The sequence below is a fragment of the Shimia sp. SK013 genome (genome assembly GCF_001292625.1).
GTDB lineage: Bacteria > Pseudomonadota > Alphaproteobacteria > Rhodobacterales > Rhodobacteraceae > Shimia.
Map to the genome: position 1 here is coordinate 168,741 of NZ_LAJH01000011.1, position 57,297 is coordinate 226,037.

A 57,297-nucleotide genomic window follows, 5' to 3' on the forward strand; every position below is an offset into this window, starting at 1 on the left:
CGTAGATCATTTTGTAATCGCTTTACCCTTCGCGGCCTTTTTGGCGCACGTGGGTTCATACCCTTTCCGGCGCCGCAGTCTCAAGCTTTTTTAGGAATTCCCATAACACGGCCGACGCGCTCGGGCTTGGGCAATACGGAATGCGCTTTGTGAAGGGCGCTTACGTTGGCCTGTATGTCGGCCGGCATGGGCGCCACTCGTGGACCACTTTGGTCGATGTGCAAACCGATGCCTTCACCAGTGGCAGACAGCCAGCCGTCCTCGTGCCAGAGTTCCTGATAAAAATGCAGGCGCTTTTCGTCAAAATCCAAAAGATGGAATGTCGCCTTTACTTTGTCGCCAAGATGGAGTTCGCGCAGGTAACAGAGATGAAATTCAGCAGAAAAAGTCGTGTTGCCGGTGCGCTCGCGGTACTCAGGGCCAAATCCCATTTCCAGCCATATCTGATCGACACCGCGATCAAACAGCACGTTGTAAAACGCCATGTTAAGATGGCCGTTATAGTCCAACCATGATTTGTCGATATCCATCCAGCTGGATGTGAACGGTGCGTCTAGGGTCATCGTCTGTCCTCTCAGTTGGCAGAGTTATGCCCAACCAAAGGAGACAGGAGCAACGCTGAAATTGCGCGGTGACGTGGCGGATTTGCCTGTCGGAAGGCGCAATGAAAAGACCTTGCAGAGAAACCAAACGGTAACTTTGATGCAGTAAACTGTTGGCATTTCGTATTTTCGCCCGGGATTTTTCTGCCTCCGAGCAGACCGTTGGACGGCTTTTGAACGCCTTATTGAGTATATGATGCAAATGGACAGTTCGTATTCCCCCGAACTTACCGCTCTGACCGACAGGTGGGTTGAGGCGACGTTGAAGAACAGCGGTAAAAACGTGACCGGATTGCTCACACAGTTGGACCCGCTCATTTTCTGCGGGCCGTCTGTCCAGGAGATCTGGGAGGGCGAAGACTTGCGGAGATCTTATGAAAACCCCTCCAAAAATATGTCTTCGTCCAGAATTTTGGAAACCCGCACAAAGGCGTTTTGTAATGGCGACACTGGATGGTCGCTTTGGGAAGGCGACATACAGAAATCGAAATCCGGAGATGTTCAAAGAGCAAGGATCACGCTGGTCTTTGTGATCGAGGGAGGGATCTGGAGAATTCAACATATTCACAGCTCCATTCCCGACAATGACGAGGGAATTGACGAAGATGGTCTTCGAGAATTGACCGCATTGTTTCAAGCGCGTTCAAAGCACAATCCGGTGGTCGGCGAGACCGGAATTGCGGCGATTATGTTCACAGATGTCGTCGATTCATCCGCTTTGACCGTGGAGGTTGGCGACGTAAAATGGACTGCAGCCATCAGCCGGCATCTGCTTGAGACCGATGGGATAGTGCGTAGAAACGGCGGGCAATTGGTCAAATCTCTCGGGGACGGGTCAATGGCAAGTTTTCAAACCGCCGAGTCCGCGCTGCGGGCTGCGCAGGCCATTCAAGCGCGCGTCTCCTCGCTGAATGTGGGGCCGAGCATGTCGTTGCGGATAGGCATTCGCACCGGAGTGGTTGTTGAAACCGGAAACGACTTTTTCGGAACCGTGGTGAACAAGGCCGCGCGCATCGCAGCCAGTGCTGCACCAAATGAAATCCGTGTTTCTGACGCGACCCGATTGTTGGTTAACGGAATGACGTCTTTCCGGTTTTCCGATCCGACCGAAAGAGAGCTCAAGGGGATACGCGGGCTTCATCAAACTTTTCGTCTGGATAGGGTCGATCCACCGGATCCAGAATGATCCAAAGGGGCCAAGCCGCAAAATCAAAAACGTCGGCGCCATTTCTGGCACCGACGCAATGCAGACGCGTTACTGACGCGTTGCCGACAGCGATACTCAGCTGTTCAGCTTCTTCGCAACCAGTTCGTTTACAGCTTTTGGGTTGGCCTTGCCGCCGGTGGCCTTCATGACCTGACCGACAAACCAGCCTGCCAGCTTCGGGTTGATCTGAGCCTTTTCAACCTGTGCCGGATTTGCTGCTATGATTTCATCCAGCGCGGTTTCGATCGCGCCCGTGTCAGTCACCTGCTTCATGCCCCGTTCTTCTACGATCTGGGCGGGGTCACCGCCTTCGGTGTAGACGATTTCAAACAGGTCTTTGGCGATCTTGCCCGAAATAGCATCAGAGCCGATCAAGTCCAGAATGCCGCCCAGCTGTGCTGGTGAGATCGGGCTTTCTGTGATCGCGTGCTCCTCTTTTTTCAGTCGGCCAAACAGTTCATTGATGACCCAGTTCGCGGCCAGTTTGCCGTTGCGCCCTTCGGCCACAGCTTCAAAGAAATCGGCGTTTTCTTTTTCCGCTGTCAGCACCGACGCATCATATTCGGACAGGCCAAAGTCGCTGATAAAGCGGTTCTTTTTCTGATCCGGAAGCTCGGGAAGGTTGGCTTGGATGTCGTCGACCCAGCCCTGTTCGATCTCCAGCGGCATGAGATCCGGATCGGGGAAGTAGCGGTAATCATGCGCCTCTTCCTTGGAGCGCATCGAGCGTGTCTCGTTGCGGTCCGCGTCATACAGACGGGTTTCCTGATCGACCTTGCCGCCGCCCTCAACGATTTTGATCTGGCGCTCGGCCTCGACCATGATCGCCATCTGGATGAAGCGCATGGAGTTCATGTTTTTGACTTCGCAGCGGGTGCCGAGATGACCAAAATCTTGCGTTTCCATGTACTTCTCGTGCTGGCCGGGACGGCAGATCGACACGTTCACATCGGCGCGCAGGTTGCCGTTTTGCATGTTGCCGTCACAGGTGCCGAGATAGCGCAGAATCTGGCGCAGCTTAAGCACATAGGCCGCTGCCTCCTCGGGGCTGCGGATGTCAGGGCGGCTGACGATTTCCATTAGCGCGACGCCAGTCCGGTTCAGGTCGACAAACGACAGGTTCGGATCCATGTCGTGCACAGATTTGCCCGCGTCCTGCTCAAGGTGGATACGCTCCACCCGCACCATGCGAGCGACACCCGGTTCCATGTCCACGAGGATCTCGCCTTCGCCGACGATGGGTTCATAAAGCTGGCTGATCTGATAGCCCTGCGGCAGGTCAGGATAGAAATAGTTCTTGCGGTCAAACGCCGATTTCAGGTGGATTTCTGCGTTCAGGCCAAGGCCGGTGCGGACGGCCTGCTCGACGCAGAATTCATTGATAACCGGCAACATTCCAGGCATCGCGGAGTCAACGAACGCCACGTTTGAGTTGGGTTCGTTGCCAAATTTTGTGGATGCGCCGGAGAAGAGTTTCGCATTGGAAGAAACCTGTGCGTGCACCTCCATGCCGATGACCAGTTCCCAGTCATGCTTGGCGCCCGCGATCACTTTGGGCTTTGGGGTCTGATATGTCAGGTCGAGCATCGCTCAGGCTCCTTGAATCTATGGCTTGCCTGCGTTCTAGGCCAGCCACGTCAGAGGAGCAAGAGGGCAGGTGGTTTCCCGCCCCTCTCAGGGCGATCAGGGGTTGATCTGGGTGATGCCGTCAGGCGTGAAATAGACGGTCTGCCCGTTTTGCAAGCCGGTCATGAAGGGCATGGCCACAGCGTGGAGCGCGATTTCCTTGCCCTTGGCCGCAAGCCGTTCACGGGAAATGATGCGCGAGGTGTTTTCAAATCCGATTTCGGCATGACCCCAGATTAAGGGGTGAATTTCGCGCAGGTGGTCGTGCACGACCATGTCAAAACCTTCGCGCAGCGCAGGTGCCAAGTCAGCGCGGAAACCGTTGTCACTGTATAGTTCGCGCGCATGTTGCCAGCTGCGGAAAAGATGCGCTGCCATAAGGTTTGCAGAATGCTGATCCCCACGACGGGAAAGGGCGTCGTCCACGCCGTCCAAAAAGTATTCGATTTCAACCATTTCCAACCCGCGCGGATCGACCAAAAGTGCGTCAAACCAAACCCAGGCGTATGCGCCAGCGCCCCACAAATCATAGGTGCGCGCAGCAATGCGGCGGGCTTGCAGGTCAAGCTGGTCAAAGTCGCCGTACCAGCGGGGCAACATATAGTTGCCAAGCGCCCGCATGTGGCGCGGATTGGTTGGGTCCAGCGCAATGAGCGCCTCAAATTCCGCACAGAGCTTTTCTGCCGGGTTGGCCTGGCCTGGCAGCAAGGCGCAGCGCGCCGCAGACAGAGCAGGCGAATAGTGGGCCGTCGGGCAGAAACGATCCAAAATGGTTTCAGCACGTTCAAAATGGGCTTGAAAGGCCTCGCGGTTCAGCTCGCGCACGTCTTCTTTGGCCGCCGCACCGCGCCATGCCCAGCCGATGTCGATGTGCATATGCGCCACGATCAGCGCCAAAGGATAGCTGTTTGGGTGTTCCTCAAGCATGTATTCCAGTGCTTCTATGCCAGCAAAGAAATCCGCGCCTCTGGCGGGGTGACCGTGAAGCAAAGCATGCTCGGCCGCACGCACAACATCGGAACGCGCGCCAAATAGCATCAGTTCCGCCAGAGGCGTTCCTGCCGAGGTGGTCGTGCGGTTCTGGTCATAGGTGCGGATCTGATCTTCGAGGTCTGACCAGCGTTCCTGACGGGCAAGAAACAAGCCCTGATCGCGTGATTGATCGCTTTCGAGCTGATCAGGTGTGTTGGTATTGATCGGGATTTGCAGACGGTGCAACAGGTCCTTGACGGTCTTGTTGCCTTCGGCTGGCAGATCGGAAACGTCGTCTTTGTCGCCACCATAAAAGGTTTGCGACAATTTCTTCAGCGTCGGCTCCGCCGCGGAAGACACGCTCGTTCTGTCCAACGAAAAGAATTTCATTAAGGTCTGCTCCTGTTCTTGCGACTAGGATGCAGTCCCACTTGGGCCAAAGTTAGGCGTCATGTTGATATCATACGGTCATGTTGGCCTTGCCAGCGCCCAAATTACCTTTGGTCAAATAACCCGGAAATGATGGCGGTCAACCGGGATATCATAGGCCTCAAGCGTGGCCTGCAAACGGTCCGGAGATGGCAAAACATCGTTGGGAATCCGCACCTTGGAGCCATCAACCATCTGCAGAGTTGCGCGCACCGAGATGTCCAGACGGGTGTCAAAACGGGCTGATCGGATTTGATCTGTGCGCATTTCTGCCTCTTGTGTGGCGCTTTTCCACCTCAGCACGCCGTCGGCCAAGGAGAATGTTGAAACCGGGTTGAGCATCACATCAATCAGCGCGGGTACCGCAAAGATGCCCAGAATGGCGAGAATCCAAGTAACCGTGCCGACAGCCTTGAGACCCGCCAGCACAAGTACGGCCAGCCCAAGCGCCATTACGGTACGGCGGTTGCGCCCGAAGTGGGTGAACGTCAACGGCTCGGGCATATCTTAAGCGCCTTGTGTGCGAGTGATCATCTCGCTTGTGTCACGGCTGAGATCCGGCTGGCCTGCGATGCGCCCCAGTTGCGTCGCGATTAGGGACTGACGGGCCGCATCATAGCGTTTCCATGTTTGAAAGGCGCTGCACATGCGGGCGGTGGTCTGTGGGTTCACCGGATCAAGTTTGATCAGCCAATCCGTCAACAGCTCGTAAGCCGCGCCGCTTTCGTGGTGGAAGCCAGCGTGATGCGCTGCAAGCATACCCATCACGGCGCGGAAGCGGTTGGGATTTTTCCAGTCAAAGTCGATGTGGTTGGTCAGTCGCTTTGCCGTTTCTGCCAAAACGTCAGGTTTGGCGTGCATCACCTGCAAAGAGAACCATTTGTCGATCACCAGCCTGTCGTCACGCCATTGATCATAGAAGGCTGCAAGGGCGTTGTCTCCGGCCTCGGCGTCCAAAAGCGCACTGAGCGCTGCGAGTTGCAGCGTCATGTTGTCGGCGTTGGCGTATTGCGTGGCGGCGGTTGCGCCGCCATCAAGTCTGCTCAGAAGGCCCAGAGCCGAGTTTGCAAGGTCACGCTTGCCAGCCCCCTCGGCGTCAGGCGCATAAGGGCCATCTACCTGATTGGCGGCGTAAAGGTCGGGCAGAATGTCTGCCCAGCTTTGCGCCTTGGCGGTGCGCATCGCTTCACTGGCGGCGTGGATGGCGGCCGGATCGGGGGTGTCGCCAGCTTGATGCAGCACGCCCGCAAGTTCGGATTGCGACGGTTGTGCCAACATCAGGGCGCGGTAGGCCGGATCAAGCGTTTCGTCGCGCAAAACCGATTTAAGGCTCTCTAGGTAGTCGGCATCAGGCGCCGTGCCTTCGCGGATCGACGTCAGCAACGAGTCGCGCGCTAGCATCCGGCCTGCTTCCCATCGGTTGAACGGATCGCTGTCATGCGACAACAGGAACGAGCGACGCGAATTGTTGATGTTCTGTTCCAACGTAACCGGAGCGGAAAAACCGCGCAGAATGGACGGGATGGGTCGACTGGCGTGACCTTCGAAAGAGAAACTCTGCTCTGCTTCAGTCAGCTCAAGCACCGCGGTTGGCATCACCTCGTCGCCATTGTCGTTCAACAGGCCCACGGCCACCGGGATCACCTGGGGCAGCTTTTCGCCTTGTCCGGGCGTCGACGCGCTGGATTGGCTGAGATGTAGCGTAAAGGTGTTGTCCTTGTAGTCTTCGCGCACCGAGACCTTTGGCGTGCCAGATTGCGAATACCATAATTTGAACTGGCTCAGATCGCGGTCGGTGCTGTCCTCAAACACCTGTATCCAGTCCTCAATCGTACACGCCTGACCGTCGTGGCGGTCAAAATACAGATCAAGCGCTTTGGCGTAGGCCGCATCGCCGACAAGCGTCTTAAGCATGCCAATGACTTCGGCGCCTTTTTCGTAAACGGTGGCCGTATAGAAGTTGTTGATTTCCTGAAAACTCTCGGGCCGCACCGGGTGGCTAAGCGGGCCTTGGTCCTCGGGGAATTGCCGAGCGCGCAGAGCCAGAACATCATCAATGCGTTTCACTGGCTCGGAGCGCATGTCGGCGGTGAACTGCGCGTCGCGGAAAACCGTGAGGCCCTCCTTGAGGCAGAGCTGAAACCAATCGCGGCAGGTGATCCGGTTGCCAGTCCAGTTGTGGAAATACTCGTGGGCGATGATGGCTTCGATGCGCTCGAAGTTGCTGTCGGTCGAGGTTTCGGGGCTGGCGAGCACGCAGGAGCTGTTGAAGATGTTCAGCCCCTTGTTTTCCATCGCACCCATGTTGAAATCGTCGACCGCAACGATGTTGAACTCGTCCAGATCGTATTCACGGCCATAGACGTCTTCGTCCCATTTCATCGACTTTTTCAAAGCCTCCATACCGAAGGCGCATTTGTGTTCATCGCCGGGGCGCACATAGATCGCTAGATCCACGTCACGGCCAGACATGGTGGTGAACGTGTCCTCATGCGCCACCAGATCGCCTGCGACCAAGGCAAAGAGATAGGCCGGTTTTGGCCACGGATCCTCATAGATCGAGACATTGGGGGCAGGGGTCTGAGTGCCGTCCTGATGATAGTACAGCCCGTTGCCGTTTGAGAGCATGACAGGCGTATGGTCTGCGTCGCTTTCAATGCGCACGGTGAATTGCGCCATCACGTCGGGGCGGTCGGGATACCATGTGATTTTGCGAAACCCCTCGGCTTCGCATTGGGTGCAATACATGCCCCCCGACATATAGAGCCCCTCAAGGGCGGTGTTGGCCTCGGGGTTGATCTCGACCTCGGCCTCCCAATTGAAAGGGGCGTCGGGCACGTCTGCTTCGATGCCGCCCTCTACATGGCGCAAGTCCACGTCATGCCCATCGACTTTGGCCGAAATCGGTTTCAGGCTCTCGCCATGCAGAAAGAACGGGCGATGAGGCACGTCATAGTCTGGGCGGAACCGGATGCGCGAAATCACACGCGTCGCCGAAGGGTGCAGCCGGAATGTCAGGTGCACATCGTCAATGATCCAGCCAAAAGGTGTGTAGTCTTTGAGAAAGATCGTCTTGGGGGCCGCATCCTGCATCATTTGCTCCGTCTCGTGCATTGGCACATGTTGTCTCACCGAGTGTTTGCAAAGATGTATCTGATCGAGCAGCACTCGCAAGGGGACGCGTTGCATTGTCTGGCTGCACAAGAAAGCGGCGGCTCGCTTTCCGGATTTCCAAGAAAATGCTTTTGGTAAACAAAAAGAACCAATTTTGTTGCCTATCGGAAACTCATGTTCTAATTGGAAATGCAAGATCATATCAATTAGGGGAGAGGCGCGATGGCTGAACGGATTGAAAAGCAGGGGCTGCAGGTCGCGGCGGAGCTGGTGACGTTCATCGAAGACCGCGCTCTGTCCGGAACGGGCGTGAGCGCGGACACGTTTTGGTCCGGCCTGAGCGCGCTGGCGCATGATTTTGGCCCCAAGAACCGGGCGTTGCTGGCCAAGCGCGAAGAGATCCAACAACAGATCGATGGGTGGCACATGTCGCGCAATGGGCAGCCGCATGATGCGGCGGCCTATAAAGCGTTTCTTGAAGAGATCGGCTACTTGGTTCCGGAAGGCCCTGATTTCGCGGTGGAAACCGCCAACGTGGATCCCGAGATCGCAAATATTCCCGGCCCGCAACTTGTGGTGCCGATCACCAATGCACGCTTTGCGCTGAACGCAGCGAACGCGCGTTGGGGCAGCCTGTATGATGCGCTTTATGGTACGGACGCAATGGGGGACTTGCTGGCAGGCGGTGGGTATGACGCCGCACGTGGTGCGCGGGTGATCGCTTGGGGCCGCGAGTTTCTGGACCGTTCAGTGCCGCTGGCAGATGGCAGCTGGGCAGATGTTGATGGTCTATTGGTGCAGAACGGCGCTTTGGTTCCTGCTCTTGAGGATGCCAGTGGATTCGCCGGTCACGTGGGCGAAGCCGCCAATCCCAACCGTATTTTGATCAAAAACAACGGTTTGCATATTATTCTGGAGATTGACCCTTCCGGAAACATCGGCTCCGGCGACACGGCGGGTGTCAACGACATCACGCTTGAATCCGCGCTGTCGACCATCATGGATTGCGAAGATTCCGTGGCTTGTGTCGATGCCGAAGACAAAGTTGTCGCCTACGGCAACTGGCTGGGGTTGATGAAAGGTGATCTGGCAGAAGATGTCAGCAAGGGCGGCAAGAGTTTTAAGCGCGTTCTCAACGGAGATGTGGCGTTTACGGCGCCTGACGGGGTGGCAAAGACATTGAAAGGCCGCTCCTTGATGCTGGTGCGCAATGTCGGCCACTTGATGACAAACCCTGCGGTGCTGGACCGCGAAGGCAATGAAATCGGCGAAGGCCTGATGGATGCGCTGGTGACGGCAATGATCGCAATGCACGACCTGCAACGTGAAAGTGGCAATTCGGTGCATGGTTCGGTCTATGTGGTGAAACCCAAAATGCATGGGCCGGAAGAAGTGGCCTTTGCTGACGAAATTTTTGCCAAGGTCGAGGACATTCTTGGGCTGCCGCGCAACACTGTCAAAATGGGCATCATGGACGAGGAGCGGCGCACCTCGGTGAACCTCAAAGAGTGCATCCGTGCCGCCAAAGGGCGGGTGGCCTTTATCAACACCGGCTTCCTTGATCGCACAGGCGACGAGATCCATACCTCAATGGAAGCGGGCGCGTTCCTGCGTAAAGGTGAGATGAAAACAACACCTTGGATCCTGTCCTATGAGGATCGCAACGTGGACATCGGTCTGGCCTGTGGCTTGCAGGGCAAAGCGCAGATCGGCAAAGGCATGTGGGCCATGCCCGATCTGATGGGGGCAATGCTGGACCAGAAAAGCGGCCATCCCAAATCCGGCGCGAACTGCGCTTGGGTGCCGTCACCAACCGCGGCCACACTGCACGCGACGCACTACCATGAGGTCGATGTTTTGGCCCGCCAAGAAGAAATTAAGGCCGGTGGTGCCCGCGGATCTTTGGACGACCTGCTGACGGTGCCAGTCATGGATGGGCAGAACCTGTCAGATGCCGACATTGCCGCAGAAGTGGAAAACAATGCGCAGGGTATTCTGGGCTATGTAGTGCGGTGGATCGACCATGGCGTGGGCTGTTCAAAGGTGCCGGACATCAACGACGTTGGTCTGATGGAAGACCGCGCGACGTGTCGTATTTCCTCGCAGGGCTTGGCGAATTGGTTGCATCATGGCGTTGTCAGCGAAGCGCAGGTGATGGCCGCCATGCAGAAGATGGCGTCCGTTGTGGATTTCCAGAACGCGAGCGATCCGGACTATCGCCGTATGGCGCCGGACTTCAGCGGGGTGGCGTTTCAAGCGGCCTGTGATCTGGTCTTTAAAGGACGGTTACAGCCGTCCGGTTACACCGAACCGGTGCTGCATGCACGGCGTTTGGAACTGAAGGCACAAGCATAAATTTCCGGGTCGGAGCACTGCTCTGGCCCATTCAATTTTTGGGAGAGATACATGTCAATTTCGTTGCGCAAAGCGCGTGTAATTATTCGTAAGGCGTTGGAAAAAAGCGAGGAAATGGAGCTTAAACCGTTGTCCGTGGTGGTGCTGGATGCCGGCGGACATGTGCAAGCATTTGAACGCGAAGACGGCGCGGCACCGGGCCGGTTTGCGATCGCGCATGGCAAGGCTTACGGCAGTGTGATGCTCGGCATGGCTGGCACAGCACAAATGGCGCGGGCCGAGGCGCAGGCCTATTTCATGGCGGCGGTGAATGGTGCTTATGGCGGACAAGTGATTCCTGTGCCGGGGGGCGTTTTGTTGCGCGACCAAAAGGGTGCCGTGATCGGGGCTGTCGGTGTGACTGGCGACACGTCTGAAAATGATGCAACTGCCGCAATGGCGGGCATCGAGGCCGCAGGATTGATCGGCGAAATCTGAGGGGGCTTTCTCATCGCTCGTGCAGCGCCTATGTTGGGCGGGCGAACAAACTAAGAGGTTTTCATGGCGCGCCCCGTCGTCGGTATCATCGGCAACCAATATCTGATCAACGACCAATACCCTGCCCATGCTGGCGGAGAGATGAATTCAGAAGCGATTTCAGGCGTTTCGGGCTGTATGCCGTTGCTGGTTCCGGCGGACCCGCGGTTTGTATCGATCGACGAGTTGATGCAGACATGTGACGGCTTTCTGCTGACCGGCGGTCGCCCCAATGTTCACCCCGAAGAATATGGCGAAGCCGCCACCGAGGCGCATGGTGCATTTGATCGGGCACGTGACTCGATTGTTTTGCCCTTGGTGCGGGCCTGCGTTGAAAACGGACAGCCGTTCTTTGGAATTTGTCGGGGGTTTCAAGAGGTTAACGTCGCGATGGGCGGCTCTCTTTATCCCGAAATCAGAGATCTTCCGGGACGTGACAACCACCGCATGCCTCCTGATGGCACGCTGGAGGAGAAGTTTGCGTTGCGCCACAAAGTAGCGTTTTCCAAAGAGGGTGTGTTTCACAAGCTGTTTGGCGCGCCCGAGGTGATGACCAACACTTTGCACGGCCAAGGCATCAAGCGCGCGGGCAGCCGTGTGGTTGTCGACGGATACGCGCCGGATGGCACGCCTGAGGCGATCTTTATCGAGGGTGCGCCGGGGTTCACTTTGTCGGTGCAATGGCATCCGGAATGGGACGCGGCCAATGATCCGGTCAGCCGCCCATTGTTTGAAGCGTTTGGGCAGGCGGTGCATGCCTGGGCCGAAGGGAAGCGAGCGGTGTCGGTGCTTAAATCCGCGTAAAACCGGTTTCTGTATCGCGTCGGTATTGCGACGGTTTCGCGACAGTTTCAGAAATCGGGCTTTGGAGCCGGTTTTTTGGCGTCGCCATGCCGCCGGTTTGTTGGCTCAGAACACTTGCAAGCCCAGTTGTCCCAAAAGGGTTGCAGCCTGTTGTTTGGAGATCGTGGCCCCTTTGAAACGGCGCATGTCGGTCAACATGATCCCGCCCAAATCAGCGCCTCGCAAGTCAGCGTTTTCAAATCGGCTGTCCACCAGGTGCGTGTTGCGCAGCGAACAGTCTTCTAAAACGGCGTCCCGAAAATCGCAGCGGTTCATGTTGGCGTCCGAGAAATCCACACGTTTGAGAGTCATTTTTCGAAATGAAAACCTTGGCAAGACGGCGAGATGGAACAGCACTTTCTCCAGCGTTACGCCTATGGCCTGGGCTTCGCTGAGGTCGGCGCCTGTCATCTTGCAATTGCGGATTGTGCAATGGGTGAGCTTGGTGCCGCGAAGATTGGCGTTGCTATAATCGCCGCCCGAGATCAAAGCGTCCGTCAGATCGGCGCCTTGCAAGACGATGTTGCCAGCACGGCAGCCCTTGAGCGTGGCTTCTTCTAGCGTTGCACCCTTGAACGATGCGCCTGTCAGGTTACAGGTCTCAAAACTCCATCCTGTGAAATCAAGTTCGGCCAGGTCGGTGCCGTGCAGGTCGCAATTGGTCAAGTGATAGGGATCGCCTGTGCGGCTGGCCTGCGCCATCTCTGAGTAAGACAGTTTGCGATCACAGAGTGTGCGGTTTTCAGATGACACCGGAGGTCTCCTTCGGGCGCGATTTAGCGACAGAGTTGTTGCATTGGTACGCAAGAACCGCAGGAGAGAGAAGGGCATTCCGAGCGTGTGCGGCAACGGTGCACAGCCGTTGGATCAGAACCCCAACACGATGTGAAAGGGCTCTGACCGAGAATTACATTTCGCCGCCGGAAACCTGCACCATCTGACCACGCACCGAGTCAGCCAAATCTGAACACAGGTACATGGCAGCGTGGGCCACTTCTTCGGGTTTGATCAGGCGACCATGCGGGTTCACGCCGACCATCATGTGGCGGGCTTCTTCCTCGGTACAGCCGGTGCGCGCCATGATGCTTTCGATGTTCTGATCGATGATCGCTGTTTCCACATAGGCCGGGCAGATCGAGTTAAAGGTGATCGGCTTGCGCGCATAGTCCGCCGCCAGCGATTTGATCATCCCGTTCACCGCATGTTTGGAGGTGGAATAGGCTGGACCCCCTTTGAGACCACGCAGGCCGGCGATGGACGAAATCACCATGACGCGGCCCCAATCGGTCTGGTTCATCGACTTTAGGCTTTCGCGGATTGTCAGGAAGACGCCGTCGATGTTGATGGACATCATATTGCGCCAGAATGCCATGTCGGTTTTGTGCAGGGCGCGGCCTTCGGCGATGCCGGCGTTGGCGACGCAGATCTGGATGGGACCACGGGCGGCCACAGCCGCCGCGACGCCGTCCACAACCGACGCCTCTTCGGCCACATCCATCGCCAGCGGGTGGATGTTGTCGGTGGCGGCGTCTTGCAACACCTCAAGGCGGCGACCAGTGATGGTGACGTGCGCGCCCTCAGCTGCCAGAGCCTGAGCGATTGCCAGACCGATGCCTGTGCCGCCGCCGGTGACCAGTGCGTGTTTGCCGTTCAAAGACATGGTGTTCTCCCTTGTTCTGTTGTGTGCAGGATGGGCCGCACGGGCAGGGGAGACAAGCGGATCCTAAGGCAAACGCCGCGCCGTCACTTTCTGTTGCATTGCGTGTGTTCCGCAGCTGGATCGTTGCGCGAACGATGTCCCAAGCGATGCAAAAGTGCAGTCTTTCTGTCCTTTTTGACCCATGGGGCGTTTTGTGCCGTTGCGTCAGGGTAAAACATCGTTACACCAGTCGAGACGCCACGCGGCGCATCAGGTGCACGAAGCGCCGCAAGCCAGTAGGGGAGCCTGTGCATGACCGAGACCCGGAGTCGGCCGTTTGATTTGCCGCCTGTCTGGCTTGTTCTGGCACTGGCTGTGGCTTGGGGTCAGGCGCAGTATTTTTCTTTTGGATTGTCGTTTGGTCCGGTTTGGGCAGATCTGCTTGGCGGGTTGCTGGTGGGTGGCGGCATCGTTTTGATGGCGCTGGCCGTGTACGAAATGCGCCGTCAGAAAACCACGTTTCACCCACATCACGAAAGCGCACGGCTGGTTCAATCCGGAATTTTCAGCCGCTCGCGCAATCCGATCTATCTGGGCGATATGATGGTTCTGGCTGGGATGATCCTTTATTGGGACGCGGTTCTAGCCTTGCCGCTGGTGCCGCTGTTTTTGTGGCTTCTGGAGCGGCGCTTTGTCATTCCCGAGGAAAACCGCCTGCGCCGCACGTTTCGCATGGAATTCGCCAAATACAGCGAAAAAGTCAGGCGCTGGGTGTGATGCCGTTGCGTCGTAGAAACACGGGACGCACTCTGTTTGCTTGTGCAGCATCACGGGTGCCGTTAAAACTTTCTGCAAGTGCAGCGTTGTCTGCGTGAAATATTATTACTCCAACACCAGAGGGGGATAAGAAAGGTGAAAATCGGAACGCCAAAAGAGGTGTTTGAGGGAGAGAACCGGGTCGCGATGACTCCTGACTCTGCCAAACAACTCATGAAACTGGGCTATGAGTGTGCCGTCGAGGCGGGCGCTGGTGCCAATGCGGGCTTTACGGATGCCGCTTATGAAGCTGCTGGCGTCGAGGTCCTCAAGACCCCTGCCGCGCTTTGGAAAGCCAGCGACATCATTGCCAAAGTGCGCCAGCCGGATGCGGCGGAACTCAAGCGTTTGACCAAAGACAAGACGCTGATTTCGTTCTTCAATCCTGCGGGCAACGACGACGGCATGTCGGCGGCGAAAGCCAAGAAAGCCAACGTGATCGCCATGGAAATGGTGCCACGTATTTCGCGCGCACAGAAGATGGACGCGCTGTCGTCGATGGCAAACATCGCGGGCTACCGCGCTGTCATCGAAGCAGGCAACAACTTTGGCCGCTTCTTTACGGGCCAGATCACCGCAGCCGGCAAAGTGCCGCCCGCGAAGGTTCTGGTCGTGGGTGCTGGCGTGGCTGGTTTGGCCGCAATTGGTACGTCCACGTCGTTGGGCGCGATCACGCTTGCGTTTGACGTGCGTCCCGAAGTGGCCGAGCAGGTTGAATCGATGGGCGCCGAGTTCGTCTATCTCGATTTTGAGGAAGAGCAGGCCGATGGCGCGGCAACCGGTGGCTATGCTGCTGTGTCCAGCCCCGAGTTCCGCGAAGCCCAGCTTGCGAAGTTCCGCGAGCTGGCGCCCGAGGTGGACATCGTGATCACCACGGCGCTCATCCCCAACCGCGAAGCGCCGGAACTGTGGACCGAAGACATGGTCGCAGCGATGAAGCCGGGGTCGGTGATTGTCGATCTGGCAGCGGAAAAAGGCGGCAACTGTAAGCTGACCGTCATGGACGAGAAGATCGTGACCGAGAATGGCGTGACCATCATCGGCTATACCGACTTCCCAAGCCGTATGGCGTCGCAGGCATCCACGCTTTACGCGACCAACATCCGTCACATGATGACCGATTTGACCCCTGAAAAAGACGGTCAGATCAATCACGACATGGAAGATGACGTGATCCGTGGCGCGACTGTGACCTTTGAAGGTGACATTACGTTCCCGCCCCCCCCTCCGAAAGTGGCCGCGATTGCTGCCAAACCAAAAGAGGTTGTGCCGGAACTGACGCGTGAAGAACAGCTTGCGGCCGAAGCGGCTGCGTTCAAAGCACAGACCAAACAGCAGGTGATGCTGCTGGGCGGTGGCGGTGCATTGATCCTTCTGTTGGGTCTGGTCGCGCCAGCAAGCTTTATGCAGCACTTTATCGTGTTTGTGTTGGCCTGTTTCGTGGGCTTCCAGGTGATCTGGGGCGTGGCACACAGCTTGCACACACCTTTGATGGCTGTGACCAACGCGATTTCGTCGATCATCATTCTTGGCGCGCTCATGCAAGTGGGCTCCGGCAGTTGGTTGGTGATTGTGCTGGCGGGTCTGTCGATCTTTATGGCCGGGATTAACATCTTTGGCGGCTTCCTCGTCACACGGCGCATGCTCGCCATGTTCCAGAAATCGTGAAGGAGTAGAGAGCAATGGAATTTGGATTCACAACTGCCGCATATGTTGTCGCGGCTGTTCTCTTCATCTTGTCGCTGGGCGGCCTGAACAATCAGGAAAGCGCAAAGCGGGCGGTGTGGTATGGCATCACTGGCATGGGCCTTGCGGTCTTTGCCACGTTGATTGGTCCCGGCTCCGGTCTGTGGCTGCTGTCGCTGCTGCTGATCGCGGGTGGTGGTATGATTGGTTACCAACTGGCATCCAAGGTCGAGATGACCCAGATGCCCGAATTGGTGGCTGGCATGCACGCGCTTGTTGGTCTGGCGGCTGTTTTTGTCGGCTTTAACGCGCATTTGGAACTCGGCAATGTTGCCGCAATGGACGATGCCGCCAAAAAGGCGCTCGACGGTTTTGCGGCACTTCTGGCCAAGAAAAACGCAGTCGAGGTAGGCATCCTGCGGGTTGAACTCGCCTTGGGTGTTTGGATTGGAGCTGTGACGTTCACAGGCTCCGTGATTGCCTATGGCAAACTCTCGGGCAAAGTGTCTTCCAATGCGGAAAAACTGCCTGGCGGCCATCTGTTGAACGCAGGTGCCGCGACGATCTCGGTGCTGTGCTTGATTTGGTACCTCAACGGCGGCGCCTTCTTGCCGCTGCTGATCCTGACGCTGGCGGCGCTGTTCATCGGCTATCACCTGATCATGGGCATCGGTGGTGCGGACATGCCGGTGGTTGTGTCGATGCTGAACAGCTACTCCGGTTGGGCCGCGGCGGCGATCGGCTTCTCGCTTGGCAACGATCTGTTGATCGTGGTTGGCGCGCTGGTGGGGTCCTCGGGGGCGATCCTGAGCTACATCATGTGCAAAGCGATGAACCGCAGCTTTGTGTCGGTGATCTTGGGCGGCTTTGGCGGCGCGTCTGGTCCTGCAATGGAAGTCGAAGGCGAGCAAATCGCAATTGAGGCTGACGGTGTTGCAGCAGCGCTTGATGATGCGGACAGCGTTGTCATCATTCCGGGTTACGGAATGGCAGTGGCTCAGGCACAGCAGAACGTGGCTGAGCTGACACGTCGTCTGCGCGCCAAGGGCAAGACCGTGCGCTTTGCGATCCACCCTGTTGCGGGTCGTCTGCCCGGTCACATGAACGTGCTCTTGGCAGAAGCCAAAGTGCCTTATGACATCGTGCTGGAAATGGACGAGATCAACGATGACTTCCCGGAAACGGACGTCGCCATCGTGATCGGTTCCAACGACATCGTGAACCCTGCGGCACAAGAAGACCCCAACAGCCCCATCGCCGGCATGCCGGTTCTGGAGTGCTGGAAGGCGAAACAGGTGTTTGTCTCCAAACGTGGTCAGGGCACCGGTTATTCCGGTATCGAGAACCCGCTGTTCTTCAAAGAGAACACGCGCATGTTCTATGGTGATGCGAAAGCCAGCCTCGACAAGCTGTTGGGCATGATCGACTGATCTTAGGGTTACAAAACGTCAAGAGAGGCGCTCCTGCGGGGGCGCCTTTTTTGTTCCCGAAATACCTCGGGGACGGGGGCGGCGCCCCGGTCGCGCGCAGCGCGAGATAGGCTCCCGGCGCAGCCGGGAGCCCGGCCCAACGGCTTTGCCGGCGGGAGGGTTTGGTTTTAAAGCAAAAATTGCGCTCGGTATACCGCGGTATTCCACTAAGTCATTGATAACTATATATTCTTTACAGGCTTCCGGGCGCGCGCTATCGTTTGGCAACCTTGGAGCCTTTGCTATGCCCCCGATTGACGACCACCCTTTGCGCTACAAGCTGGCCAATGAGCTGCACGCGCGGCCGTTTCCGACTTTGGAGGCGCCGGCCACCGCCGTCTTTCTGGCGCTGCGCACGTCGGTTGATGTTATCGGACAGTCCCGAGATGCCGAGTTGGCACATTTACAAGATCTGTTGGACCGGTTTGGCGCCCATCATCCGCAACCGGGTGCCACGCATTTTTCCTGCGACATCGGACGCCATCGGCTCAAATGGGAAATGCACGCCGAGTTTGTGACTTTCACCGTGTTCATCGACCGGCTGAGTACGCGGCCGTTTGATCCGGCGGATTTTGAGGTCTTTCCCGAAGACTGGCTAGAGGCTGCGCCAGGCAAGCGCATCACCTCGGCGCTTATTCGCGTGGACCGGATGCGCGACGCCGACAAGACACATGAAGAGCTCGCAAGCTGGTTCGTGCCTGAAAGCATCGCCATGAGCCACGTTCTGGACCAGTCCTGCCTTGTGGCGACGGATTTCCGGATTGACGCGGCAGGGCATCAGCGCATGGCGCTTTTTGTCTCGGACGGCACCGGGCAGCGGCGCGTGGGGCGCGTGGTGCAAAGACTGTGTGAGATCGAGACATATAAATCGATGTCGATGCTGGGATATTTCAGGGTGAAATCCTTTGCGCCCAAGCTGGGCCAGCTGGAGGCCGAGGTGGCCGACCTGATGGGCCACCTGCGCAGCAGCGACGAGAACCCCGATCAGACGTTGGAGCGCTTGCTGGATTTGTCGGGGGAGCTGGAAAAGTTGATTGCGGACACATCCTTTAGGTTTGGCGCGACCGAAGCCTATGAGGCGATTGTGCATCAGCGCATCACAGTGCTGCGCGAGGAGCGGTTTATGGGGCGCCAAACTTTGGGTGAGTTCATGTCCCGCCGGTATGATCCTGCGATGCGCACCGTGACGTCCACCAAGTCGCGGATGATGTCACTTGCGGATCGGGCCGGGCGGGCAGGGCAGCTGTTGCGCACCAAGGTCGAGGTGGCGCGCTCGGCGCAAAACCAGAGTTTGCTTGAAAGCATGGACCGACGGGCGGATCTGGCCCTGCGCCTGCAGGAAACTGTCGAGGGGCTGTCGGTGGTGGCAATCAGTTATTACGCGGTCTCGTTGGCGGGGTATCTGGTCTATCCGCTGGCCGGCCCACTGGGCGTCAGCAAGGGCATCATGACGGCCGCGATCACCTTGCCGGTGGTGCTGACGGTCTGGTGGCTGGTGCGGCGGATCAAATCGCGGATGCAGTAGGGCTGTCTTGGGGCGGGGGGGCCGGGCGCCACCAAAGCAAAGCTTTGGAAATAGGGAAACATTTGAGTGTTCAGGTCACATTGAGTGTCGGCTTTGCGGGACTTTGCCGCCGTCCGAGGTGGTCAAGAGAATGGCTCCTTCCCCGACTGGCACACCTACAACGACCCAAATTGGTTAGGATCAGAGCAAGCCCTCGAAGGATTTGGTTTCGGTCTGTTCTGCTTCCTCGGTGTAGGCCCAAAAATGTGTTGTGAGAGAACGCCAGAATGTCCTACCAGCAGTAGCTTTGTTGTCTGATTGCGAAACTTCTTTGTGGGTTTGCGTATGGATGTTAGCGTTTGCGAGGGTTGCTGAGAGTTTCATGCTGGTCTCCGTGGGTTGTGATGTAACCAAACTACTGACCCGTATAAATGAGCGCTTGAACGGGATATTATTGATGCATTGCCAGTCCGTGAATTTTGCTTGCCGCGAGCTTGCCGTTAGATGAATTTCAGGTTTGGGGACTTCAGCATCGACACCAATCGCCTGGAACTTATGCAGGCCGACGAGGTCATTCCGCTGCAACCACAGGCCTTTTCGCTTCTTGTTTTTCTAATTGAAAACGCCGACCGGGTCGTGCCGAAAGACGAGATCATCGAAACTGTTTGGCAAGGCCGTATTGTCAGTGACGGCACCCTAAACGCCCGCATTAACGCCTTACGTCGCGCGCTAAACGATGACGGTGTTTCGCAATCGGTCATCAGGACATTTCCACGTCAAGGTTTTCGGTTCGTGGCCAAGTTGGACGATTCACAGGCTGAGCCGACCCCTGTTGCTCTGGTCGACAAAACGCCCGCACCGCATGCGTCCATCGCGGTATTACCGTTCGTCAACATCGGTGCTGATCAAGAACAAGAGTATTTTGCCGACGGGCTTACAGAGGACCTGATAACGGACCTGAGCAAAATCCGTGACCTTTTCGTCATCGCGCGAAATTCGTCGTTTTATTACAGAAACTCGCCCAAAAATATTGTCGAAATCGGGCAGGAACTGGCCGTTGGCCACGTCCTTGAGGGCAGTGTTCGCAAGGCTGGCAATCGTATTCGGATCAACGCACAACTGATTGACGCCAGCAGCGGCGGGCACGTTTGGGCAGAGCGATACGATAGCGACGTTCAGGATATTTTTGCGCTTCAGGACGAAATCGCCGCAAAGATCATTTCTGCGCTTCAGGTCAGTCTTAAACAGAGCCCGGGCACGAAACGCAGCACGCACAGCGTCGAGGCTTATGAGCTAAGCCTCAAGGGGCGTGCCAAGTTCTTTATGTTTTCACCTGAAACCAACGTCGAGTGCATTGCACTTTATGATCAGGCAATCGCCATTGACCCGAACTTCGCCGATGCCTGGGCGGGGTTGGTTTTTCCTTATCAAAGCGGGTGGTCCTTCGCCTGGCCGGGGTACGATGATGGTCTCAAGATTGCCGCGGAAAAAGCCCAGCGAGCGATTGAACTGGGTCCGATGTCGTCCTTGGCCAATGGCCGCTATGGCTGGGTTCAGACATTCCTTCGCAATCCCGAAGGCGCAATCAAGAGTTTTGAGAAGGCATTGGAAATCGATCCGAACAATGCCGATACCTATTTCTGGTTCAGTGAAGCGCTGAACTATGCCGGGCAACCTGAGCGGGCAATTGAGGTAGGAATGACGGGCCTCCGGTTTGATCCGGTTCCCCCTCCCAACGCACTGCATCATATTGCACATGGCCATTTCTTATCCGGCAACCTTGCGGAAGCTGAAGAATACGAGTGGAGCGCTATCCGGATGGCACCGTCTTTCCCACCAGCTCGGATCGTGATGTCGGCGATACTTGTTGAAGCCGGACGGCTCGATGAAGCCAAAGAACAGATTGCGGATCTTCTTGCCATCGATTCAGATTACTCGTTTCAACGCTTTGATGAGCGTTACCCTTATCATGACGATGGGCATCACGATCGCATGACCTCAGCCATCAAATTGGCTGGTATTCTTTAGCAGACATTTACCCTTCCGCTTAATTTCGGCAAGATTGGGCTCAAACCCGCCCTTCGCCGCTGCAAGCTCGAAGTTCGCTTGCGAGATTGGGATTTAACACTCAATGCGATCATCTCCAAAGCAAAAGGCCGGAGCGAGTGCTCCGGCCTTTTGTCGTTTTATGCAGAGGCCTTAGCGGCCGCGAATGCGTGGGTCCAAAGCGTCGCGCAGACCGTCGCCGAGGTAGTTCACCGACAGAACCGTCAGCGAGATTGCCAGTCCGGGCCAGAACACACGTTCGGGATACTCCTGCAGGTATTGCGTCGCATCGTTCAGCAGGCGGCCCCATGTCGGAAAGTCCGGCGGAAAGCCGAGGCCCAGAAACGACAGGGCGCTTTCTGTGATGATCGCATTGGCAATCCCCAGCGTGGCTGACACCATGATTGGCGACAGCACGTTGGGCAGGATGTGGCGCGTGATCATGTTCTTGTTGGAGGTGCCGATCGAGCGGGCCGCCAGAACAAACTCACGCTCTTTCAGTGCCAGAACATCGCCGCGCACAATGCGTGCTGTTGGCATCCACGAGGTGATGCCAATCGCAACAACAATCAGGATAAAGATCCCGCGTTCCGGACCGACAGCAGACGAGAGCGGCTCGCGGAAGAGCATCATCATGACAAGCAGCAAAGGCAGCACCGGCAGGGCCAGAAACAAATCTGTCAGACGCATGAGCGGTCCGTCGAGTCGTTTGAAATAGCCCGCCGAGATGCCGACAAGGCTGCCAAGACCCAGGGCCAGCATCATGGCCGTCAGGCCAACGGCAATGGACGTCTGTCCGCCTGCCATCATGCGCGCCAAAGTATCGCGGCCCAGTTGGTCGGTGCCAAAAGGATGCGACCAGCTTGGACCCTGATTGCGGGACCGGATGTCGATGTAGCTCGCATCAAAGGGCCAAAGCCACGGGCCAATGAAGACCCCCAGAATGATCACGATGAAAACGATAGCCCCCAACATGGCGCCTTTGTGGGCCTTGAACTGGTGCCACACGTCATACCATTGGCTGTGCGGCGGGGCGGTGGGTTCCGTGTTGGACATATCAGTCATAGCGGATCCTCGGATCAAGAATACCGTAGAGCACGTCTGCGATAAGGTTGAAGAACACGATCAGGATGGCGAACATAAAGGTCAGCGTCTGCACAGTGGGCAGATCGTTGGCCTGAATGGCGCCGATCAGTTGACCACCGATGCCGTTCACCGAGAACACTTGTTCGGTGATGATGGCGCCGCCAAAGATTGCAGGCAGGCCAAGGGCAATCACGGTGACAACCGGGATCATCGAGTTGCGCAGTACGTGCACCAGCACGACCACTTTCTCGCTCAGGCCTTTGGCACGCGCGGTGCGCACATAGTCCTGATTGAGGTTGTCCAGCATCGAGGCACGCATGTAGCGGCTGATCTGGGCGGTGGTCTGCATGGCAAGCACCATAACCGGCATGATCATCTGGCGCAGCTGGTAGACAAAGCTGTCCCAGTCCGTGACCTCATGTGTGGTGTCATAGATGAACGGGAACCATCCCAGTTGCACCGAAAACAGCACAATGATCAGCGGGCCGGTAAAGAACGGCGGGATCGAATAGCCGATCATGGTGATGAATGTACCGGCCTGATCGAAGATCGAATACTGCTTGTAAGCAGAATAGATGCCAATCGGCAGCGCGATCAGAATGCCCACGATGTAGGACAGGCCCACAACCCAAAGAGTCTGGGGCAGGCGTTCCACAACCACGTCCATGACAGGGCTGCGGTGCTGCCAGCTGATCACGCGCAGCTTGCCTTCGGAGAAGGCCGTGCCGAAGTAGTGGTCAAACAGAACTTGCGGTTCGATCCAGAAGAACTGCACCAGCCACTTCCAATAGCGGATGTGCATGGGCTCACCAAGGCCAAGAGCTTGGCGCATCTTTTCTTTGACTTCCGGCGGTACAGTCAGAGGGACCTGTGCCATCGGATCGCCTGGTGCCAGTTCCAGCAACAGGAAGATGATCAGAGAGATGAATAAGAGCGTCGGGATCGAGAGGATCAACCGGCGTATTGTGAAGGTCAGCATGCGTGGCGCCTTTGTTTATGCGTCTGTTTTTGTTGTTGAGCCATAGGCGCAGCGACCTGCCTGCGCGGGGCCAGGAATGGAAGGAGGGCGGACCCGAAAGCCCGCCCTCGCAACTCTAATTAGTTGGTACGGTGCCAATCAGCAACGTTCCACAGCTCGGAGTCCCAAACGTTCAGGACAACGCCGCCGAGAGAGTTGGCGTGCGCAGATACCCGACCACGGTGCACAAGCGGCACGATGGTGTAGCTGTCTTTGGTCAGCATGTTGTTCATCTTGATCGCGATCTCGCCGCGCTTCTCAATGTCGCCGGTACCAGCCAACTCGTCGATCAGAGCGTCATACGCCGGATCACAGAAGCGGTTGATGTTTTCACCCTGCCATTGGCTGTCAGGCTTCGGCTCTGCACCACAGCGGTATGCTGCGAGGTACTGCTGAGGGTCTGTGCCGTTGAAGGTGTTGGCATACATTTCCACGTCCGCGTAGAATTTCTGGAAGGTGTCAGGCGAACCTGGGTCACCACCGAAGAACACGGATGCAGACAGGTTGCGAAGTTCGGTTTCAACACCGATTTCGCTCCACCACTGTTTGATCAGGGCTTGGAAATCCTGACGTACAGCGTTTGTGGATGTCTGGTACAGGATCGAGATTTTCACGCCGTCTTTGGCGCGGATGCCGTCGGACCCTTTAACCCAGCCAGCGTCGTCCAGCAGAGCGTTGGCGCCGGCGATGTCCTGCGTCATGCAGTAGTCGTTCTTAGCGGAGTAGTTGTCAGGCGAAGGCACCAGATCACAGGTGACTTTACCTGCTTTGCCGTAGCCGATTTCAACCAGCAGTTCGCGGTCGATTGCCATCGAAAGTGCTTTACGCACGTTGATGTCGGACAGGAACGGGTGAGGATGAGCAACAGTCGCACGCTCGCCTTCAGGCAAGGACGACGACGGGTCGGTCATGTTCATTTCAATACGCTCAACCAGCGGGCCGAAACCTGCGATGGCTTTGCCTTTGCCGCCTTCTTCCATTTTGGCAATCACGTCGGGTGCCAGCTGAAGGTTCCATGCGTAGTCAAATTCGCCAGTTTCCAGAACTGCACGACCAGCACCGGTTGCGTCGCCGCCACCTTTGAAGGTCACAGTTGCGAACGCAGGCTTGGCTGGATCACGGTAGTTCGGGTTGGCTTCGTACTGGATCACGTCGTTTGTGCGGAAATCCGTCACAACAAACGGGCCGGTGCCGATTGGACCAAAGTTTTCAGCCGTACACTCAGGTGCTTTCGCGCCCATGCAGTTTTCGAACTGAGCTTTCTGGATGATCGGGGACTGACCGCCAACGAACGGACCGTATGGGTTCGGCTTCGGCTGGTTGAAGGTCACCTTGACCGTCATTTCGTCCAGAGCTTCGATGTTTTCAACACCGTCAAAGAAAGCTGCCTGTGCGCAACCGCCTTCGGGGTGCATACAATAGTCGCCAGTGAATACGACGTCAGCAGAAGTCACAGCTGTGCCGTCGGACCACATCATGCCGTCAGCGATTGTCCATGTGATCGAGGTCAGGTCCTCGGACACACCGCCGTTGCTGACGGTTGGGATTTCAGCAGCCAGGAAAGGCACCATTTTGCCGGTTTCGTCATAGCGGGCCAGCGGCTCAACTGTCAGCGATGCCGATTCTACGTCCTTGGTGCCCGACGACAGGTACGGGTTCAGGATGGAAGGCGCTTGCCAATAGATGATGTTTACGTGGCCGTCCGAGCCGCGCTCTGCCATGGCCGCTGGGGCCATTGCAAAGGCAGCCGCAGCGCCAAGCATCAATGTTTTAATCTTCATGTCTCACTCCATGTTATTCACGGTTACCCGCGATATTCGGGCAGATTTAGCTCTGCCCATTTGTTGATTGTCAGGAAGGAAACGCGCTTCGAATCGCTCCGATGCAACGCACAAAAAACAGTCATGTCCCCTCTCGACTGTCCGTATCACAGACCAGCAAACCGGAAATTGCAAGCGTTGGTTTTTTTCGAGCCCAGGGTCGCAAGTGGTAACGTCGGAGCCTGTTTGACCTTTGCAAAGTCGGGCATTAGCGTCTCGATAAGAGAAAAAAAGCAAAAAATGGGGAGTGCTGAGGATGTTGGACAATGCCATCGCCTCGATCGAAAACCTTCGGGTCGAGTTCCAAACAAAAGACGGACCTGTTGTCGGCGTCGAGGACGTGTCCTTTCAGGTTAACCCCGGCGAAACCGTATGTATTGTTGGGGAATCCGGCTCTGGTAAGTCGGTGTCCAGCCTTTCACTAATGCGCCTTGTGGAGTTCGGCGGTGGTGAAATTACAGGCGGTCGCCTGCTTTTTGATCGCAAAGACCTCGGCGAAACTGATCTGCGCTCAACCGACAAAGATTTGATGCGAACGATTCGCGGTAACGAGATCGGGATGATCTTTCAGGAACCAATGACCGCGCTCAATCCGGTGTTCACCGTTGGTAAACAGCTTACAGAAGGGCTTCGGTTGCACAAAAAACTGTCAAAGTCTGAAGCAGAGGCCCGCGCCATCGAATTGTTGCGCGAAGTGCGCATTCCCGAACCGGAGCGGCGGCTGCACCAGTACCCGCACGAGCTGTCAGGTGGTATGCGCCAGCGGGTGGTGATCGCCATGGCGATGGCCTGTGAGCCGCGCCTGTTGATTGCGGACGAACCGACAACGGCGCTGGACGTGACAATTCAGGCTGAGATCCTTGCATTGATGGACCGGCTGAAGCGCGAAACCGGCACGGCGGTGATGTTTATCACCCACGACATGGCAGTGGTTGCGCAGATGGCGGACCGGGTGGTGGTGATGTTCCGCGGCAATAAGGTCGAAGAGGGCACCGTCGAAGAGATCTTTGAAAACCCGCAGCATGATTACACCAAAGCGCTGCTGGCGGCGGTGCCGAAACTGGGTGAGATGACCGGAACGGATATTCCCAGCCCGATGAAATTGTTTGGCGACGATACTCACAGCACCGATCCAATCCCCGGAACCAATGAACCCATCCTGACGGTGAAAAACCTCGTCACACGTTTCCCTGTCAAAGGCGGCTTGATGCGGCGAACGGTGGCCAATGTGCACGCGGTCGAGGACATTTCCTTTACCGTCAACAAGGGCCAGACCCTGAGTCTCGTTGGCGAATCCGGGTGCGGTAAGTCCACGGCAGGACGGTCATTGCTGCGACTGGTAGAACCGACATCGGGGCATGTGGAGTTTGACGGGCAGGACATCATTTCCCTGAACCCCAAACAGATGCACAAGGCGCGTCAGGAGATGCAGATGATCTTTCAGGATCCGTTTGCGTCGCTGAACCCGCAGATGATGCTGATGGATCAGGTCAGCGAGCCGATGCGCAACTATGGCACCCATTCGGGCGTCGAACTGCAAAAGCGCGTTGAGATGTTGTTTGATCGGGTTGAGTTGCCGCGCAGCTTTATGCGCCGCTATCCGCACGAATTGTCCGGCGGCCAACGTCAGCGGATTGCGATTGCGCGGGCGCTTGCGTTGAACCCGAAGCTGATCGTCTCGGACGAGGCGGTGTCGGCGCTTGATGTGTCGGTGCAGGCGCAGGTTTTGAACCTGATGATGGAATTGCAGGCCGAGCTTGGTATTTCTTATGTGTTCATCAGCCACGACATGGCTGTGGTCGAACGTGTCAGCCACTATGTCGGCGTGATGTATTTGGGTCGGATCGTCGAGATCGGCCCACGCCGCGCGGTGTTTGAAGACCCGCGCCACGCTTATACGCAGGCCTTGATGAAAGCGGTTCCGATTGCGGACCCGCGTCAGCGCAAATCGGAGAAAGACCTGAACTTCAAACCGATCCCGTCGCCGATCCATTCCGTGGATTATGAGGCCGCGCCGTCGCTTTACGAAGAAGTTGGTCCAGAGCATTTTGTTTTGACCACAGATAGCGGGTACTAAATCATGACAGAGCGCCTCAGCCCCCGCGCAATTCTGGACAAACTGGTGTCGTTTCCAACGGTGAGCCACGACACCAACCTGCCGCTGATTGACTGGGTTGAAGGTTATCTCGCCAGCCACGGCATCGACGCCTTTCGCCATCCGCATGAAACCGACCCCGCCAAGGCAGCATTGTTTGCACATGTGGGGCCACCGGTTGAGGGTGCTGTTGTGTTGTCCGGCCATACGGACGTGGTGCCGGTTGAGGGCCAGCCTTGGTCGACCGATCCGTTTGAGGTGGTCGAAAAAGACGGCAAACTTTATGGACGCGGCACTTGTGACATGAAGGGGTTTGACGCTCTGGCAATCTGGGCAATGGTCGAAGGACATTACGCGGATTTGGCGCGACCCTTGCAGATTGCGCTGAGCTATGACGAGGAAGTCGGCTGTACCGGCGCAGCGCCGCTGATTGAGGCCATGGCCAAGGTTTTGCCCAAAGGCCGCGCCACCATTGTGGGCGAACCGTCGATGATGGGGGCCGTGACCGGCCACAAAGGTGGCACCGGTTTCATGGTGCATATGCGTGGCTTTGAGGTGCACAGCTCGCTGATGCACACGGGTGTGAACGCGATCATGTATGGTGCCAAGTTGATCGAATGGGCCAATGAGATGAACGTCGAGAACCGCGCCAAAACGCCGGATGCGGTGGACGCAACGTTTGAGCCGCCTTGGACGACAGTGCATGTCGGCGTGATCGAAGGCGGCACAGCGCACAACATCACCGCGCTGGATTGCCGGTTCGGGCTGGATTTCCGGTTTGTCCCGGGAGAAAGCAGTGACGATTGGGTGGTGCGGTTCAAAGCCAAGGTGGCCGAAGTCGAAGCCGAGATGCAGGCGGTTGTGCCAGAAACCCGCATTGATCTGGAAGAGATGTTTTACGTGCCGGCCCTGATGCCGGAAGAGGCAGGAGAGGCCGAAGCTTTGGTGCGGCGCATTACCGGCGACAACGCACCACGCGTGGTCAGCTATGGCACCGAAGGCGGGCATTTTCAGGACGGCGGATATTCCACGCTGATCTGTGGTCCCGGCGACATTGCCCAGGCACACCAGCCGGATGAATTCCTGACTGTGGCGCAGTTTCAGGCCGGTGAGCGGTTTATGCGCGATTTGCTGGTGGAACTGGCGGGATGATCGATTTTCCTTTGGGCGTGCACCTGCCGGTGGAACATGGCGGTGCGCTTCCAAAAGAAGCAGATGTGGCAATTGTTGGTGGCGGCATCATTGGCGTGATGACCGCCTTTTTCCTTGCCAAGAAGGGCCTGCGACCGGTTGTGCTTGAAAAAGGCCGTGTGGCGGCGGAGCAGAGTTCACGCAACTGGGGCTGGATCCGGCAGCAAGGCCGCGACATGGCCGAATTGCCGATCATGATGGAGGCCCATCATCTTTGGAAAGACCTCGCACACGAGATTGGCGAGGACCTTGGTCTGCAAACCGTGGGCGTCTGCTATCTTGCTGAAACTCAGAAGGATCTGGCGGGGTACGAAGCCTGGTTGAAAGACGCGGCGCCAACAGGTTTGGACAGTCGGATGCTGTCCAGTGCGGAAGCGGGCGATGTGTTGCCCGGCGTGACCCGGAGTTTTGAGGGTGCGCTGATCACGCCGTCCGACATGAAGGCAGAACCATGGATCGCTGTGCCAGCGCTGGCGCGGGCGGCGGTGCGGGCAGGGGCGGTGATCGTTGAAAACTGCGCGGTGCGCGGTTTGGACGTCCAAGCTGGCCGCGTCGCGGGCGTCGTCACCGAGCAAGGTGTGGTGAAAGCGCCCGAAGTCGTGGTCGCAGGTGGGGCGTGGTCGGCGCTGTTTTTGCGGCGCCATGGTGTGAACATTCCCCAATTGTCGGTGCAAGCGCCGGTGATCGCGACCGAGCCGCTGGCAGACTTGGCCATGCCCGCCACGGCGATGAGCGGGCTGGCATGGCGACGTCGATCGGATGGCGGGTTCACCCTTGTCCCCGGCGGTCGTCACCGGTTGCACATTGGGCCGGATGCGTTTCGTGCTTTGCCGAAATATGTGCCTCAGCTGCGTGCGGATTGGGCAGGGACACAGTTTTCTGCTGCGGCGCCGGCCGGTTATCCTGATGCTTGGGGCACGAAACGCCAATGGCAGATGGATGCAGAGAGTCCCTTTGAGCGGATGCGGGTTCTCAATCCCGCGCCGCCGAAAACACTGATTGAAGCCACGTTGACCAAATTTGGCGCGCTGTTTCCTGCGTTGGGTGCGCCAAAAATGCGGCGGGCGTGGTCGGGTATGATCGACACCATGCCCGATATCGTGCCGGTGGTGGACCGTGGTGACACTTTGCCGGGATTAAGCATTTGCACCGGCATGTGTGGGCATGGATTTGGCATCGGCCCCGCCTTTGGCCGCGTTATGGCAGATCTGGTAAGTGGCGGAGACGTCGGCCACGACCTAAGCCGCTTTCGGTTGGGCCGGTTTGCTGATGGGTCAAAAATCGAGCTTGGCCCGATCATTTGATGGCGCGCTGTGGCGGGCTTCGGCTGTCACGCTTAACCTGTGAATAATCTCCTCTTGCGCAACGCTGAATGATCGTTCAGTCTTGCGCCGAGCCACGCTAGGGGAGTTGCGCCATGCCGATCAGAAACCGTTTAGCCGAGATGCATTCCGAGATCACAGGATGGCGCCGCCACCTGCACGAGAACCCGGAATTGATGTTTGATGTGCATGAAACAGCGGCATTTGTGCAGGCGCGCCTTAAGGAATTTGGTGTGGATGAGATCACGCCTGGGATTGGACGTACCGGCGTCGTGGCCGTGATCAAAGGCAAAACCGACACCAAAGGCCGTGTGATTGGTCTGCGCGCAGACATGGACGCTTTGCCGATCCATGAGGCGACGGGGCTGGATTATGCCTCAACAACTGACGGCAAGATGCACGCCTGCGGGCATGACGGTCACACGTCGATTTTGCTGGGCGCGGCGCAATACCTGGCGGAGACCCGCAATTTTGATGGCACGGCGGTGCTGATCTTTCAGCCAGCCGAAGAGGGTGGCGGCGGTGGCCGCGAGATGTGCCGCGACGGGATGATGGATCGCTGGGGTGTTCATGAGGTCTATGGCCTGCACAACGCGCCGGGCATGCCTGTGGGTACATTCGCCATCCGCCCCGGTGCGCTTTTGGCGTCGGCTGACGAGTTTGAAATTGTTGTCACCGGCAAAGGCGGCCATGCCGCAGAGCCGCAGGAAGCTGTGGACACGACCCTTGTGGCCGCCCAAATTCTTGTGTCTTTGCAAAGCATTGTCGCGCGGAACGTGAAACCCATCGAGCGGGTTGTCCTGACGGTGGGCACGCTTGAGACCGACAGCAATGCGTCCAACGTAATTGCCCATCGGGTGCGTATGAAGGGCACGGTGCGCACGTTGGACAACAACAACCGCGCATTGGTCGAGCAGCGCATTCGCGACGTCGCCACGCACACGGCACTGGCGTTTGGCGCCACGGCCGAGGTCACGTGGGAAGACGGCTATCCGGTCACGGTCAACCATGAGGCCGAAACTGCATTTGCGGTTGAAGCGGCGCAAGCCGTTGTTGGTGAGGCCAATGTTGAGCCCAACGTCGAGCCGATCATGCCGGCGGAGGACTTTTCCTTTATGCTGGAAGAGCGGCCCGGGGCCTATATCTTCCTTGGCAACGGCGATAGCGCCCAATGCCATCACCCCGAATACAACTTCAACGACGAGGCCATTCCCGTTGGATGCAGCTGGTTCGCCGAGCTGATCGAGCGCCGGATGCCCGCCGTCGATTGACCCAAAATAACGAGACGAACAGGAGAAATCCAACATGCCGGTCAAGAACCGCTTTGCCGAATTGCACGCCGAAATCACCGCATGGCGACGGGATATCCATGCCCACCCCGAGGTGCTGTATGAAACCCACCGCACCAGCGCCTTGGTGGCCGAAAAGCTGAAGGAATTTGGTTGCGACGAGGTGGTGACCGGTATCGGTCGCACGGGGGTTGTGGGCATTATCAAAGGCAAAACCGACACCAAAGGCAACGTAGTCGGGCTGCGCGCGGATATGGATGCGCTGCCGATGCAGGAGCAAACCGGGCTTGAATATGCCAGCGAAAACGAAGGCGCGATGCATGCCTGTGGGCACGATGGCCACACGGCGATGCTGTTGGGGGCCGCGAAGTACCTCAGCGAGACCCGCAACTTTGATGGCGCCGTCGCGTTGATCTTTCAGCCAGCCGAAGAGGGCGGCAACGGTGCGCTTGCAATGGTTGAAGATGGCATGATGGAGCGGTTCGGCATTCAGGAAGTTTACGGCATGCACAATGACCCAGATCTGGAGATCGGGGCATTTGCCCTGCGCCGAGGGCCGATGTTGGCAGCTGTGGACTTTTTCACAATTGAGATCGAAGGCCGCGGCGGCCATGCCGCGATGCCGCAGCAGACGATTGATCCCACCATCATGGGCACGCAAATCCATTCGGCGCTGCAATCCATCGTCAGCCGCAATGTGGATCCCGTGGACCGCGCCGTGGTTTCGGTCACGAGTTTCCAGACCGGATCGGATGTCTTTAACGTGATTCCGCACACAGCGACGCTCAAAGGGACAGTGCGCACCTTTGCGCCGGACACGCAGGACATGGTCCAAGCCCGTATGGCGGACGTGGTCGCAGGTGTTGCGGCGAGCTTTGGCGGCACCGCGACGCTGGATTACCAGCGCATCACGCCAGCAACCATCAACGCCGACGACCAAGCCGCCTTTGCCGAAGAGGTGGCCACCGCTGTGGCAGGGCAATGCAGCGAAGCTCCGCTGGTGATGGGCGGTGAAGACTTCTCCTACATGTTGCAAGCCCGCCCCGGAGCCTTCATCATGGTGGGCAATGGCGACAGCGCCGCGCTGCACCATCCGGAATACAACTTCAACGACGAAGCCATTCCATATGGGTCCAGCTATCTGTCTGAAGTGATCGAACGCCGCATGCCTGCGGCCTGACCAATTATCCAAGTGAGGAACTACGATGCCTACTAAGAACCGCTTTGCCGAATTGCAGGACGAAATCACCGCGTGGCGCCGCGACATTCACGAAAACCCCGAGATCCTGTTTGAAACCCACCGCACCAGCGCGTTGGTGGCGGAGAAACTCAAGGATTTCGGCTGTGACGAAATCGTCACCGGCATTGGCCGCACCGGCGTTGTTGGTGTGATCAAGGGTAAGGCCTCGGGCTCGGGCAAGGTGATTGGCTTGCGCGCCGATATGGACGCGCTGCCAATTCACGAGCAGACCGGGCTGGCGTATGCCTCAAAAACCGACGGCGCGATGCATGCCTGCGGCCATGATGGTCACACAGCGATGCTGTTAGGGGCCGCTAAATATCTAAGCGAGACCCGCAACTTTGACGGCACGGTCGTGGTGATCTTTCAGCCCGCCGAAGAAGGCGGCGGCGGCGGCAAAGAGATGTGCGATGACGGCATGATGGACCGCTGGGGCATTCAAGAAGTGTACGGGATGCACAACTGGCCTGGTATGCCGCTTGGTAGCTTTGCGATCCGCTCGGGCGCGTTTTTTGCTGCGACCGATCAGTTTGACATCCACTTTGAGGGTCGGGGCGGGCACGCGGCCAAGCCACATGATACTGTGGACACAACGGTGATGTCAGCACAGGCGGTGCTGGCGTTGCAGACCATTGCCAGCCGCAATGCGGATCCGATTGATCAGATCGTGGTTTCGGTCACCAGTTTTGAGACCAGCTCCAAGGCCTTTAACGTGATCCCACAGCGGGTGCATATCAAAGGTACCGTGCGCACCATGTCCAAAGAGATGCGCGATTTGGCTGAACAGCGCATCGCCGGCATTTGCGAAGGCATTGCAGCAACCTTTGGTGGCACTGTTGCGGTGAAGTATCACCGCGGCTATCCGGTTATGGTCAACACCGACGCACAGACCGAATTTGCAGCCGAGGTTGCCAAGTCGATCAGCGGTCAGTGTGAAGACGCGTCGCTGGTGATGGGCGGCGAAGACTTTGCTTTCATGCTCGAAGAGCGTCCCGGCGCCTATATTCTTGTGGGCAACGGCGAAGACGGCGCGATGGTGCACCATCCGGAATACAACTTTAACGACGAAGCCATTCCTGCGGGCTGTAGCTGGTGGGCCGAGATTGTCGAAAAGCGCATGCCAGCGGCATGAATTCAAAGGCCTCCTCCGCGCTTTGTGCGCGGGGAAGGCCCCCGTTTTGGGAGGATTTCAAGCCTGTTTGCGCTGCGCGGGCGGGCTCAGTTTGGCAGCCATCGCCGCCAACAAGGCGCTCTTGCTCACTGGTTTTGACAAGAAAAGATCCATCCCGGCATCCAGACACGCCTGTTTGTCCGAAGCAAAGGCATTGGCGGTCAGCGCGATGATGGGCGGTTGTGGGATGGGTAGCTGACGTATGAGGCGCGCCGCTTGCAGACCGTCCACCTCTGGCATAGCCATGTCCATCAGAATGATATCCGGCTCATTTTCTTTGCATAAATCTACTGCTTCTTTCCCGTTTTGGGCCTCAAGCAAGGTGACCGGATGCGCGGCGAGAAATTTTCGGATCAACAGGCGGTTGGTTTTGTTGTCCTCAGCCAAAAGGATCGTGATGCCATCCAGCGCTGTTTGGGAAGCCTCGACCGCGGGTGGCTCGGCGCTGACTTCTCCGGTTGGGGCAAAGCCGCGGATTGAGACGTCAAAGCAAGCGCCATCTTTGTAGTCGGAGCAGAGCGCAATTGCGCCCCCCATACGATTTGCCAGCATGGAAGAAATCGTCAGCCCCAGACCTGTGCCGCCAAACGCACGTGTCGTGGCAGTATCTGCTTGTGAGAACCGCTCAAAAATTTGTTCCGCCTGAGCGTCGCTAACACCAATGCCTGTGTCTTTGACCTCAAAACAGATGGTGTAGGGATCATCGAAATCGCATCGCACATGGACATAGACGCCACCGCTTGAGGTGAATTTGACCGCATTTCCGATCAGATTTACCAAAATTTGGCGCACACGACCGTCATCTGCGTGCAGCGTTTCCGGAAGGTCATCGGCATATGAAACCTCAAGCGCAATGCCTTTCTGATCTGCTTTCTGCTTTAGCAGGTGGACAACGCCGTTCACGCCGTTTCGAAGATTGAAATCAACCTTGGAGATTTCAAGTTTTCCGCTTTCGAGGCGGGACAGGTCCAGAATGTCGTTGATAATCGTCAGCAAGGCCTGACCAGAGCTTCTGATGGTTTCCAAAGATTGGTTGTTCTCTTCTCCTAGGTCCTCATCCGAAAGCAGCTCCGCCATGCCAATGATCGCGTTCATTGGCGTGCGAATTTCGTGGCTCATGTTTGCCAGAAACTCCGATTTCGCGCGGGCGGCTTCTTCGGCGTTCAATTTGGCGAGGGCGAGTTCTTCTTCGTGCCGCTTTATTTCGGTGATCTCGCGTTCGATGCCAATCGACATCACCAGGTTCCCATCCTCGTCCAATATTGGGAACGTGTTGATGTGAACCCAAAATTGATCGCCGGACTTTGTCCGATTGAGCAGTTCGCTCTGAAAAGGAAGGCCGTTTTCCTGATGCTCTCGAATGGCGTCGACGACGTCCTGAGAGGTCTCCGGCGCGTTCAGAAGCATCCCCGGGTGGCGACCAACGGCCTCCTCAAAGGAATAGCCGGTCAACCGCGAGAATCCGTCGTTGACCCAAGTGATATTGCCTTTGGGATCGTAGACAAGAATGCTGTCAGTGGCGTGTTTTGCAACGAGAGACAACCTTTCGACCTCGGCGTCACGCTGTTCAAGTTGGTCAATCATTTTTTGGCGGGTCTGTGACAGGCGGCTGGCCGCAAGGATCGGGCCCAGAATAAACACAGCGATTAGGAGGAAAAAGCCCCGTGTGCGCCAGTAGTTGGCGGCCTTAGTAATCCAGCCGTCTTTGGGGCGCGCTGCCAGTTGCCAGGTACTTGTGTGGAGTTGGATGTCCATGATGACCGGATTATCATCGAGCACCGCAGGATCGCCAAAGAACACCTCTCCCTGTGCACCGGTGCCATCTCGTCCGACCAGAACGAGATCCACGTTGAGGTCCGGATCTGTCAGGCCTGACAGCGCATACAGTTTTTCCGCATCGATGACGGCGGAGATGATACCCCAAAACTGGGCCTCGTGGCCCATGTCGGACCAGATCGGAAATTGCGCGATAAAGCCGACGCCGCCCTGCACCAGATTAACAGGCCCTGCGAGAACCATTTTGCCCGAATCTCGCACGCGGTATACGGCTTCACGCTGCGCTTCATTTTTGTGGTAGTCCAACCCCAGAGCAGCCTTGTTTGGCTCATAGGGATAGACCCGATTGATCACAAGGTCGGGGGCTGCAGCGATGTTGATGAATTCGCTATGCCCGCCCATGACCTGATCTGCGAGAAATTCATACTCAGCCTGAGACATGTCCGGGTTGGCCCGAATGGCCGCCACAAATCCCCGGAGCAGGAAAATGTCGCCGTTTGTCTGCCCTTCAACTTGAGCCCGAAGAATGCTGGTCTCGCTATGAACCGAGTTTCTCTGTTCCTGCTTCGCGATGAAGGTTTCCTGACGCTCGGCATAGATCGCAAAAGCCAGCAAAAGAAGGGTCGCAAACAAAACAGGGAGATAGGCTTTGGAACGGCCAACAAGAGAGGTCGAGAGAAAAACGGTTTTACTAATCATCCGGTCAGGAACCTTGTTGAGGTACTCAATCCACTGTGACTATGTCAGCAAGGTGTTCACCATCCATTAACGACGATGTAACGCGAGGATTTGCGCGACTTGTCGCGCAAAAAAGTGCCAATAGCCGCCGATGTGACTGTCTTCAGCCGCCGGTGTGGCTCATGTGGCGGCTCATTTGGCCTGCCACTTCCTGACGGGAGTAGTCAAAGTCATGACCTTTGGGTTTGAGAGCAATGGCGGCGCGGATGGCCTCTTCAAGTGGGGCATCGCTCTCGCTGCCACGCAGAGGTGCGCGCAGATCCGACATGCCTTCCTGACCGAGGCAGGTGTAAATCTGACCCGTGCAAGTGATGCGCACGCGGTTGCAACTTTCGCAGAAGTTATGCGTGAGCGGTGTGATAAAGCCGATCTTCTGGCCGGTTTCCTCAAGCCGCACATAGCGGGCGGGGCCGCCGGTGCTTTCTGACAGTTCGGTCAGGGTGTAGCGTTCCGCCAATCGCGCGCGAAGATCGCTGAGCGGCCAGTATTGATCAAGACGATCCTCGTTGCCGAGATCGCCCATCGGCATAACCTCGATCCAAGTCATGTCCATGTCGCGCTCGTTGCACCATTCCGCCAAAGAAAACAGCTCGTCTTCGTTGAAGCCTTTGAGAGCCACTGCGTTGATTTTGATTTGCAATCCCGCCTCGCGCGCCGCATCCAACCCGCGCGTGACCTGCGGAAGGCGACCCCAGCGGGTGATGTCGGCGAATTTTGCCTCATCGTTGGTGTCCAGGGACACATTGATGCGCTTCACGCCGCAGTCGGCAAGCTCACCAGCAAAGCGCTCCAACTGGCTGCCGTTTGTCGTCAGCGTCAACTCCTTAAGATCGCCGCTGTCCAGATGCCGCTTCATCGACCGGAAGAAGGTCATGATATCGCGCCGCACCAAAGGCTCACCGCCTGTGATTCGAAGTTTTTGAACGCCCAAGCGGACAAAGCTCGAACACATGCGATCCAACTCTTCGAGCGTCAAAAGCTCTTTTTTAGGCAGGAAAGTCATATTTTCGGACATGCAATAGACGCAACGGAAGTCGCAGCGGTCTGTTACCGAGACGCGCAAATATGAGATCGCGCGCTGAAATGGGTCAATCAATGGAGCTGTCATACCCAAACGCTAGTCTTGAAAAGGCAAAGGGGCAAGTGCTGCGAAGGTTGTAGATCATCACGCTCACGTGCATGATCTGCCGTATGAAGTATTCTGTGTTATTGCTGACTTGTGTGGCCGTGGCAGGCTGTGACCTTGCCATGCCCGACATACTGAAACCCAAACCGGAAGCGGCTGGATCGACAGCCACTGCGGAGACATCTGACGCGAGCGCGGTCATGACCCCTGAGACCTTGGACGAAGGCGGCGAGACCGCCCGACCCGAGGCCGCGCCGGGGTCCCTCGGACGCACGGTTGTATCGCTCGGAGATGCTGCAGAAACGGGATCGTGGCTCAAGACGCCACTGGTGACCACGACGCGCCCCGGACGGGTTACTTACAAAGGCAAATGGGTGGCGGTGACCTTGATCCCGATTGATGGCGCAAGCGGGGCAGGCAGCCGCATGTCACTTCAGGCGATGCATCTTTTGGGGCTGGCGCTGACTGAGCTGACCGAAGTTGAAGTGATCGCGCAATAGCGCGTCACTTCAGGTATTTGCTGGCTTCTTTTACGGCCGAAGGTTTCATCGCATCGCCGTGCTTTTCCAAAAACGCGGTGACGCGCACGGGGTCGTGTTTGCTTAGATCACGCAACCACCAAGAGACGGCCTTTTGGATGAACCAGCCGTGATCGGGCACATAGCTGGCCGCCCATCCAAGCACGCGATCCCGGATTTCGAGTTCCTGAGATTTTGGGAAATTCTGCTTGGTCCAGGGCAGGGTGATCACCAGCGCCGCGCGGCGGGTCCACATATGTTCTGACGTGGTCCAGGCCTCGACCTGATCAATGCGGCTTGGGTCAGCAACCAGACGTTTCTGCCCCGCCATGCAGGCATGATCGGCAATCGCCCAGCTGTCAAACTCCGGCACCCAGCTCTGGATCAGGTCCCAAGTGGCCTCGTCGGGCCGGATCCGGGCTTGCGTCAAGAGTTTGGATGCGGCCAGGCGGGCTTCGAATATGTCGCTGGCCCACAGGTCGGCGGCCAGCGTCACGCGGTCCTCAACGCTTAGATCTTGGCGCCAGGCTTTGGTAAGATCATTGAGCGCCGGATTGGCAATGCCCAGAACTTCGCGGGTTTGCTTGTGATAGGCGGCCATTCCTTTGGCGCGCCCGGGTTCCACATGCGCCTTGAGCGCGACAAGTGCATCATCAAAAGTCATTCTACTGTCACCGATTTAGCAAGGTTGCGCGGCTGGTCCACATCAGTGCCTTTGGCCATCGCCGTGTGATAGGCCAAAAGCTGGGCCGGTACTGCATAGAGGATCGGGGTCAAAACCGGATCGACGGTCGGCATCTGGATCGTCAGCCACGTGCCTTCGGCGCCATCATCCAAACCGGCGTGATCAGACACCAAAAGGACTTTTCCGGACCGTGCCATGACCTCCTGCATGTTAGAAACGGTCTTGTCAAAAAGTCCATCGCGGGGGGCAAGAACCACCACGGGAACGTGTTTGTCGATCAGCGCGATTGGGCCGTGCTTCAGTTCACCTGATGCATAAGCTTCGGCATGTATATAACTGATTTCTTTTAGTTTTAGCGCGCCTTCAAGGGCAAGAGGATACATAAGGCCACGTCCCAGAAATAAGATATCGCGCGCCTCCGCAAGCTTGCGGGCAGCCGAAGCCATTTGCGGTTCGGCTTCAAGTGCGATGTTGACCATTCCCGGCAGTGCGCTCAGCGAGGTCAGCAGCTCGGAAAAGCGGGCCTTGTCCATCGTTCCGCGCTGTATGGCGGCCTTGAGGGCGAGCATCAAAAGCACAGTTAACTGACAGGTGAAAGCCTTGGTCGAGGCCACGCCGATTTCGGTGCCTGCAAGGATCGGAAAGGCGATGTCGCTTTCGCGCGCGATCGAGCTTTCGGGCACGTTCACCACCGACAGGATCTTGTCGGCTTTGCCTTCACAATAGCGCAGCGCCGCCAGCGTATCCGCGGTTTCGCCCGATTGGCTGACAAACAGCGCGACCGTGCCATCCGTCACCGGCGGTTCGCGGTAGCGGAATTCAGAGGCCACGTCGACTTCGACGGGCAATCCTGCGAGCTGTTCGAACCAGTATTTGGCCGTCAGGCATGCGTAGTAGGCCGTGCCGCAGGCCACCATCGTCAGGCGGTTGATTTTGGTGAAATCCAATGTCTCGCCGGGCAGGGCGATGTCGGCGCCATCAGCGGTCATATAGTGGCGAATGGCCTCTCCCAAAACTGTGGGTTGTTCGGCAATTTCTTTTGCCATGAAGTGTTTGTGGCCGCCCTTGTCGACGCGGGTCTGGTCGATACGAATCTGTTTGATAGCCCGGTTGGCCAGCACGCCGTTGGCGTCGCGGATCGTCAGGCTGTTGCGGGTCAATACCGCGCTGTCGCCTTCTTCGAGATACGTGATGCGATCTGTGAGCGGCGCCAACGCAATCGCGTCGGAGCCGACAAACATCTCACCATCACCATGACCAATGGCAAGAGGTGAGCCTTTGCGCGCGGCCACAATCAGGTCGTTTTCGCCCTCAAAGAGGAAAGCCAACGCAAAGGCGCCATCCAGACGGGAAAGAGTTTTCAAAGCGGCGTCGGCAGGCGACAAGCCATCAAGGATGTAGCGCTGCGTCAGCAGCGCGATGGTTTCCGTGTCGGTGTCGGTGACAAAGCTGATGCCGGATTGGGCCAGTTCCTCGCGCAATTCGCGGAAATTTTCGATAATGCCGTTGTGCACCACCGCCACCGGGCCCGCGCGGTGCGGGTGGGCGTTTACCACATTGGGCGCGCCGTGGGTGGCCCAGCGGGTGTGGCCAATGCCGGATTTGCCGCGCAGGGGTTCGTGCACCAGAAGATCTGATAAGTTGACCAGTTTGCCAACCGCCCGTCGGCGGTCAAGATCGCCTTGGTTTACGGTGGCAATGCCCGCGCTGTCATAGCCGCGATATTCAAGCCGTTTCAAAGCTTCTACCAGTATCGGAGCGACTTCGTGGTCACCAAGGACCCCTACAATTCCGCACATTATTTGCTCTCCCGGTCGCGTTTAAGCTTCTTTTTCTTTAAAACTTCGAACAATTTGACCGCAAGGCCGGGCTTTGTCACCTGGTCGGCGCGGGCCAGTGCCAATGCGGCGTCTGGAACGTTTTTGGTAATAACTGATCCGGATCCGGTCATTGCCTGATGACCTACTCGCACGGGCGCGACCAGCATAGTGTTGGACCCGATAAAGGCACTGTCGCCGATCTCGGTGTGATGTTTCATGACGCCATCATAGTTGCAGGTGATCGTGCCTGCGCCGATGTTGGTTCCCTTGCCGACGGTTGCATCCCCCACATAGCTGAGGTGGTTGATCTTACTGCCTTCGCCGACCTCGGCGTTTTTGATTTCGACAAAATTGCCGACGTGCACGTTCTCGGACAGCTCGGCTCCGGGGCGCAGCCGGGCGTAAGGCCCGACCGTTGCGCCGCGCGAAACGTGGCAGCCTTCAAGGTGAGAAAAGGCGCGGATGCGCGTGCCGGATTCAACCGTAACGCCGGGGCCGAAATAGACGTTCGGCTCCACCACTGTGTCGCGCCCTATGACGGTATCAAAGGACAGCATCACGGTTTCTGGCTGTTGCAGGGTCACGCCCAAATCCATCAACTCGGCGCGGGCGCGGTGTTGAAAGACCGCCTCGGCCCGCGCCAAATGTGCGCGGGAATTGATGCCAAGTGTTTCGGCCTCGTCACAGGTTACAGCGGTCACGGCGAGGTCACGATCGCGGGCGATGCCGACGATATCAGTTAGATAGATTTCACTTTGTGCATTGTCCGAACCCAGCGCGTCGATGAGATCAAACATCACCGCACGATTTGCCAACATAACGCCGGAATTACAGAAGGTTACTGAACGTTCTTCATCTGACGCATCAGCGAATTCGACGATCCTCTCAAGGCTGTTGCCCTGCATGATCAGACGCCCGTATTTACCGGGATCAGCGGCGTCAAAGCCAAGCACCACAACCGCGCTGTTGTCCCGCGCCACGATCATTTTTTCCAGAGTTTCCGCCGTCACAAACGGGGTGTCGCCAAACAGCACAATCACGTCGCCGTCAAAATCCGCCAAGGCCGCGCGCGCCATATTGGCCGCGTGGCCAGTGCCGTTTTGCTCTTGCTGCAAAACAACAGTGGCGTCCGTGTCATATTCCTCAACGGCGGCCTTAACCGCGTCAAAGCCATGACCGGCAACAACCACGGTACGGGCAGGGCTCAGCGCTGCGCCGGCCTGAAGCGTGTGCACCAACATTGGCGCGTTTGCGATCTGGTGCAGAACCTTTGGCAAATCAGAATTCATCCGGGTGCCTTTGCCTGCGGCCAGGATGACAAGTGCAATGCTCATCATGTTTTCTCTTTGAATTCGGTTGCGCCCGTTTTATCGGAGTGCAGCAGGGGCGCAAGGCCAAGGGCCATCAAAACTGATTGCGCCCTGTAACAGCATTGCGCGGATAAGCGCGTATACCGAGGGTGAGGCAGCAGATGCGGACGGTGGTTTTTGATCTGGACGGGACTTTGGCAGACACCAGCGGCGACTTGATCGCTGCCGCCAATTTTTGTTTTCGGGACATGGGGTTCGGGGACGTTCTTGACGTGTCCAGCGACGCTGGCGTGGCCCTGCGCGGCGGTCGACGGATGCTGACCGAGGGGCTGACGCGTTTGGGACGTTTTGAGGCCGCAGAGGTTGATCGCTATTATCCAATGTTGCTTGAGGCCTATGGCGCCCAAATTGCCGAACACACATATTTCTTCCCTGGTGCATTGGATGCGGTTGAGAAATTGTCGTCGCTTGGGTACGGCGTCGGCATCTGTACCAACAAACCCGAAGCGCTGGCAGAGCAGTTGATGCAGGCACTGGGCGCGCGGGATTTGTTTGGGGCTTTGGTCGGGGCGGATACGTTGCCTGTGCGCAAGCCTGATCCTGCGCCTTTGCGCGAAACGGTGCTGCGTTTGGGCGGCGATCCGGCAAAGACGATTTTGATTGGCGACAGCGACACCGACCGCAACACCGCCAAAGCCGCCGGTGTGCCTTCGGTTTTGGTGACATTTGGCCCTTCAGGCGACGACATGGCGGCTCTTGAGCCGGAAGCGCTTTTGGATGATTACGGCGCGTTGCCCTTGGTCGTCGAAGCATTGATTGGGCGCAACAGCTGATCAGACAGCGCAGAGAGCGGCAAAGCGATGAGGTTTGCGAGCGTGTCTTCGATGTGATCGGCGGAAACTCTACCCAACACGGGATCAGCCAACGCATGGAATTTGGCACGCAGCTCGCCCTCAGTTGGTGGGGCGGTGTGGTCCCATTTGGGTTCGTGCCAATCGCTTTGAAAATCCCCACCTGACGCGGTTCTGATGCGCACCCGTGCAAAGCGTTTTTGCGGGAAAGCGGCGTTGGCGGTGTCGTTTTCTTTCATCGTGATCTTGCTGGAAAGCGCCTGAAAATCAGCGTCTTGGGTGGCGGCGTCTGAGATGTCGTTGGGCGTGACCCTGCCACGGCTGAGGGCGATTGCCACAGGGAAGGACGTTGAATATTGTGCCTCCTCGGTGTTGGTCGGATTGGGCATCGCCAACCGCACACTTTCGTGGAAAGTCTCGATATCGATGGCCGTGATCTCGGTTGCAGAAAATCCGTGTTTGGCTTGTAGCGCGATGGCTGCCTCCATCGGCGGCTGCGCCCAGCGACAAACGGCGTAGGGCTTGTAATATTGCTCCTGCACATACCAGCGGGTGCCAAGATCCGCCCAGAACTCGGGCGATTGTTCCACGGTGATGGCGGGCGCGCCAGTGAACCCTAAACGCGCCAATTTGACAGCGGAGACGCCGGTCATCGCACCCCAGCCGGCGCCGTCTTTGACCATTGTCGGGTGGTCTATGCAGCGCATCATCTGACTGCGGGGGCCATGATATTCGGCGATGCCGAGTGTGTGGCGGGTTGTGTCGCGGTCCATTCCCAAAAGTCGCGCGCCTGCTGCTGCGGCCGTCACAGCACCCCAGCTGCCGCTGGTGTGATAGTCGGGTACGGTGGCGTGTTGCGCCACAGAAGCGCGCGCGCCAAACTCGTACCCCATTGCAATTGCTTCCAAAAACGCCCGCCCTGACACACTTGCCTCGTGGCCGAGCGCCAACGCCGCCGGAAACATCGGCGCGCCGATGTGGCCTTTGGCAGGGTTGAAGCCGTCATGCGCGTCCAGCGCATCAATCGTCATGCCCGCCGCAAGGGCGGCGCCAGTGGCGGAGACCGTCCGGCCATCAAACAGCATCGGAATGGCGCCGCCAAATTCTTCGTGTGCGTGCTGGCGGATGATTTGCGAAAGACGTGTGGCCAGCCCACCAGCGCCCACGCCGATCAGGTCCAGCAGGCTGAGTTCCACCTGTTTCTGGGCAGCATCCGGCAGGTCGCTCCAGGTCAGGTCGTGCACAAAGGCAATGGCGTCGCCCATCTTTTCCTCACGCGTTTGATGTCCTTAGCCTAACAAAGGCAGGGTGCAAAAAGAGGTCGAAGCCGACTTTTTGCGTCGTATTTGGCGCCGCGGACAGCAGGTGATTGCAGCGCTTGCGGCTCTGGCGTAATGCTTGGACATCACAAACAGCGCAGAGGGCGTGATGAGCGAGAGCACAAGCCGCGAAGTTTTCACCGGCAATTTCACCCAACAGGAACCGATCCCTGACGACGCCATTGCGGCGGCTGTTTCGGTGATGCAATCGGGCCGCTTGCACCGCTACAACGTTGCGCCCGGAGAGTTGGGCGAGGTGGCGTTGCTGGAGCAGGAATTTGCGGCAGTGACCGGCGCGAAATATTGCCTTGCGGTGGCCTCGGGCGGCTACGCAATGGGCTGTGCGATGCGCGCACTCGGGGTCAGACCCGGCGACAAAGTTCTGACCAATGCCTTTACACTGGCGCCGGTACCGGGGGCGATTGCAAGTGTGGGCGCCGTACCAGTGTTTGTGGGCGTGACCGAGGAGTTGGTGATTGATCTGGACGATCTCGCTGCCAAGGCGGATCAGGCGGATGTTTTGATGCTCAGCCACATGCGGGGGCATATTTGCGATATGGATGCGTTGATGGTGCTTTGCGATGCGCAGGGTATCAAGGTGATCGAAGATTGCGCCCATACGATGGGCGGGGGCTGGCGCGGTGTCGCCTCAGGTCGTTACGGGGTGATGGCGTGTTATTCGACGCAGACCTACAAACACATGAACTCGGGCGAAGGAGGCTTGTTGATCTCCGATGACGCGGAGGCGATGGCGCGTGCCGTCATTCTTTCTGGGTCTTACATGCTCTATGAACGCCACGCGGCCGCGCCCGCGCCGGACGTGTTTGAGCGTGTGAAATACGACACACCAAATGTTTCTGGCCGGATGGACAATCTGCGCGCTGCGATCTTGCGGCCACAATTACGTGAGCTGGATCAACAGGTTGCCGCGTGGAATGCACGTCATGATGCGATGCTAGAGGGCGTGCGCGGCACGCCGGGTCTAAATGTGGTGGAGAGGCCCGAGGGTGAGCAATACGTTGGCAGTTCGATCCAATTTCTGTTGCTGGATTGGGATGAGGCAAAGATTGCAGAGGTGCTGCGCCGTTGTGGCGACCGAGGAGTAGAACTCAAGTGGTTTGGCGGGGCGGAGCCGACGGGCTTTACCTCGCGTTATGACAGCTGGCGCTATGCGCCAAGCGCGCCGATGCCTGCCACGGATCGCGTGCTAAAGGGGATTTTGGACATGCGCATTCCTCTGACGTTTTCAGTCGAGGATTGCGCCCTTATTGCGCGGATCATCCGTGCGGAGGTCGGCGCGGTTTATCAGGCAGATTGATCAGCGATTGGCGTCAAAGAAGGCGGCGATTTTTGCGCTCACATCGGCGCGCACATCGGGGCCTTCCATCAGGACTTCGTGTTGTCCGCCGGGAATGATTTCAAGCGTGCCTGTTTCCCAACGCGCCATGCGGTTGGTGATGTCGCGTTGCGTCACGATCTGTTCATCACTGCCCATGAATGTCAGGCAAGGCAGGTCGGGGCTGGGTTTGGCAGCCAGAAGTTTGCATTCGGCAATCGCTTCGCGCAGCCAATGCAGCGACGGACCACCGAGCGCCAATTCCGGATAGCTGGTGACCTGCGCGCGCATATAATCATACATGTCGCGATCATTGGTCAGCGTGTTGCCGTCAAAATCCTGCTGCACAACGTAGGTTTCCGGGCCCGTAGAAGGCGCAAAATTCTCGGCAAAGCCAAAGATCGACGCCAGCCGCATCAAAACCCAAGCGCCGGGTTTGACAGCAGGGGCCATTTTGATGCCCCACATCGGGCCGGAGAACACAACGCCGTTGACCGGCAGATCCTGCATCACAGCCCGCAGGCCGATGCATCCGCCCATAGAATGCGCCACAAGGAACCACGGTTTTGGCAGGTCCAGCTCTTCGGCAGCGGCGACAAAGGCGGCAATGTCTTTTTGATAGTCGGGAAAGTCTTGCACATAACCGGCGCGCGGATCGTCGATCAGCCGATCAGCAAGGCCCTGTCCACGCCAGTCGATGCCCAGCGTTTCATAGCCCATATCGGCAAATTCGGCCGCCGCGCGGCCATATTTTTCGACATATTCGGTGCGACCGGGGAACATAAGAACCGTCCCCCGGCTGTTTTCTTTGGGCCAATGTGCGACCCGAATCCGCACGTCATCAGACGCGGTCAGCCAATAGGCAAGCGCCGTTGGCCCGTCAGCGACATCCTGATGAAACGGTGCGGATTGCAAAGCCATCAGCCCAGTACAGAGCCAAGTTTCATCGCGGCGCCCATGTCGCCGTCGATTGCCAGCTTGCCGCCCATGAAGGCTGCGGTTGGGTTCAACTCACCTGCGAGGATCGCCTGAAAGGTTTCCACGTCTGCGGTCATGGTGACGTCGGTTTCGTCGTCGCCTGCGCGCACGCCTTCGCCGTCGATCACAATCGCGCCTTCGCCTTCGATGGCAAATTTCGCGGAACCGTCAAATGCATCACCGCCCAGTTTTTCTGTCAGGGCCGCAACTGCGGTATTGATAATGTCGCTCATCAGTTTGATCCTTCAACTTGTTGTGCGCATCTTGGGATTCGCTGATACGCAGGGTATACTCGTTTACGTTATGGTCAACTTCACTCATCATCTCAAACATGTCGTTGCGGCATTTGCCGTCGCATCAGCAGTTTTTTTCACCTTTCCCGCCTTGGCGCAGGAGGGGTCTCCGGTTCCGCAGGACCTTGATAGCATGATGTTGCAGCTGCGTGACGCAGATGCGGGATTGGCCGAAACACTTGCGGACCGCATCCGGCGGGAATGGGACAAGTCCGGCTCCGCCAGCGCGGATTTCCTGCTGCGGCGTGCGGAAAAGGCGATGGAAGCTGGCGAATATACCCAAGCGATTGACCATCTGACCGCGCTGACAGACCACGCGCCTGACTTTGCCGCCGGTTGGGCGTTGCGGGCGCGGGCGTTTTTCGAGATCGATTCTTATGGCCGCGCGATTGGCGATCTCGAACATGTGTTGGCGCTTAACCCGCAGCATTTTGATGCGTTAATGGGGCTGGCTGTGATGCTTGATGAAATGGACCGCCCTGACGATGCCTATGAGGCATACATGCAGGTCAAGGCTATACATCCGCATCAGGCGGGCCTAACAGAAGCATTGGAAAGACTCGAACGGCTGGTTTTGGGTCGCGAGACCTGAGCCCTTTTGAGCAAGCACATCTGATGTCCTCATACCGCCAAATCACCGCCGTGCTTGGCCCGACCAACACGGGCAAGACGCATTACGCTATCGAGCGTATGTTGGGCTATCGCACAGGTGTGATTGGTCTGCCGCTCAGGCTTTTGGCGCGCGAGGTTTATGATCGGATTGTTGCCGCGCGTGGCCCGTCGGTGGTGGCTTTGGTCACCGGCGAAGAACGCATCGTGCCGCCCCGCACGCAATATTGGGTCTGCACGGTTGAGGCGATGCCCGAGGGGCTGGGCGCGGATTTTGTCGCGATTGACGAGATCCAGCTGTGTGCAGATCCCGAGCGCGGTCATGTTTTCACCGACCGTTTGCTGCGGATGCGCGGAACAAACGAGACCTTGTTTTTAGGCAGCGACACCATGCGCGGCACCATTTCAGAATTGGTGCCCGAGGCGCAATTCATGCGACGCGAACGCATGTCCACGCTCAGCTATTCCGGCAGCCGCAAGATCAGCCGGATGCAACCGCGCTCTGCCATCGTCGGTTTTTCGGTGGATAATGTTTACGCCATCGCCGAGCTTCTGCGCCGTCAAAAAGGCGGTTCTGCGGTGGTGATGGGCGCGCTCAGCCCCCGCACGCGCAATGCACAAGTGGAGATGTATCAGAACGGCGACGTTGATTTTCTGGTGGCGACGGATGCCATCGGCATGGGGCTCAACCTTGATATCGACCATGTGGCGTTTTCCTCGACCACCAAGTTTGACGGGCGCCGGATGCGGCCGCTCGCGCCAAATGAGTTGGCGCAGATCGCCGGGCGTGCCGGGCGCGGTATGAGCCACGGGACGTTTGGGGTGACCGGCGAGGCGCCCGAGTTGCCCGAACCCGTGGCCGAAGCCATCATGGAGCATCGTTTCACGCCGGTGAAAAAGCTCAACTGGCGCAATCCCCGGCTTGAATTTGGCACCGTCGAGGCGCTGATCCGCTCACTAGAAGCCAGTCCGGACGACGAATTGCTCGTCAAAGCGCGTGAAGCGGACGATCTGGGTGCATTGAAAATGGTGTCGCGCGAAGCCGAAGTTACAGCGCGGGCCAGCGACGCACCGTCGGTAAAGCTGCTTTGGGATGTCTGTCGGATTCCCGATTTTCGGGGAATCAGTCACGCTGAACACGCCAATTTGGTAGAGCAGATATTTGGCTATTTGCATCAAAGCGGGGCAGTTCCGGACGATTGGCTGGCCCGACAGGTCAAACGCATCGATCGAACGGACGGCGATATTGACGCTTTGTCCAAACGATTGGCATTTATCCGCACATGGACCTATGTCGCACAACGTAAAGGCTGGGTGCATGACGAAAACCATTGGCGTGGCGAGACTCGCGCTGTAGAAGATCGCCTGTCGGATGCGCTACACGAGCGCCTGACTCAAAGATTTGTGGACCGGCGCACATCTGTGCTTTTGCGCCGGCTCAAACAGAAGGAGGCCCTTTTGGCCGAAGTGAATGACAAAGGTGACGTGACCGTCGAAGGAGAATTCGTTGGTCGCCTCGAAGGGTTCCGTTTTATTGCGGACAAGGAAGCCAGCGGGCAAGAAGCCAAGACGCTGAAGACGGCGAGCTTGCAGGCGTTGGCGCCGCAGTTCCATCTGCGCGCGGACAGGTTTTACAACGCGCCCGACACAGAGATCGACTTCACCGAACAGGGCGGTCTGATGTGGGGTGAACACGCGGTTGGCAAATTGGTGCCAGGTGCGGAACCTATGAAACCTGTGGTCGAAGTGTTTGTCGATGACGAAGCCGGTGCCGATGTGGCGCAAAAGGTCGAGCGTCGTTTGCAGCACTTTATGGATCGCAAGATCGCGGCGCTGTTTGAACCGTTGCTGAACCTCAGCCGCGACGAAGAGCTGACCGGTCTGGCGCGGGGCTTTGCCTTCCGTATGGTCGAAAATCTCGGCCTTATCGCGCGTGGCGACGTGGCCACCGAAGTTAAAGAGCTGGATCAGGACGCCCGTGGCGCGCTGCGCAAACACGGCATCCGCTTTGGCCAGTTCACGATATTTATGCCGTTGCTGCTCAAACCTGCGCCCACACGTTTGCGTCTGGTGCTGTGGTCGCTGTCCCAAGGGCTACAGGAATTCCCTGAATCACCGCCCCCCGGTCTGGTCACTGTGCCCGCAGGCGAAGGTGTGCCACGTGGCTATCACACGATGGCGGGCTATCGTGCCGCAGGCGAGCGGGCGATCCGCATCGATATGTTGGAACGCTTGGCCGACATGCTGCGCACCGAGGACAGCCGTGGCGGATTTGAAGCCAAAGCGGACATGTTGTCGATCACTGGTATGACGCTGGAGCAATTTGCCGACCTGATGCAGGGTCTTGGCTACAAGGCCGAGAAAGGCGAGCGGGAGAAAGCGAAAGCCGCACCCGTGGCCGCCGTCGCGGCCCCTGAGGCTGAGACTGCCGAAACTGCGCCTGCCGAAGGCGGCGAGCCGGATGCGGCTGCTGTTGACGCACCAGAAGCGGACGCACCGGAAGCGACGACCCCTGAAGAGGAGTCGGTTGCGGCGGAAACAGCGCCAGCGGAAAGCACCGACGGCGAAGCACCGGTCGAGGCCCCTGCGGCGGACGCTGCTGAGCCGGAAATCGAGACCTTTTATACCTTTAACTGGGCAGGCAACCGTCAAGGTGGCAATCGCAACAACCAACGCCGTGGCGGCGGTCAGCAAGCTGGTCAACGTCGTGATGGAGGTCAGGGCGGTCCGCGGGGCAAAGGTGGCAAGCCAAAAGGCAAAGGTGGCCCGCGTCGCGACACTGGCGCGAAGAAATTCGAGGCCCGCCCACCGAAAAAGGAAAAGGCCATCGACCCTGACAACCCGTTTGCCGCTGCGCTTATGGGGTTGAAGACCAAGGATTGAGCGCATGAGCGCTCCGTCCAAACCTGACCCGTCGATGTCAGACGTACCCCAATCCGGGCCGTCGAAACTGCGGGTGGACAAATGGCTATGGCAGGCGCGGTTCTTCAAGACCCGCAGCCTGTCGGCCAAGGTTGTGACCGGCGGGCATATGCGGGTCAACGGCCAGAAGATTTCCAAAGCCAGCCACACCATAGGCTCAGAAGATGTGCTGACCTTCCCGCAGGCGCGTCAAATTCGCGTTATCAAGGTGCTGGCAACAGGTACACGCCGCGGGCCAGCGGCTGAGGCGCAAACATTATACGATGATTTGACCCCAAAAGAGGACCCTGTCCCGCGTGGGCCGGGCTCTGACGGAAAAGGTCGTCCCACGAAACGCGACCGACGCAATCTCGATCTTATGCGCATGTCGCGGCTTGAAGATTGAGGCGGGCTGATTTAGTCAGACGTGTGATCCGAATTTTGATGAGCTAACCCATGACCTATGTCGTCACCGAAAACTGTGTAGCCTGCAAATACACCGACTGCGTCGAAGTCTGTCCTGTGGACTGTTTCTACGAAGGTGAAAACTTTCTGGTGATTCACCCCGACGAGTGTATCGACTGTGGTGTGTGCGAGCCGGAATGTCCGGCGGATGCGATCCGTCCGGACACCGAGCCGGATATGGAAAAATGGGTCGAGTTCAACCGCAAGTATTCCGAGGTCTGGCCGGTGATCATCACCAAGAAAGACCCACTGCCCGAAGCAGAAGAGCGCGACGGCGAAGATGGCAAAATGGAGAAATACTTCTCCGAAGCACCGGGTGAAGGCGGCTAAGCAGCCGATTCGCCCGGCAAACAACGGCTTGGGGGCATGAAATTGCTGATAAGCGGTTGAGAAAACGGGCCAAAACGGACCTTTGAGTGTGCAGCACTTTTAAGGGGGCGTTTTTTGTGTTATATGTTTGTCATATACCGATAACTGCCTGCAGCCATCCCTGCGCATAATATGCCAAGGGTGGTTTTTTACGCCAGAGCCACAGCGAACGGGAAACCTCCGTCTCCCGTGCGTGTGTTTTTGTCTGGTGACATGGGGTCTTAGCCTAGGAAAGTTTGCATGAGCAAAGCCAAGAAGAACGAATTCAGCCCGAACGAATATGTGGTCTATCCAGCACATGGCGTCGGTCAAATCATCAACATCGAAGAACAAGAAGTTGCCGGCATGCAGCTGGAACTTTTTGTAATTTCGTTTGAGAAAGACAAGATGACCCTTCGGGTGCCCACCAACAAGGCCACCGAAATCGGCATGCGCGGTCTCAGCTCGCCAGACGTGGTGAACCAAGCGCTCAGGACGCTCAAGGGCAAAGCCAAGGTAAAACGTGCGATGTGGTCGCGTCGTGCGCAAGAGTATGAGCAAAAGATCAACTCCGGTGATCTGATTGCAATTGCCGAAGTGGTGCGCGACCTGCACCGCACTGACGATCAGCGCGAGCAAAGCTACTCCGAGCGTCAGCTGTATGAAGCAGCGCTTGAGCGTCTGACACGCGAAGTATCGGCCGTGGCGGGGGGTGACGAAGTTGCCGCTGCCACACAGATCGGCGATGTGTTGATGTCGCGGGCCCCTGCTGCAGCCTAAGCAAACCCAAATTGACGCGCAAAAGGCCGTCCCAATCGGGGCGGCCTTTTCGTTGCACGTATTGCCCTGATTTGCTTAAGTAAAACAACGAGGGGTTTTGGATGGATGATCTCAAGGCGCGTTTAACCGAGCTCTATACCGGCCACGAACGTGGGTCGGTGCGGTTTCGTTACGGGCTAATTGTTTTTGACTTCGTAACCATCCTGTTTTTTATCTTCACCGCCCACGTCGAGCAGGGCGCATTTTTGACTCTGGTCAGCCGGGCGACGGGCGGTGTGATCCTGATGGACCTCATCGCAAGATGGTGGGTGTCCGAGGACCGGAGGTTTTTGCTTACGCGGCTTTACACGATTGCAGATATCATTGTGATTGCCACTTTGATCCTTGATCCGCTGATGGAGGGGAATCTCGCGTTTTTGCGTGTGCTGCGTGGTTTGCGCTTAGTCCACTCTTATCATCTATTGTATGATCTTCGGCAGGACAGCCGCTGGTTTCGCCAGCACGAAGATGCTGTGATCGCCTGTATCAACCTGTTTGTTTTTGTGGCCATCACCACCACAACGACGTTGGTTTTTTTCATAGACGAGACGCTGACGGACACCCCCTATGTGGATGCGCTTTACTTCACGGTGGCGACGCTAACGACGACTGGTTTTGGCGACATCACATTGGGGTCGCCCGCGGGCAAGTTGTTTTCTGTCTTTGTGATGGTGGTAGGCGTCGCGCTTTTTGTTCGTACGGCGCAAGCGATTTTTATGCCGCTAAAGGTGGTGGCGGACTGTCATGCGTGTGGTCTGACCCGGCATGATCCTGACGCGGTCCACTGCAAACACTGCGGTGAAGTCGTGCGTATCGAAACCAAAGGCGCCTGAGCGTCAGCCCATCAGCGCGCTTAGTGCGATCAACAGGCTGATTTCGCTCACTTGTTGCGTTGCGCCAAGTATGTCGCCGGTTTGCCCGCCGATCTTCACCCGCGCTGTGGCCGCGCAGAGAGCCGCGCAGACAAAACACAGTCCCGCAAGTGGCAAAGCCATCCAGCTTATCATCAAATATGCAAAAGCGGTGGCAACCGTCAGGCCGGCGAGTGCGGTTTTGCGCGGCACGCGGCCTTGTGCATGTGACAACCCGTCGGCCCGGGCATGGGGCAGGGCGGTCATCACCAAAGGCATCGCCGCGCGCGACAGCATGGCAACGCTGATGAGATAGGCCGCTGCCCACTCTGCGTTAAGCAAGGTCGCAACCGCCAAACAGCGCAGAGCCAGCGACAGGCACAGCGCGATCACACCATAAGCGCCGATGTGGCTGTCTTTCATGATCTCCAGCCGCCGCGCCTTGTCCCAGCCGCCCCACAGCCCATCCGCAGTATCGGCCAGCCCGTCTTCGTGCATGGCGCCGCTCAGAATGACCATGGCCGCGACAAAGATCACCGCGGCAATCAAATCGGGCAGGCCCAACCAAAGGGCTGCCAGCATGGGCAGGCTGGCCAGACTGGCGAGCACGGCACCGGCCAGTGGATAAGCCCACGCCGCCTGTGCGCTGCGCTCAAACCGCGCCTTGATCGGCAGGCGCGTCAACAACGCCAGCGCGGTGGCAGGGTCATTGGGGTGGATCAATAAGGTGTCGGAACCGGACGCGCCCATGTCTCTTTCCTGTCTTGTGGGGGGCTGGCATTCAGGTAAACAACCAGAAAGCCAAAAACACAACAGGAGCCTCGTCCATGACCGCAGATTTCACCACTTTGGCAGAGTTTCAGGCGTTGCTCGCAACCGCCCCCGGCGCGGATCAAAAGGCGCTGGGCGAAGCCGAAGAGCGCAACAGCCAGCTGACCAAACCCCCCGGTGCTTTGGGCCGATTGGAGGATCTGGCGATCTGGTATGGCGGCTGGCGCGGCACTGGGCGCCCTGCGATCGAAGCGCCACAGGTGATTGTATTTGCTGGCAACCACGGCGTGACCGCACAAGGTGTTTCAGCTTTCCCAGCTGAAGTGACCGAGCAGATGGTGCTGAACTTTCAACACGGCGGCGCGGCCATCAACCAACTGGCCAAAGCGGCGGGCGCGACTCTGGATGTTGTGGCGCTGGATTTGGATACACCGACTGCGGACTTCACCCAAACAGCAGCGATGAGCGAGGCCGAGGTAGTGGCGGCATTGGCCGCAGGCTGGTCTGCCGTGAATGCGCAAAGCGATCTGCTGGTCGTGGGCGAGATGGGCATCGGCAACACCACAAGCGCCGCCGCAATTGCCAACGCACTTTATGGCGGAGACGCCGCCGATTGGGTGGGCCGTGGCACCGGCGTGGACGACGCGGGACTGGCGAACAAAGCCCGCGTTGTTGCCGAAGGCGTGGCCCTGCATGGCACACCCAAAGGCATGGAGGCGCTGCGCACTCTTGGTGGGCGTGAGTTGGCCGCAATGGCGGGGGCGATTGCACGCGCGCGCAGCCTGCGAATTCCGGTGATTATGGACGGGTTTATCTGCACGGCTGCCGCCGCAACGCTGGAAAGCGCAGCTGCTGGCGCGTTGGATCACGTGGTCGCAGGACACGTCAGCGCCGAAGCCGCGCATAGCGCCGTGCTGACCCAGTTGGGCAAAGCGCCGCTGCTTAGCCTTGGTATGCGCCTGGGCGAGGGATCTGGTGCGGCTGTTGCGATCAACATTCTGAAATCGGCTGTGGCCTGCCATTCCGGCATGGCGACTTTTGCCGAGGCTGGCGTGTCGGACGGCTAAGTCAGGCTATCGGCAAACCTTGAGGCAGGCCGCATCAGGCCTGCTGATCGTCGTCTTTTTCTTCGTCAAGCTGCGCCATCAGCATGGTTTGCAGCTCGTCTTCGAGCGCGCGGGCACGGGCCATGTACGGCGGATTTTGTGACGACGGCACGCCGTCTTTCCACAGTTGTGCCAATTCCCGAACCGCATCGCGATCGTGGTGGAAAAAAGTCTTTTCTGCCTGCGCGGCCTCATATTCGCTGAGCCCGACGTTTTCGAGCACATAGCGGCCAGCCCGCAAAGAGCTGTCAAACATTTCGCGTACGATGTCATTGGCGCCCGCATCATACAGCCTGAACACCTGCGTGCGATCTCGTGCTCGCGCTACGATGTGCAAATCTGGCCGTTCGCGACGTGCAAAACTCACCAACCTGACAGCAGCCTCGGGATCATCCATTGCCACGACCAAAACGTGTGCTTTGGCAAGTCCGGCGGCGTGCAACATTTCCGGTCGTGTTGGGTCGCCGAAGAAGCCTTTGACACCAAAGCGGCGCATGGTCTCGATGGCCTGCATGTTATGATCCAGAACCACAGTGTTGAATCCGGCAGAGCGCACCAGACGGTTCACGATCTGCCCGAAACGGCCAATGCCTGCGATGATCACCGGTCCGGTTTCGTCGATTTCATCGGGTGTATGTTTCTTGGTGTCCGCCCCGTCACCAATGCGTTTGGAAATCACATCATAGATGATGAACAGCAACGGCGTGATCAGCATACTGAGCGCCACAACCAGCAACAGTTCCTCGCCGAACCATTGCGGGATCACATTTTGCGCGGTCGCGGTTGTAATGAGTACAAAACCAAACTCGCCGGCTTGCGCGAGGGACAGCGTGAAGAGCCATTGGCTGCGTCCCCGAAGGCCAAAGGCGCGGCCAATCAAGAACAGGATCAACGCCTTTAAAGCGATCAAGCCGACAACGATTTCAGCGATGCGCAGTGGGTCGCGCAACAAAACGTCAAAGTTGATCTGCGCACCGACGATGATGAAAAACAGGCCAAGCAGGAGGCCTTTGAACGGCGCGATATCGCTTTCCAGCTCGTGGCGGAACTCAGAGTTGGCCAGAAGCATGCCCGCCAGAAATGTGCCAAGCGCGGCAGACAGACCCACAAGGGACATCAAAAAGGCGATGCCGACAACAATCAAAAGCGCCAGTGCGGTGTACATCTCCGGCAAACGTGCTGCGTGGATAAACCGAAATACGGGACGCGTGAGATAGCGACCGCCAATGACAATCGCAAACACCATTCCCAACGTCACAAGCGCCGCGCCCCATCCGGGCAAACCCTGTACCAGCGAAAGCCCCTCGTGGCTGTGGTCCTGAGCCAGCTTGATGGATCCGTCTGCAGCAATCTTGGTCAGGGAAGTGTCCGCAAACAGCGGCAGAATGACCAGCATCGGGATCACGGCGATGTCCTGTGTCAACAAGACGGCAAAGGCACTGCGTCCTCCGCCGGTTTGCATCAGACCCTTTTCCGTCAGGGTTTGCAGCACAATCGCGGTGGAACTCAACGCGAAAATCATGCCGCAGGCCACGGCGATGTTGATCGGATAACCAACGGCCATCACCACAACCATCACGGCCACCCCCGTAAGGCTGATCTGTAACCCGCCTAGGCCAATCAGTTTGTCGCGCATCGCCCAAAGCGCGCGGGGGTCAAGCTCCAACCCGATCAGAAACAGCATCATCACCACGCCAAATTCCGCATAGTGCAGCAATTCGCCCGCTTCGCTGGTGCCCACAAGGCCCAACACCGGTCCGATCAAAATGCCCGCCGCCAAATAACCCAGCACCGAGCCCAACCCGAGCCGCGCCGAAATCGGCACCGCGATCACCGCTGTTAGCAGAAAAATACTGGCCGTATAAAGTGCGTGTTCCATGGTCTTCCTAGTGGCCTCAGGTCGGCAAAGGGGCGTCGCGTTTGAGTTGGTCCATCACGATCTGACTTTGCACGCGACTGACCGCTGGATGCGGCAAAAGCACTTCGTGAATCAAGCGGTTGAGCGCGCTCAGATCGTCGCAGTAGGCGCGCAAGAGGTAGTCCGCGTCCCCCGTCATGGTCCAGGCGCTGACGATTTCGGGGCGTGTGTCGATCAGGGTCGCAAAGCTTTGCGCCTGTTCGGGGCCATGTGTGCCCAGCTGCACCTGCACAAAGGCCTGCACCGACAGGCCCAACCGATTGGGGTTAAGCCGCGCCACGTAGCTCTCGATGAAACCTTCGCCCTCCAAACGCTGGCGGCGGCGTCCCGCCTGAGAGGCTGACAGGTTGAGAATATCCCCCAACTCCTGTGCCGTGAGGTGGGCGTTTTTCTGAAGCGCCGAAAGCAGGCGCATATCGGTGTCATCAAGCATGTGCGGATATTTCGCATGAAAGTGTCAATTGTCGCCAATGGTACGCGTAAATTGCGACGAATGCACGTCACTTTGCGGAAAACCCGCGTCAGCTTGCGTATAATCTTATCAAAGCGAACGAATTCACTCACTTCAGGAGACGCCCCCAATGGGTCCATTCCCCCACGACGCCCCGCGCGCCGAGATTACCGACTACAATCCTGCCGGGACCGACGGTTTCGAGTTTGTTGAATTTGCTCACCCTGAGCCGCAGGAACTGCGCGATCTGTTTGTAAAAATGGGCTACGTACACGTCGCCAACCACAAGACCAAAGCCATCGAGCTGTGGCAGCAGGGCGATGTGACCTATATTCTGAACAACGAGCCAGGTAGCTTTGCGCTGCGGTTTGTTGAAGAGCACGGCCCCTGTGCGCCGTCGATGGGCTGGCGCGTTGTGGATGCGCAGAAAGCCTATGAGCACGCGATTTCAAAAGGCGCCGAAGCCTATGACGCGGATGACAAGACGCTGGCTTGGCCTGCGATCAAAGGCATCGGCGGCTCTCTGATCTATTTCACCGACCAGTATTTCGACACGTCGCCGTTCAACGACGAGTTCGACTGGATCGTGACCTCCAAGCCCGAAGGCGACGGGTTCTTCTACCTCGATCACCTGACCCACAACGTGTTCAAAGGCAATATGGACAAATGGTTCCGCTTTTACGGCGATCTGTTCAACTTCCGCGAAATCCGCTTTTTTGACATCGAAGGCAAATTCACCGGCCTGTTGTCGCGCGCGCTGACATCGCCTTGTGGCAAGATCCGCATCCCGATCAACGAAGACCGCGGCGAAACCGGACAGATCGTCAGCTACCTGAAGAAATACAACGGCGAAGGCATTCAGCACATCGCAGTTGGGTCTGATGACATTTATGCCTCGACTGATGCGATTGCCGACAAAGGCATCAAGTTCATGCCCGGCCCGCCGGAAGCGTATTATGACCTCAGCAAAACCCGCGTTGTAGACCATGACGAGCCGCTGGATCGTATGAAGAAACACGGCATCCTGATCGATGGCGAAGGCGTGGTGAACGGCGGCGAAACCCGTATTCTGCTACAGATTTTCTCCAAGACCGTGATCGGCCCGATCTTTTTTGAATTCATCCAGCGCAAGGGCGACGACGGCTTTGGCGAGGGCAACTTCAAAGCGTTGTTTGAATCCATCGAGCAAGAGCAGATCGACAACGGCGAGATCCAAGCCGCCGAGTGATCCCGAAATAACAATAAGAAATCC

49 protein-coding genes (1 of these 49 cut by a window edge) are annotated in these 57,297 nt (G+C 57.6%); 26 read left to right on the forward strand and 23 right to left on the reverse strand.

Annotation, left to right across the window (positions count from 1 at the left end):
- Positions 1–10, reverse strand: the 5' end (the start) of a protein-coding gene (locus SHIM_RS09095; protein ID WP_054002340.1) for a DUF4177 domain-containing protein. Its footprint begins 482 nt before the window's first position; only the first 10 of its 492 coding nucleotides appear in the window; it begins with the start codon at positions 8–10; its stop codon lies beyond the left edge, outside the window.
- Positions 11–80: 70 nt separating this feature from the next.
- Positions 81–563, reverse strand: a complete 483-nt coding sequence (locus SHIM_RS09100; RefSeq protein ID WP_054002341.1) for a thioesterase family protein — start codon at positions 561–563, stop codon at positions 81–83.
- 241 nt (positions 564–804) lie between these two features.
- Between SHIM_RS09100 and SHIM_RS09105 the strand changes: the two genes are divergently transcribed.
- Positions 805–1,788 carry an adenylate/guanylate cyclase domain-containing protein gene (locus tag SHIM_RS09105; RefSeq protein WP_193749897.1) on the forward strand — a complete coding sequence of 328 codons (984 nt, stop codon included), beginning with the start codon at positions 805–807 and terminating at the stop codon, positions 1,786–1,788.
- Positions 1,789–1,884: 96 nt separating this feature from the next.
- Here SHIM_RS09105 and gatB read toward each other — a convergent pair whose 3' ends face one another.
- The 4 genes from gatB to pepN all read right to left on the reverse strand — a co-directional run bounded on the left by gatB (position 1,885) and on the right by pepN (position 7,929).
- Positions 1,885–3,396, reverse strand: coding sequence for an Asp-tRNA(Asn)/Glu-tRNA(Gln) amidotransferase subunit GatB (gene gatB / locus SHIM_RS09110; RefSeq protein ID WP_054002343.1), 1,512 nt, complete (start codon positions 3,394–3,396; stop codon positions 1,885–1,887).
- A gap of 96 nt (positions 3,397–3,492) precedes the next feature.
- Positions 3,493–4,797, reverse strand: coding sequence for a hypothetical protein (locus SHIM_RS09115; RefSeq protein ID WP_054002344.1), 1,305 nt, complete (start codon positions 4,795–4,797; stop codon positions 3,493–3,495).
- A gap of 114 nt (positions 4,798–4,911) precedes the next feature.
- Positions 4,912–5,340, reverse strand: a complete 429-nt coding sequence (locus tag SHIM_RS09120; protein ID WP_152926501.1) for a hypothetical protein — start codon at positions 5,338–5,340, stop codon at positions 4,912–4,914.
- A 3-nt stretch (positions 5,341–5,343) separates the two neighbouring features.
- Positions 5,344–7,929: an aminopeptidase N gene (pepN, locus tag SHIM_RS09125; RefSeq protein ID WP_054002461.1), complete on the reverse strand. Its 2,586-nt coding sequence runs from the start codon at positions 7,927–7,929 to the stop codon at positions 5,344–5,346.
- A gap of 243 nt (positions 7,930–8,172) precedes the next feature.
- Here pepN and SHIM_RS09130 point away from each other — a divergent pair, with 243 nt between their 5' ends.
- The 3 genes from SHIM_RS09130 (at position 8,173) to SHIM_RS09140 (ending at position 11,625) form a co-directional block, all read left to right on the forward strand.
- Positions 8,173–10,305 carry a malate synthase G gene (locus SHIM_RS09130; RefSeq protein WP_054002346.1) on the forward strand — a complete coding sequence of 711 codons (2,133 nt, stop codon included), beginning with the start codon at positions 8,173–8,175 and terminating at the stop codon, positions 10,303–10,305.
- A 51-nt stretch (positions 10,306–10,356) separates the two neighbouring features.
- A complete protein-coding gene (locus SHIM_RS09135) occupies positions 10,357–10,782 on the forward strand; it encodes a GlcG/HbpS family heme-binding protein (protein ID WP_054002347.1) in 426 nt (141 codons plus the stop codon).
- 63 nt (positions 10,783–10,845) lie between these two features.
- The gene (locus tag SHIM_RS09140; protein WP_054002348.1) at positions 10,846–11,625 is read left to right on the forward strand and encodes a gamma-glutamyl-gamma-aminobutyrate hydrolase family protein; all 780 of its coding nucleotides are present in this window, start codon (positions 10,846–10,848) and stop codon (positions 11,623–11,625) included.
- Positions 11,626–11,730: 105 nt separating this feature from the next.
- Here the strand turns inward: SHIM_RS09140 and SHIM_RS09145 are convergent, their stop codons facing one another.
- A complete protein-coding gene (locus SHIM_RS09145; RefSeq protein WP_054002349.1) occupies positions 11,731–12,417 on the reverse strand; it encodes a pentapeptide repeat-containing protein in 687 nt (228 codons plus the stop codon).
- Between the two features lie 154 nt (positions 12,418–12,571).
- Positions 12,572–13,324, reverse strand: a complete 753-nt coding sequence (locus tag SHIM_RS09150; protein ID WP_054002350.1) for an SDR family NAD(P)-dependent oxidoreductase — start codon at positions 13,322–13,324, stop codon at positions 12,572–12,574.
- 291 nt (positions 13,325–13,615) lie between these two features.
- On the opposite strand from SHIM_RS09150, the gene SHIM_RS09155 reads away from it, so the two are divergent.
- The 4 genes from SHIM_RS09155 to SHIM_RS09170 all read left to right on the forward strand — a co-directional run bounded on the left by SHIM_RS09155 (position 13,616) and on the right by SHIM_RS09170 (position 18,799).
- Complete coding sequence (locus SHIM_RS09155; RefSeq protein WP_054002351.1) at positions 13,616–14,080, forward strand: methyltransferase family protein; 465 nt, start codon at positions 13,616–13,618, stop codon at positions 14,078–14,080.
- Positions 14,081–14,215: 135 nt separating this feature from the next.
- Positions 14,216–15,787 carry a Re/Si-specific NAD(P)(+) transhydrogenase subunit alpha gene (locus tag SHIM_RS09160; protein ID WP_054002352.1) on the forward strand — a complete coding sequence of 524 codons (1,572 nt, stop codon included), beginning with the start codon at positions 14,216–14,218 and terminating at the stop codon, positions 15,785–15,787.
- 14 nt (positions 15,788–15,801) lie between these two features.
- Positions 15,802–17,235, forward strand: coding sequence for an NAD(P)(+) transhydrogenase (Re/Si-specific) subunit beta (locus SHIM_RS09165; protein WP_054002353.1), 1,434 nt, complete (start codon positions 15,802–15,804; stop codon positions 17,233–17,235).
- A 283-nt stretch (positions 17,236–17,518) separates the two neighbouring features.
- A complete protein-coding gene (locus tag SHIM_RS09170; protein WP_054002354.1) occupies positions 17,519–18,799 on the forward strand; it encodes a DUF3422 family protein in 1,281 nt (426 codons plus the stop codon).
- Positions 18,800–18,979: 180 nt separating this feature from the next.
- On the opposite strand, the gene SHIM_RS20165 is transcribed toward SHIM_RS09170, so the two are convergent.
- Positions 18,980–19,162 (reverse strand): hypothetical protein, encoded by a 183-nt coding sequence (locus tag SHIM_RS20165; protein ID WP_152926502.1) that lies wholly within the window; start codon positions 19,160–19,162, stop codon positions 18,980–18,982.
- A 120-nt stretch (positions 19,163–19,282) separates the two neighbouring features.
- Between SHIM_RS20165 and SHIM_RS09175 the strand changes: the two genes are divergently transcribed.
- Entirely contained in the window at positions 19,283–20,806 is a 1,524-nt protein-coding gene (locus SHIM_RS09175) for a winged helix-turn-helix domain-containing tetratricopeptide repeat protein (protein ID WP_054002355.1), read from the forward strand.
- 171 nt (positions 20,807–20,977) lie between these two features.
- On the opposite strand, the gene SHIM_RS09180 is transcribed toward SHIM_RS09175, so the two are convergent.
- From SHIM_RS09180 to SHIM_RS09190, 3 genes are all read right to left on the reverse strand, one after another.
- Positions 20,978–21,889 (reverse strand): ABC transporter permease, encoded by a 912-nt coding sequence (locus SHIM_RS09180; protein ID WP_054002356.1) that lies wholly within the window; start codon positions 21,887–21,889, stop codon positions 20,978–20,980.
- Positions 21,882–22,889, reverse strand: a complete 1,008-nt coding sequence (locus SHIM_RS09185) for an ABC transporter permease (RefSeq protein ID WP_054002357.1) — start codon at positions 22,887–22,889, stop codon at positions 21,882–21,884. Before SHIM_RS09185 ends, SHIM_RS09180 begins: the two co-directional genes overlap by 8 nt.
- 119 nt (positions 22,890–23,008) lie before the next feature.
- Positions 23,009–24,709, reverse strand: a complete 1,701-nt coding sequence (locus SHIM_RS09190) for a peptide ABC transporter substrate-binding protein (protein WP_054002358.1) — start codon at positions 24,707–24,709, stop codon at positions 23,009–23,011.
- Between the two features lie 295 nt (positions 24,710–25,004).
- Between SHIM_RS09190 and SHIM_RS09195 the strand changes: the two genes are divergently transcribed.
- The 6 genes from SHIM_RS09195 (at position 25,005) to SHIM_RS09220 (ending at position 33,017) form a co-directional block, all read left to right on the forward strand.
- Positions 25,005–26,825, forward strand: coding sequence for an ABC transporter ATP-binding protein (locus SHIM_RS09195; RefSeq protein WP_054002359.1), 1,821 nt, complete (start codon positions 25,005–25,007; stop codon positions 26,823–26,825).
- A gap of 3 nt (positions 26,826–26,828) precedes the next feature.
- On the forward strand, positions 26,829–27,995 hold the full coding sequence (argE, locus tag SHIM_RS09200) for an acetylornithine deacetylase (RefSeq protein ID WP_054002360.1): 1,167 nt from the start codon (positions 26,829–26,831) through the stop codon (positions 27,993–27,995).
- Positions 27,992–29,338, forward strand: a complete 1,347-nt coding sequence (locus tag SHIM_RS09205) for an NAD(P)/FAD-dependent oxidoreductase (protein WP_054002361.1) — start codon at positions 27,992–27,994, stop codon at positions 29,336–29,338. The genes argE and SHIM_RS09205 overlap by 4 nt, the downstream gene beginning before the upstream one ends.
- A 113-nt stretch (positions 29,339–29,451) precedes the next feature.
- Positions 29,452–30,627 carry a M20 aminoacylase family protein gene (locus SHIM_RS09210; RefSeq protein ID WP_054002362.1) on the forward strand — a complete coding sequence of 392 codons (1,176 nt, stop codon included), beginning with the start codon at positions 29,452–29,454 and terminating at the stop codon, positions 30,625–30,627.
- A 34-nt stretch (positions 30,628–30,661) separates the two neighbouring features.
- A complete protein-coding gene (locus tag SHIM_RS09215) occupies positions 30,662–31,825 on the forward strand; it encodes a M20 aminoacylase family protein (protein ID WP_054002363.1) in 1,164 nt (387 codons plus the stop codon).
- Between the two features lie 25 nt (positions 31,826–31,850).
- Positions 31,851–33,017: a M20 aminoacylase family protein gene (locus SHIM_RS09220; protein WP_054002364.1), complete on the forward strand. Its 1,167-nt coding sequence runs from the start codon at positions 31,851–31,853 to the stop codon at positions 33,015–33,017.
- A 57-nt stretch (positions 33,018–33,074) separates the two neighbouring features.
- Here the strand turns inward: SHIM_RS09220 and SHIM_RS09225 are convergent, their stop codons facing one another.
- Both SHIM_RS09225 and moaA read right to left on the reverse strand, forming a co-directional pair.
- Entirely contained in the window at positions 33,075–35,531 is a 2,457-nt protein-coding gene (locus SHIM_RS09225; protein ID WP_054002365.1) for a response regulator, read from the reverse strand.
- 142 nt (positions 35,532–35,673) lie between these two features.
- Entirely contained in the window at positions 35,674–36,678 is a 1,005-nt protein-coding gene (gene moaA / locus SHIM_RS09230; RefSeq protein WP_054002366.1) for a GTP 3',8-cyclase MoaA, read from the reverse strand.
- 83 nt (positions 36,679–36,761) lie between these two features.
- On the opposite strand from moaA, the gene SHIM_RS09235 reads away from it, so the two are divergent.
- Positions 36,762–37,196, forward strand: coding sequence for a hypothetical protein (locus SHIM_RS09235; protein ID WP_054002367.1), 435 nt, complete (start codon positions 36,762–36,764; stop codon positions 37,194–37,196).
- A 4-nt stretch (positions 37,197–37,200) separates the two neighbouring features.
- Here SHIM_RS09235 and SHIM_RS09240 read toward each other — a convergent pair whose 3' ends face one another.
- Genes SHIM_RS09240 through glmU form a run of 3 tightly spaced genes read right to left on the reverse strand, consistent with a single transcriptional unit; the run spans position 37,201 to position 41,053 of the window.
- Entirely contained in the window at positions 37,201–37,878 is a 678-nt protein-coding gene (locus SHIM_RS09240) for a DNA alkylation repair protein (RefSeq protein WP_054002368.1), read from the reverse strand.
- Positions 37,875–39,698, reverse strand: coding sequence for a glutamine--fructose-6-phosphate transaminase (isomerizing) (gene glmS / locus SHIM_RS09245; RefSeq protein ID WP_054002369.1), 1,824 nt, complete (start codon positions 39,696–39,698; stop codon positions 37,875–37,877). Before glmS ends, SHIM_RS09240 begins: the two co-directional genes overlap by 4 nt.
- Positions 39,698–41,053 (reverse strand): bifunctional UDP-N-acetylglucosamine diphosphorylase/glucosamine-1-phosphate N-acetyltransferase GlmU, encoded by a 1,356-nt coding sequence (glmU, locus tag SHIM_RS09250; RefSeq protein ID WP_054002462.1) that lies wholly within the window; start codon positions 41,051–41,053, stop codon positions 39,698–39,700. The genes glmS and glmU overlap by 1 nt, the downstream gene beginning before the upstream one ends.
- A gap of 137 nt (positions 41,054–41,190) precedes the next feature.
- On the opposite strand from glmU, the gene SHIM_RS09255 reads away from it, so the two are divergent.
- Complete coding sequence (locus SHIM_RS09255) at positions 41,191–41,862, forward strand: HAD-IA family hydrolase (RefSeq protein WP_054002370.1); 672 nt, start codon at positions 41,191–41,193, stop codon at positions 41,860–41,862.
- Here SHIM_RS09255 and SHIM_RS09260 read toward each other — a convergent pair.
- Positions 41,811–43,145, reverse strand: a complete 1,335-nt coding sequence (locus SHIM_RS09260) for an MmgE/PrpD family protein (RefSeq protein WP_054002371.1) — start codon at positions 43,143–43,145, stop codon at positions 41,811–41,813. The two genes, SHIM_RS09255 and SHIM_RS09260, sit on opposite strands and share 52 nt — an antisense overlap.
- A gap of 163 nt (positions 43,146–43,308) precedes the next feature.
- Between SHIM_RS09260 and SHIM_RS09265 the strand changes: the two genes are divergently transcribed.
- Positions 43,309–44,517: a DegT/DnrJ/EryC1/StrS family aminotransferase gene (locus SHIM_RS09265; protein WP_054002463.1), complete on the forward strand. Its 1,209-nt coding sequence runs from the start codon at positions 43,309–43,311 to the stop codon at positions 44,515–44,517.
- Here SHIM_RS09265 and SHIM_RS09270 read toward each other — a convergent pair whose 3' ends face one another.
- Positions 44,518–45,456 carry an alpha/beta fold hydrolase gene (locus SHIM_RS09270; RefSeq protein ID WP_054002372.1) on the reverse strand — a complete coding sequence of 313 codons (939 nt, stop codon included), beginning with the start codon at positions 45,454–45,456 and terminating at the stop codon, positions 44,518–44,520.
- Complete coding sequence (locus tag SHIM_RS09275; RefSeq protein ID WP_054002373.1) at positions 45,456–45,746, reverse strand: SCP2 sterol-binding domain-containing protein; 291 nt, start codon at positions 45,744–45,746, stop codon at positions 45,456–45,458. Before SHIM_RS09275 ends, SHIM_RS09270 begins: the two co-directional genes overlap by 1 nt.
- Between SHIM_RS09275 and SHIM_RS09280 the strand changes: the two genes are divergently transcribed.
- The 6 genes from SHIM_RS09280 to SHIM_RS09305 all read left to right on the forward strand — a co-directional run bounded on the left by SHIM_RS09280 (position 45,736) and on the right by SHIM_RS09305 (position 51,781).
- Complete coding sequence (locus tag SHIM_RS09280) at positions 45,736–46,398, forward strand: tetratricopeptide repeat protein (protein ID WP_241488824.1); 663 nt, start codon at positions 45,736–45,738, stop codon at positions 46,396–46,398. The genes SHIM_RS09275 and SHIM_RS09280 overlap by 11 nt on opposite strands.
- Before the next feature lie 23 nt (positions 46,399–46,421).
- Positions 46,422–49,298 carry a helicase-related protein gene (locus tag SHIM_RS09285; protein WP_054002374.1) on the forward strand — a complete coding sequence of 959 codons (2,877 nt, stop codon included), beginning with the start codon at positions 46,422–46,424 and terminating at the stop codon, positions 49,296–49,298.
- Positions 49,299–49,302: 4 nt separating this feature from the next.
- Entirely contained in the window at positions 49,303–49,722 is a 420-nt protein-coding gene (locus SHIM_RS09290; protein ID WP_241488825.1) for an RNA-binding S4 domain-containing protein, read from the forward strand.
- A 50-nt stretch (positions 49,723–49,772) separates the two neighbouring features.
- Positions 49,773–50,111, forward strand: a complete 339-nt coding sequence (gene fdxA / locus SHIM_RS09295) for a ferredoxin FdxA (RefSeq protein ID WP_054002376.1) — start codon at positions 49,773–49,775, stop codon at positions 50,109–50,111.
- A gap of 279 nt (positions 50,112–50,390) precedes the next feature.
- Positions 50,391–50,909, forward strand: coding sequence for a CarD family transcriptional regulator (locus tag SHIM_RS09300; protein WP_054002377.1), 519 nt, complete (start codon positions 50,391–50,393; stop codon positions 50,907–50,909).
- Positions 50,910–51,010: 101 nt separating this feature from the next.
- Positions 51,011–51,781: a potassium channel family protein gene (locus SHIM_RS09305; RefSeq protein ID WP_054002378.1), complete on the forward strand. Its 771-nt coding sequence runs from the start codon at positions 51,011–51,013 to the stop codon at positions 51,779–51,781.
- A 3-nt stretch (positions 51,782–51,784) separates the two neighbouring features.
- Here SHIM_RS09305 and cobS read toward each other — a convergent pair whose 3' ends face one another.
- Positions 51,785–52,549 carry an adenosylcobinamide-GDP ribazoletransferase gene (gene cobS, locus SHIM_RS09310; protein WP_054002379.1) on the reverse strand — a complete coding sequence of 255 codons (765 nt, stop codon included), beginning with the start codon at positions 52,547–52,549 and terminating at the stop codon, positions 51,785–51,787.
- A 77-nt stretch (positions 52,550–52,626) separates the two neighbouring features.
- Between cobS and cobT the strand changes: the two genes are divergently transcribed.
- Positions 52,627–53,637, forward strand: coding sequence for a nicotinate-nucleotide--dimethylbenzimidazole phosphoribosyltransferase (cobT, locus tag SHIM_RS09315; protein WP_054002465.1), 1,011 nt, complete (start codon positions 52,627–52,629; stop codon positions 53,635–53,637).
- Positions 53,638–53,671: 34 nt separating this feature from the next.
- Here the strand turns inward: cobT and SHIM_RS09320 are convergent, their stop codons facing one another.
- Both SHIM_RS09320 and SHIM_RS09325 read right to left on the reverse strand, forming a co-directional pair.
- A complete protein-coding gene (locus SHIM_RS09320; RefSeq protein ID WP_054002380.1) occupies positions 53,672–55,555 on the reverse strand; it encodes a cation:proton antiporter domain-containing protein in 1,884 nt (627 codons plus the stop codon).
- Positions 55,556–55,571: 16 nt separating this feature from the next.
- The gene (locus SHIM_RS09325; protein ID WP_054002381.1) at positions 55,572–56,027 is read right to left on the reverse strand and encodes an Lrp/AsnC family transcriptional regulator; all 456 of its coding nucleotides are present in this window, start codon (positions 56,025–56,027) and stop codon (positions 55,572–55,574) included.
- Between the two features lie 148 nt (positions 56,028–56,175).
- On the opposite strand from SHIM_RS09325, the gene hppD reads away from it, so the two are divergent.
- Positions 56,176–57,273, forward strand: a complete 1,098-nt coding sequence (gene hppD / locus SHIM_RS09330; protein ID WP_054002382.1) for a 4-hydroxyphenylpyruvate dioxygenase — start codon at positions 56,176–56,178, stop codon at positions 57,271–57,273.
- Positions 57,274–57,297: the final 24 nt, after the last annotated feature.

What these genes read in the sequence shown, in the direction of transcription:
- glmU (WP_054002462.1), bottom strand. Translation starts at nt 41,053, where the DNA reads ATGAGCATTGCACTTGTCATCCTGGCCGCAGGCAAAGGCACCCGGATG.
- SHIM_RS09270 (WP_054002372.1), bottom strand. Translation starts at nt 45,456, where the DNA reads ATGGCTTTGCAATCCGCACCGTTTCATCAGGATGTCGCTGACGGGCCA.
- SHIM_RS09165 (WP_054002353.1), top strand. Translation starts at nt 15,802, where the DNA reads ATGGAATTTGGATTCACAACTGCCGCATATGTTGTCGCGGCTGTTCTC.
- moaA (WP_054002366.1), bottom strand. Translation starts at nt 36,678, where the DNA reads ATGACAGCTCCATTGATTGACCCATTTCAGCGCGCGATCTCATATTTG.
- SHIM_RS09190 (WP_054002358.1), bottom strand. Translation starts at nt 24,709, where the DNA reads ATGAAGATTAAAACATTGATGCTTGGCGCTGCGGCTGCCTTTGCAATG.
- SHIM_RS09215 (WP_054002363.1), top strand. Translation starts at nt 30,662, where the DNA reads ATGCCGGTCAAGAACCGCTTTGCCGAATTGCACGCCGAAATCACCGCA.
- SHIM_RS09205 (WP_054002361.1), top strand. Translation starts at nt 27,992, where the DNA reads ATGATCGATTTTCCTTTGGGCGTGCACCTGCCGGTGGAACATGGCGGT.
- SHIM_RS09105 (WP_193749897.1), top strand. Translation starts at nt 805, where the DNA reads ATGGACAGTTCGTATTCCCCCGAACTTACCGCTCTGACCGACAGGTGG.
- pepN (WP_054002461.1), bottom strand. Translation starts at nt 7,929, where the DNA reads ATGCAGGATGCGGCCCCCAAGACGATCTTTCTCAAAGACTACACACCT.
- cobS (WP_054002379.1), bottom strand. Translation starts at nt 52,549, where the DNA reads ATGGGCGCGTCCGGTTCCGACACCTTATTGATCCACCCCAATGACCCT.
- SHIM_RS09325 (WP_054002381.1), bottom strand. Translation starts at nt 56,027, where the DNA reads ATGCTTGATGACACCGATATGCGCCTGCTTTCGGCGCTTCAGAAAAAC.
- SHIM_RS09220 (WP_054002364.1), top strand. Translation starts at nt 31,851, where the DNA reads ATGCCTACTAAGAACCGCTTTGCCGAATTGCAGGACGAAATCACCGCG.
- SHIM_RS09150 (WP_054002350.1), bottom strand. Translation starts at nt 13,324, where the DNA reads ATGTCTTTGAACGGCAAACACGCACTGGTCACCGGCGGCGGCACAGGC.
- SHIM_RS09290 (WP_241488825.1), top strand. Translation starts at nt 49,303, where the DNA reads ATGAGCGCTCCGTCCAAACCTGACCCGTCGATGTCAGACGTACCCCAA.
- SHIM_RS09140 (WP_054002348.1), top strand. Translation starts at nt 10,846, where the DNA reads ATGGCGCGCCCCGTCGTCGGTATCATCGGCAACCAATATCTGATCAAC.
- SHIM_RS09260 (WP_054002371.1), bottom strand. Translation starts at nt 43,145, where the DNA reads ATGGGCGACGCCATTGCCTTTGTGCACGACCTGACCTGGAGCGACCTG.
- SHIM_RS09255 (WP_054002370.1), top strand. Translation starts at nt 41,191, where the DNA reads ATGCGGACGGTGGTTTTTGATCTGGACGGGACTTTGGCAGACACCAGC.
- SHIM_RS09120 (WP_152926501.1), bottom strand. Translation starts at nt 5,340, where the DNA reads ATGCCCGAGCCGTTGACGTTCACCCACTTCGGGCGCAACCGCCGTACC.
- SHIM_RS09285 (WP_054002374.1), top strand. Translation starts at nt 46,422, where the DNA reads ATGTCCTCATACCGCCAAATCACCGCCGTGCTTGGCCCGACCAACACG.
- SHIM_RS09240 (WP_054002368.1), bottom strand. Translation starts at nt 37,878, where the DNA reads ATGACTTTTGATGATGCACTTGTCGCGCTCAAGGCGCATGTGGAACCC.
- SHIM_RS09115 (WP_054002344.1), bottom strand. Translation starts at nt 4,797, where the DNA reads ATGAAATTCTTTTCGTTGGACAGAACGAGCGTGTCTTCCGCGGCGGAG.
- SHIM_RS09155 (WP_054002351.1), top strand. Translation starts at nt 13,616, where the DNA reads ATGACCGAGACCCGGAGTCGGCCGTTTGATTTGCCGCCTGTCTGGCTT.
- SHIM_RS09265 (WP_054002463.1), top strand. Translation starts at nt 43,309, where the DNA reads ATGAGCGAGAGCACAAGCCGCGAAGTTTTCACCGGCAATTTCACCCAA.
- SHIM_RS09305 (WP_054002378.1), top strand. Translation starts at nt 51,011, where the DNA reads ATGGATGATCTCAAGGCGCGTTTAACCGAGCTCTATACCGGCCACGAA.
- SHIM_RS09170 (WP_054002354.1), top strand. Translation starts at nt 17,519, where the DNA reads ATGCCCCCGATTGACGACCACCCTTTGCGCTACAAGCTGGCCAATGAG.
- SHIM_RS09300 (WP_054002377.1), top strand. Translation starts at nt 50,391, where the DNA reads ATGAGCAAAGCCAAGAAGAACGAATTCAGCCCGAACGAATATGTGGTC.
- SHIM_RS09275 (WP_054002373.1), bottom strand. Translation starts at nt 45,746, where the DNA reads ATGAGCGACATTATCAATACCGCAGTTGCGGCCCTGACAGAAAAACTG.
- glmS (WP_054002369.1), bottom strand. Translation starts at nt 39,698, where the DNA reads ATGTGCGGAATTGTAGGGGTCCTTGGTGACCACGAAGTCGCTCCGATA.
- SHIM_RS09130 (WP_054002346.1), top strand. Translation starts at nt 8,173, where the DNA reads ATGGCTGAACGGATTGAAAAGCAGGGGCTGCAGGTCGCGGCGGAGCTG.
- SHIM_RS09180 (WP_054002356.1), bottom strand. Translation starts at nt 21,889, where the DNA reads ATGACTGATATGTCCAACACGGAACCCACCGCCCCGCCGCACAGCCAA.
- gatB (WP_054002343.1), bottom strand. Translation starts at nt 3,396, where the DNA reads ATGCTCGACCTGACATATCAGACCCCAAAGCCCAAAGTGATCGCGGGC.
- cobT (WP_054002465.1), top strand. Translation starts at nt 52,627, where the DNA reads ATGACCGCAGATTTCACCACTTTGGCAGAGTTTCAGGCGTTGCTCGCA.
- hppD (WP_054002382.1), top strand. Translation starts at nt 56,176, where the DNA reads ATGGGTCCATTCCCCCACGACGCCCCGCGCGCCGAGATTACCGACTAC.
- fdxA (WP_054002376.1), top strand. Translation starts at nt 49,773, where the DNA reads ATGACCTATGTCGTCACCGAAAACTGTGTAGCCTGCAAATACACCGAC.
- SHIM_RS09100 (WP_054002341.1), bottom strand. Translation starts at nt 563, where the DNA reads ATGACCCTAGACGCACCGTTCACATCCAGCTGGATGGATATCGACAAA.
- SHIM_RS09135 (WP_054002347.1), top strand. Translation starts at nt 10,357, where the DNA reads ATGTCAATTTCGTTGCGCAAAGCGCGTGTAATTATTCGTAAGGCGTTG.
- SHIM_RS09195 (WP_054002359.1), top strand. Translation starts at nt 25,005, where the DNA reads ATGTTGGACAATGCCATCGCCTCGATCGAAAACCTTCGGGTCGAGTTC.
- SHIM_RS09320 (WP_054002380.1), bottom strand. Translation starts at nt 55,555, where the DNA reads ATGGAACACGCACTTTATACGGCCAGTATTTTTCTGCTAACAGCGGTG.
- argE (WP_054002360.1), top strand. Translation starts at nt 26,829, where the DNA reads ATGACAGAGCGCCTCAGCCCCCGCGCAATTCTGGACAAACTGGTGTCG.
- SHIM_RS09235 (WP_054002367.1), top strand. Translation starts at nt 36,762, where the DNA reads ATGAAGTATTCTGTGTTATTGCTGACTTGTGTGGCCGTGGCAGGCTGT.
- SHIM_RS20165 (WP_152926502.1), bottom strand. Translation starts at nt 19,162, where the DNA reads ATGAAACTCTCAGCAACCCTCGCAAACGCTAACATCCATACGCAAACC.
- SHIM_RS09280 (WP_241488824.1), top strand. Translation starts at nt 45,736, where the DNA reads ATGTCGCTCATCAGTTTGATCCTTCAACTTGTTGTGCGCATCTTGGGA.
- SHIM_RS09185 (WP_054002357.1), bottom strand. Translation starts at nt 22,889, where the DNA reads ATGCTGACCTTCACAATACGCCGGTTGATCCTCTCGATCCCGACGCTC.
- SHIM_RS09175 (WP_054002355.1), top strand. Translation starts at nt 19,283, where the DNA reads ATGAATTTCAGGTTTGGGGACTTCAGCATCGACACCAATCGCCTGGAA.
- SHIM_RS09210 (WP_054002362.1), top strand. Translation starts at nt 29,452, where the DNA reads ATGCCGATCAGAAACCGTTTAGCCGAGATGCATTCCGAGATCACAGGA.
- SHIM_RS09225 (WP_054002365.1), bottom strand. Translation starts at nt 35,531, where the DNA reads ATGATTAGTAAAACCGTTTTTCTCTCGACCTCTCTTGTTGGCCGTTCC.